Source organism: Bradyrhizobium nivariense (assembly GCF_029846695.2).
Classification (GTDB): domain Bacteria; phylum Pseudomonadota; class Alphaproteobacteria; order Rhizobiales; family Xanthobacteraceae; genus Bradyrhizobium.
Window position 1 is genome coordinate 115,343 of sequence record NZ_JARWCR020000009.1, and the last position, 56,058, is coordinate 171,400.

General features: G+C 64.5%; 52 protein-coding genes and 3 pseudogenes (2 of these 55 only partly in view). 19 read left to right on the plus strand and 36 right to left on the minus strand.

The window, feature by feature from the left end:
* The 5 genes from QCM77_RS10275 to QCM77_RS10295 form a co-directional block, all read right to left on the minus strand.
* Nucleotides 1-301 carry the 5' portion of a DUF4118 domain-containing protein gene (locus QCM77_RS10275; protein ID WP_279683215.1) on the minus strand. It extends 2,423 nt beyond the left edge of the window, so 301 of the gene's 2,724 nt are visible here — the first part of the coding sequence; its start codon is at nt 299-301; its stop codon lies off the left edge, out of view.
* A gap of 40 nt (nt 302-341) precedes the next feature.
* Nucleotides 342-947, minus strand: coding sequence for a K(+)-transporting ATPase subunit C (locus QCM77_RS10280; RefSeq protein WP_279659485.1), 606 nt, complete (start codon nt 945-947; stop codon nt 342-344).
* 57 nt (nt 948-1,004) lie between these two features.
* Nucleotides 1,005-3,119: a potassium-transporting ATPase subunit KdpB gene (gene kdpB / locus QCM77_RS10285; RefSeq protein WP_279659484.1), complete on the minus strand. Its 2,115-nt coding sequence runs from the start codon at nt 3,117-3,119 to the stop codon at nt 1,005-1,007.
* Between the two features lie 50 nt (nt 3,120-3,169).
* Nucleotides 3,170-4,873 (minus strand): potassium-transporting ATPase subunit KdpA, encoded by a 1,704-nt coding sequence (gene kdpA, locus QCM77_RS10290; RefSeq protein ID WP_279659483.1) that lies wholly within the window; start codon nt 4,871-4,873, stop codon nt 3,170-3,172.
* Nucleotides 4,874-4,985: 112 nt separating this feature from the next.
* Nucleotides 4,986-5,075 carry a K(+)-transporting ATPase subunit F gene (locus tag QCM77_RS10295; RefSeq protein WP_279659482.1) on the minus strand — a complete coding sequence of 30 codons (90 nt, stop codon included), beginning with the start codon at nt 5,073-5,075 and terminating at the stop codon, nt 4,986-4,988.
* A gap of 597 nt (nt 5,076-5,672) precedes the next feature.
* Between QCM77_RS10295 and QCM77_RS10300 the strand changes: the two genes are divergently transcribed.
* From QCM77_RS10300 to QCM77_RS10325, 6 genes are all read left to right on the plus strand, one after another.
* Complete coding sequence (locus QCM77_RS10300) at nt 5,673-6,140, plus strand: hypothetical protein (protein WP_279659481.1); 468 nt, start codon at nt 5,673-5,675, stop codon at nt 6,138-6,140.
* A 147-nt stretch (nt 6,141-6,287) separates the two neighbouring features.
* Nucleotides 6,288-6,479: a hypothetical protein gene (locus QCM77_RS10305; protein ID WP_279659480.1), complete on the plus strand. Its 192-nt coding sequence runs from the start codon at nt 6,288-6,290 to the stop codon at nt 6,477-6,479.
* An 18-nt stretch (nt 6,480-6,497) separates the two neighbouring features.
* On the plus strand, nt 6,498-6,899 hold the full coding sequence (locus QCM77_RS10310) for a hypothetical protein (RefSeq protein ID WP_279659479.1): 402 nt from the start codon (nt 6,498-6,500) through the stop codon (nt 6,897-6,899).
* Between the two features lie 90 nt (nt 6,900-6,989).
* Nucleotides 6,990-7,118 carry a hypothetical protein gene (locus QCM77_RS10315; protein WP_279659478.1) on the plus strand — a complete coding sequence of 43 codons (129 nt, stop codon included), beginning with the start codon at nt 6,990-6,992 and terminating at the stop codon, nt 7,116-7,118.
* A gap of 179 nt (nt 7,119-7,297) precedes the next feature.
* Complete coding sequence (gene upp / locus QCM77_RS10320) at nt 7,298-7,933, plus strand: uracil phosphoribosyltransferase (RefSeq protein WP_279659477.1); 636 nt, start codon at nt 7,298-7,300, stop codon at nt 7,931-7,933.
* A gap of 33 nt (nt 7,934-7,966) precedes the next feature.
* The gene (locus tag QCM77_RS10325) at nt 7,967-9,553 is read left to right on the plus strand and encodes an AMP-binding protein (protein WP_279659476.1); all 1,587 of its coding nucleotides are present in this window, start codon (nt 7,967-7,969) and stop codon (nt 9,551-9,553) included.
* 7 nt (nt 9,554-9,560) lie between these two features.
* On the opposite strand, the pseudogene flgL reads toward QCM77_RS10325, so the two are convergent.
* Nucleotides 9,561-9,719: pseudogene (gene flgL / locus QCM77_RS10330) on the minus strand (flagellin); the annotation flags it as partial.
* 21 nt (nt 9,720-9,740) lie between these two features.
* Here flgL and QCM77_RS10335 point away from each other — a divergent pair.
* Nucleotides 9,741-10,269 (plus strand): annotated as a pseudogene (locus tag QCM77_RS10335) (transposase); the annotation flags it as partial.
* Between the two features lie 41 nt (nt 10,270-10,310).
* Here the strand turns inward: QCM77_RS10335 and QCM77_RS10340 are convergent.
* The gene (locus QCM77_RS10340; protein WP_279659475.1) at nt 10,311-11,477 is read right to left on the minus strand and encodes an acyl-CoA dehydrogenase family protein; all 1,167 of its coding nucleotides are present in this window, start codon (nt 11,475-11,477) and stop codon (nt 10,311-10,313) included.
* 394 nt (nt 11,478-11,871) lie between these two features.
* On the opposite strand from QCM77_RS10340, the gene QCM77_RS10345 reads away from it, so the two are divergent.
* The 4 genes and pseudogenes from QCM77_RS10345 (at nt 11,872) to QCM77_RS10360 (ending at nt 15,184) form a co-directional block, all read left to right on the plus strand.
* On the plus strand, nt 11,872-13,074 hold the full coding sequence (locus QCM77_RS10345; RefSeq protein WP_279683217.1) for a CaiB/BaiF CoA transferase family protein: 1,203 nt from the start codon (nt 11,872-11,874) through the stop codon (nt 13,072-13,074).
* Nucleotides 13,075-13,104: 30 nt separating this feature from the next.
* Nucleotides 13,105-13,572: pseudogene (locus QCM77_RS10350) on the plus strand (MaoC family dehydratase); the annotation flags it as partial.
* Nucleotides 13,572-14,423, plus strand: a complete 852-nt coding sequence (locus QCM77_RS10355) for an HpcH/HpaI aldolase/citrate lyase family protein (protein WP_279659473.1) — start codon at nt 13,572-13,574, stop codon at nt 14,421-14,423. The pseudogene QCM77_RS10350 and the gene QCM77_RS10355, both read left to right, overlap by 1 nt.
* Nucleotides 14,424-14,443: 20 nt before the next feature.
* A complete protein-coding gene (locus QCM77_RS10360; RefSeq protein ID WP_279659472.1) occupies nt 14,444-15,184 on the plus strand; it encodes an IclR family transcriptional regulator in 741 nt (246 codons plus the stop codon).
* 7 nt (nt 15,185-15,191) lie between these two features.
* On the opposite strand, the gene QCM77_RS10365 is transcribed toward QCM77_RS10360, so the two are convergent.
* The 3 genes from QCM77_RS10365 to QCM77_RS10375 form a co-directional block, all read right to left on the minus strand.
* The gene (locus tag QCM77_RS10365) at nt 15,192-15,608 is read right to left on the minus strand and encodes a hypothetical protein (RefSeq protein WP_279659471.1); all 417 of its coding nucleotides are present in this window, start codon (nt 15,606-15,608) and stop codon (nt 15,192-15,194) included.
* A 151-nt stretch (nt 15,609-15,759) separates the two neighbouring features.
* A complete protein-coding gene (locus QCM77_RS10370) occupies nt 15,760-16,002 on the minus strand; it encodes a type 2 periplasmic-binding domain-containing protein (protein WP_279659470.1) in 243 nt (80 codons plus the stop codon).
* A 66-nt stretch (nt 16,003-16,068) separates the two neighbouring features.
* Nucleotides 16,069-16,866: a fumarylacetoacetate hydrolase family protein gene (locus QCM77_RS10375; RefSeq protein ID WP_279659469.1), complete on the minus strand. Its 798-nt coding sequence runs from the start codon at nt 16,864-16,866 to the stop codon at nt 16,069-16,071.
* Nucleotides 16,867-17,071: 205 nt separating this feature from the next.
* Here QCM77_RS10375 and QCM77_RS10380 point away from each other — a divergent pair, with 205 nt between their 5' ends.
* Nucleotides 17,072-17,971, plus strand: a complete 900-nt coding sequence (locus QCM77_RS10380; protein WP_279659468.1) for a LysR substrate-binding domain-containing protein — start codon at nt 17,072-17,074, stop codon at nt 17,969-17,971.
* Nucleotides 17,972-18,002: 31 nt separating this feature from the next.
* Here the strand turns inward: QCM77_RS10380 and QCM77_RS10385 are convergent, their stop codons facing one another.
* The 8 genes from QCM77_RS10385 to QCM77_RS10420 all read right to left on the minus strand — a co-directional run bounded on the left by QCM77_RS10385 (nt 18,003) and on the right by QCM77_RS10420 (nt 27,553).
* The gene (locus tag QCM77_RS10385; RefSeq protein WP_279683218.1) at nt 18,003-19,499 is read right to left on the minus strand and encodes an amidase; all 1,497 of its coding nucleotides are present in this window, start codon (nt 19,497-19,499) and stop codon (nt 18,003-18,005) included.
* Nucleotides 19,500-19,515: 16 nt separating this feature from the next.
* The gene (locus QCM77_RS10390) at nt 19,516-20,313 is read right to left on the minus strand and encodes an FAD binding domain-containing protein (protein ID WP_279683220.1); all 798 of its coding nucleotides are present in this window, start codon (nt 20,311-20,313) and stop codon (nt 19,516-19,518) included.
* An 11-nt stretch (nt 20,314-20,324) separates the two neighbouring features.
* Complete coding sequence (locus QCM77_RS10395; protein ID WP_279683222.1) at nt 20,325-22,712, minus strand: xanthine dehydrogenase family protein molybdopterin-binding subunit; 2,388 nt, start codon at nt 22,710-22,712, stop codon at nt 20,325-20,327.
* 2 nt (nt 22,713-22,714) lie between these two features.
* The gene (locus QCM77_RS10400; RefSeq protein ID WP_279659464.1) at nt 22,715-23,200 is read right to left on the minus strand and encodes a (2Fe-2S)-binding protein; all 486 of its coding nucleotides are present in this window, start codon (nt 23,198-23,200) and stop codon (nt 22,715-22,717) included.
* 29 nt (nt 23,201-23,229) lie between these two features.
* Nucleotides 23,230-24,336: an ABC transporter ATP-binding protein gene (locus QCM77_RS10405; protein WP_279683224.1), complete on the minus strand. Its 1,107-nt coding sequence runs from the start codon at nt 24,334-24,336 to the stop codon at nt 23,230-23,232.
* A 7-nt stretch (nt 24,337-24,343) separates the two neighbouring features.
* Nucleotides 24,344-25,234 carry an ABC transporter permease gene (locus QCM77_RS10410; protein ID WP_279683226.1) on the minus strand — a complete coding sequence of 297 codons (891 nt, stop codon included), beginning with the start codon at nt 25,232-25,234 and terminating at the stop codon, nt 24,344-24,346.
* Nucleotides 25,231-26,109 carry an ABC transporter permease gene (locus QCM77_RS10415; RefSeq protein WP_279659461.1) on the minus strand — a complete coding sequence of 293 codons (879 nt, stop codon included), beginning with the start codon at nt 26,107-26,109 and terminating at the stop codon, nt 25,231-25,233. The genes QCM77_RS10410 and QCM77_RS10415 overlap by 4 nt, the downstream gene beginning before the upstream one ends.
* 82 nt (nt 26,110-26,191) lie before the next feature.
* Nucleotides 26,192-27,553, minus strand: coding sequence for an ABC transporter substrate-binding protein (locus tag QCM77_RS10420; protein WP_279683228.1), 1,362 nt, complete (start codon nt 27,551-27,553; stop codon nt 26,192-26,194).
* A gap of 203 nt (nt 27,554-27,756) precedes the next feature.
* Here QCM77_RS10420 and QCM77_RS10425 point away from each other — a divergent pair, with 203 nt between their 5' ends.
* Nucleotides 27,757-29,289, plus strand: a complete 1,533-nt coding sequence (locus tag QCM77_RS10425) for a glycosyl hydrolase family 79 N-terminal domain-containing protein (protein WP_279683229.1) — start codon at nt 27,757-27,759, stop codon at nt 29,287-29,289.
* 6 nt (nt 29,290-29,295) lie between these two features.
* Here the strand turns inward: QCM77_RS10425 and QCM77_RS10430 are convergent, their stop codons facing one another.
* Complete coding sequence (locus tag QCM77_RS10430) at nt 29,296-30,597, minus strand: MFS transporter (RefSeq protein ID WP_279683231.1); 1,302 nt, start codon at nt 30,595-30,597, stop codon at nt 29,296-29,298.
* Between the two features lie 369 nt (nt 30,598-30,966).
* On the opposite strand from QCM77_RS10430, the gene QCM77_RS10435 reads away from it, so the two are divergent.
* The 3 genes from QCM77_RS10435 to QCM77_RS10445 are packed head-to-tail and all read left to right on the plus strand — an operon-like array spanning nt 30,967 to nt 34,757.
* Nucleotides 30,967-32,196 (plus strand): ABC transporter substrate-binding protein, encoded by a 1,230-nt coding sequence (locus tag QCM77_RS10435; protein ID WP_279683232.1) that lies wholly within the window; start codon nt 30,967-30,969, stop codon nt 32,194-32,196.
* 7 nt (nt 32,197-32,203) lie between these two features.
* Nucleotides 32,204-33,937, plus strand: a complete 1,734-nt coding sequence (locus tag QCM77_RS10440; RefSeq protein ID WP_279683234.1) for an FAD-dependent oxidoreductase — start codon at nt 32,204-32,206, stop codon at nt 33,935-33,937.
* Between the two features lie 25 nt (nt 33,938-33,962).
* Nucleotides 33,963-34,757, plus strand: coding sequence for an IclR family transcriptional regulator (locus QCM77_RS10445; RefSeq protein WP_279683235.1), 795 nt, complete (start codon nt 33,963-33,965; stop codon nt 34,755-34,757).
* A gap of 155 nt (nt 34,758-34,912) precedes the next feature.
* On the opposite strand, the gene QCM77_RS10450 is transcribed toward QCM77_RS10445, so the two are convergent.
* From QCM77_RS10450 to QCM77_RS10485, 8 genes are all read right to left on the minus strand, one after another.
* Nucleotides 34,913-35,692, minus strand: coding sequence for an SDR family NAD(P)-dependent oxidoreductase (locus tag QCM77_RS10450; protein WP_279683237.1), 780 nt, complete (start codon nt 35,690-35,692; stop codon nt 34,913-34,915).
* A gap of 56 nt (nt 35,693-35,748) precedes the next feature.
* A complete protein-coding gene (locus QCM77_RS10455; RefSeq protein ID WP_279659454.1) occupies nt 35,749-36,339 on the minus strand; it encodes a thiamine pyrophosphate-dependent enzyme in 591 nt (196 codons plus the stop codon).
* Nucleotides 36,339-36,881 (minus strand): thiamine pyrophosphate-binding protein, encoded by a 543-nt coding sequence (locus QCM77_RS10460; protein WP_279683239.1) that lies wholly within the window; start codon nt 36,879-36,881, stop codon nt 36,339-36,341. The genes QCM77_RS10455 and QCM77_RS10460 overlap by 1 nt, the downstream gene beginning before the upstream one ends.
* A gap of 146 nt (nt 36,882-37,027) precedes the next feature.
* A complete protein-coding gene (locus QCM77_RS10465; protein WP_279659452.1) occupies nt 37,028-37,732 on the minus strand; it encodes a GntR family transcriptional regulator in 705 nt (234 codons plus the stop codon).
* Between the two features lie 17 nt (nt 37,733-37,749).
* Nucleotides 37,750-38,493, minus strand: a complete 744-nt coding sequence (locus tag QCM77_RS10470; RefSeq protein ID WP_279683241.1) for an aspartate/glutamate racemase family protein — start codon at nt 38,491-38,493, stop codon at nt 37,750-37,752.
* Between the two features lie 9 nt (nt 38,494-38,502).
* On the minus strand, nt 38,503-39,768 hold the full coding sequence (locus QCM77_RS10475; RefSeq protein WP_279683243.1) for an NAD(P)/FAD-dependent oxidoreductase: 1,266 nt from the start codon (nt 39,766-39,768) through the stop codon (nt 38,503-38,505).
* 3 nt (nt 39,769-39,771) lie between these two features.
* A complete protein-coding gene (locus QCM77_RS10480; RefSeq protein WP_279683244.1) occupies nt 39,772-41,433 on the minus strand; it encodes a thiamine pyrophosphate-binding protein in 1,662 nt (553 codons plus the stop codon).
* Nucleotides 41,434-41,580: 147 nt separating this feature from the next.
* Nucleotides 41,581-42,498, minus strand: coding sequence for an NAD(P)-dependent oxidoreductase (locus QCM77_RS10485; protein ID WP_279683281.1), 918 nt, complete (start codon nt 42,496-42,498; stop codon nt 41,581-41,583).
* Nucleotides 42,499-42,641: 143 nt separating this feature from the next.
* Here QCM77_RS10485 and QCM77_RS10490 point away from each other — a divergent pair, with 143 nt between their 5' ends.
* Nucleotides 42,642-43,475 carry a transporter substrate-binding domain-containing protein gene (locus QCM77_RS10490; protein ID WP_279683246.1) on the plus strand — a complete coding sequence of 278 codons (834 nt, stop codon included), beginning with the start codon at nt 42,642-42,644 and terminating at the stop codon, nt 43,473-43,475.
* Between the two features lie 20 nt (nt 43,476-43,495).
* Here the strand turns inward: QCM77_RS10490 and QCM77_RS10495 are convergent, their stop codons facing one another.
* Genes QCM77_RS10495 through QCM77_RS10505 form a run of 3 tightly spaced genes read right to left on the minus strand, consistent with a single transcriptional unit; the run spans nt 43,496 to nt 48,027 of the window.
* A complete protein-coding gene (locus QCM77_RS10495) occupies nt 43,496-45,160 on the minus strand; it encodes a carboxylesterase/lipase family protein (protein WP_279683248.1) in 1,665 nt (554 codons plus the stop codon).
* A gap of 24 nt (nt 45,161-45,184) precedes the next feature.
* Nucleotides 45,185-46,663 (minus strand): carboxylesterase family protein, encoded by a 1,479-nt coding sequence (locus QCM77_RS10500; protein ID WP_279683250.1) that lies wholly within the window; start codon nt 46,661-46,663, stop codon nt 45,185-45,187.
* Nucleotides 46,664-46,686: 23 nt separating this feature from the next.
* The gene (locus tag QCM77_RS10505; RefSeq protein WP_279683252.1) at nt 46,687-48,027 is read right to left on the minus strand and encodes an MFS transporter; all 1,341 of its coding nucleotides are present in this window, start codon (nt 48,025-48,027) and stop codon (nt 46,687-46,689) included.
* Between the two features lie 207 nt (nt 48,028-48,234).
* On the opposite strand from QCM77_RS10505, the gene QCM77_RS10510 reads away from it, so the two are divergent.
* Nucleotides 48,235-48,885 (plus strand): TetR/AcrR family transcriptional regulator, encoded by a 651-nt coding sequence (locus QCM77_RS10510; protein ID WP_279683253.1) that lies wholly within the window; start codon nt 48,235-48,237, stop codon nt 48,883-48,885.
* Nucleotides 48,886-49,059: 174 nt separating this feature from the next.
* Here the strand turns inward: QCM77_RS10510 and QCM77_RS10515 are convergent, their stop codons facing one another.
* From QCM77_RS10515 to QCM77_RS10540, 6 genes are all read right to left on the minus strand, one after another.
* Complete coding sequence (locus QCM77_RS10515) at nt 49,060-49,845, minus strand: ABC transporter permease (RefSeq protein WP_279683254.1); 786 nt, start codon at nt 49,843-49,845, stop codon at nt 49,060-49,062.
* Nucleotides 49,842-50,654 (minus strand): ABC transporter permease, encoded by an 813-nt coding sequence (locus QCM77_RS10520; RefSeq protein WP_279659596.1) that lies wholly within the window; start codon nt 50,652-50,654, stop codon nt 49,842-49,844. Before QCM77_RS10520 ends, QCM77_RS10515 begins: the two co-directional genes overlap by 4 nt.
* A 97-nt stretch (nt 50,655-50,751) precedes the next feature.
* Entirely contained in the window at nt 50,752-51,810 is a 1,059-nt protein-coding gene (locus QCM77_RS10525) for an ABC transporter substrate-binding protein (RefSeq protein ID WP_279683255.1), read from the minus strand.
* Nucleotides 51,811-51,838: 28 nt separating this feature from the next.
* Nucleotides 51,839-53,146, minus strand: coding sequence for an NAD(P)/FAD-dependent oxidoreductase (locus tag QCM77_RS10530; RefSeq protein WP_279683256.1), 1,308 nt, complete (start codon nt 53,144-53,146; stop codon nt 51,839-51,841).
* A 15-nt stretch (nt 53,147-53,161) separates the two neighbouring features.
* Entirely contained in the window at nt 53,162-53,878 is a 717-nt protein-coding gene (locus QCM77_RS10535) for an HAD family hydrolase (protein ID WP_279683257.1), read from the minus strand.
* Between the two features lie 35 nt (nt 53,879-53,913).
* On the minus strand, nt 53,914-54,996 hold the full coding sequence (locus tag QCM77_RS10540; RefSeq protein WP_279683259.1) for an ABC transporter ATP-binding protein: 1,083 nt from the start codon (nt 54,994-54,996) through the stop codon (nt 53,914-53,916).
* A 212-nt stretch (nt 54,997-55,208) separates the two neighbouring features.
* Between QCM77_RS10540 and QCM77_RS10545 the strand changes: the two genes are divergently transcribed.
* Nucleotides 55,209-56,058 carry the 5' portion of a LysR family transcriptional regulator gene (locus tag QCM77_RS10545; protein ID WP_279683261.1) on the plus strand. Its footprint extends 89 nt past the window's final position, so 850 of the gene's 939 nt are visible here — the first part of the coding sequence; it begins with the start codon at nt 55,209-55,211; its stop codon lies beyond the right edge, outside the window.

A 56,058-nucleotide genomic window follows, 5' to 3' on the forward strand; every position in this document is an offset into this window, starting at 1 on the left:
GGTCCATCTCCTCGATCACCTGGCCGCGGTATTCCAGACTCTTGCGCGGGATCACCTCCAGCCCACGCACCAACGCCTCGGTCTCGGCGCGGCCATGGGTTTCGACGAAGCCGACCACGACGTCGATGCCGGCCTTGTGCTTGGCATGAGCGCTTTGCAGCATCTCGTAGGTCTTGCCGACGCCGGGGGCGGCGCCGACGAAGATCTTCAGCTTGCCGCTCGCGCTCTCCTCCCGGCGCGCGGCATCCAGCAGCGCCTCGGGAGACGGACGTTGTTCGGGATCGCGGCGTTCTCGGACCATCAGGCCAATATAATCATCCGGGCGCCGCGAGCCTAGACCGCTACTTCGCGGCTACGCTATCGAGCGCGAGGTTCAGCGCCAATACGTTAACGCGGGGTTCGCCAAGCAGGCCGAGCAAACGGCCTTGGGTGGCGGAGGCCACGAGCTGCTTCAACGCGTCCTCCGGCATATTCCGGGCCTTGGCGACGCGCGGGACCTGGAATTGTGCCGCTTCCGGCGAGATGTCCGGGTCGAGACCGCTGGCCGATGTGGTCACCAGGTCCACCGGCACGGCGGCGTTGGGATTCTCGCTCCTGAGCTTGTCCACATCTTCCTTCAGCCGGTCAGCCAGCGCCTTGCTGGTTGGGCCGAGGTTGGAGCCGCCCGAGTTGGCGGCGTTGTAGGGCGCTGACACCGTCTTGGTCGAATCGTTCGGGTCCGGCGCCATCGTCGCCGAGGGGCGGCCGTGGAAATATTTGTCGTCCTTGAATTCCTGCCCGATCAGGGCGGAGCCGACCACCTTGCCGTCCTTCTCGATCAGGCTGCCTTGCGCCTGAGCCGGGAAGATCGCGCCGGCAATAGCGGTCATCGCGAGCGGATAGGCAAGTCCGGTGATGGCGGTGAGCACCAGCAGCAGGACGATGGCGGGGCGGATTTCTCTAAGCATGTTACGTCTCCTAAGTCCTCGTCATTGCGCGCGGCGCATCGCGCCGTGCGACGACGATCAAGCCAGGTGCAAGGCGGTGACGACGAGGTCGATCGCCTTGATGCCGATGAAGGGAATGACGATCCCGCCGAGGCCATAGATCAACAGGTTGCGCCGGAGCAGTGCGCCGGCCCCGACCGCGCGATAGGCGACGCCCTTCAGCGCCAGCGGGATCAGCGCGATGATGATCAGCGCGTTGAAGATGATCGCCGACAGGATGGCGCTCTGCGGGCTCGACAGGTTCATGACGTTGAGCACGTTGAGCTGGGGGTAGAACGCCAGGAACATCGCCGGGATGATCGCAAAGTACTTGGCGACGTCGTTGGCGATCGAGAATGTCGTCAGCGCGCCGCGCGTCATCAGGAGCTGCTTGCCGATCTCGACCACCTCGATCAGCTTGGTCGGGTTGGAATCGAGGTCGACCATGTTGCCGGCCTCGCGCGCCGCCTGGGTGCCGGTGTTCATGGCAACACCGACGTCGGCCTGCGCGAGTGCCGGCGCATCGTTGGTGCCGTCGCCGCACATCGCCACCAGCTTGCCCTTGGCCTGCTCGTCGCGGATCAGCTTGAGCTTGTCCTCAGGCGTTGCCTGCGCCAGGAAGTCGTCAACGCCGGCCTCCGCCGCGATCGCGGCGGCCGTCATCGGGTTGTCGCCGGTGATCATGACGGTGCGGATACCCATGCGCCGCAGCTCGGCAAAACGCTCGCGGATACCACCCTTGACGATGTCCTTGAGCTGGATGACGCCGAGCAGCTTGCCGTCCTTGGCCACCGCAAGCGGCGTGCCGCCGGCCTTGGCGATCTCGTCCGCGATGGTCTGGACCTCGCGGCCGACCTCCGAGAGCACCGCAGGCTGGATGGCGCGGGCGGTGTTGCCGGACGCAACCACCAGCGGCGTACCGCCGCCGACATAGTTGAGCATGGCGTCGACCGCGCCCTTGCGTACCGACGAGCCGCCGGCATCCACGCCGCTCATGCGGGTCTGCGCCATGAATGGGATGAAGGTCGCGCCAAGCTCGGCCATATCGCGGCCGCGGATGCCGTATTTCTCCTTGGCCAGCACCACGATCGAACGGCCCTCCGGAGTCTCGTCGGCGAGCGAAGCGAGCTGGGCCGCGTCCGCGAGCTCCTGCTCGGTCACACCGCGCACGGGGCAGAACGCAGTCGCTTGCCGGTTGCCGAGCGTGATCGTCCCGGTCTTGTCGAGCAGCAGAGTGTCGACGTCGCCGGCGGCCTCGACGGCGCGGCCGGACATCGCCAGCACGTTGAAGCGCACCAGGCGGTCCATACCGGCGATACCGATCGCCGACAATAGCGCACCGATTGTGGTCGGGATCAGCGTCACGAACAGCGCGACCAGCACGACCACCGAGATCGAGCCGCCGGCATAGGCAGCATAGCTCGGAATGGTGACGGTGGCGAACACGAAGATGATGGTGAGGCCGGCCAGCAGGATGTTGAGTGCGATCTCGTTCGGCGTCTTCTGCCGCTCGGCGCCCTCGACCAGCTTGATCATGCGATCGATGAAGGTCGAGCCTTGAGCTGCCGTGATGCGCACGCGGATCCAGTCGGACAGCACCTGGGTGCCGCCTGTTACCGCCGAGCGGTCGCCGCCGGACTCGCGGATCACAGGCGCGGATTCGCCGGTGATGGCGGCCTCGTTGACGGAAGCGACACCTTCGATCACCTCGCCGTCGGAGGGAATGGTGTCGCCGGCCTCGACCAGAACGATATCGCCGACCTTGAGGCTTGTGCCCGGCACCAGCTTGAAGGTCTGGCCGGCGCCGGTCAGCAGCTTGGCCTGGCTCTCGGTGCGGGTCTTGCGTAGCGACTCGGCCTGCGCCTTGCCGCGGCCTTCGGCCACGGCTTCGGCGAGATTGGCGAACAGCACGGTGAACCAGAGCCAGAGGATGATCTGGAAGGTGAAGGCGAGATTCCCGCCGCCCGTGACGAGGTCGCGCAGGAAGATCACGGTGGTGAGCGCGGCGACGATCTCGACCACGAACATCACGGGATTCTTGATCATCAATCGCGGATCGAGCTTGATGAAGGACGCGCGGATCGCGGGCGCGACGATCCTGGGGTCGAGCATCGCCGAGACGGACGCACGCTTTTGCAGTTTCATGGTTTCCATGGAGGTCACTCCAAACAATCAGAAGACTTATCGATCAGAACACTTTTCGATCAGAAGACTTGGCCAGCGTTCATCGCGAGATGCTCGACGATGGGGCCGAGCGCGAGTGCCGGGAAGAAGGTCAGGCCGCCGATGATCAGGATCACGCCGACGACGATGCCGACGAACAGTCCGCCCGTGGTCGGGAGCGTGCCCGCCGACGGCGGGATCGACTTCTTGGCGGCGAGCGAGCCCGCAATCGCCATCGCCGGAATGATCATGAAGAACCGGCCGACGAACATCGCGCTGGCGAGTGTGAGGTTGTAGAAGAAGGTGTTGCCGGTGAGACCCGCGAAAGCCGAGCCGTTATTGCCGGTCGCCGAGGTGAAGGCGTAGAGCACTTCGGTGAAGCCATGCGGACCGGCATTCGCCATCGAGGCGACCGCCGCCGGATAGACCACGCCGACCGCGGTCCAGCCAAGATACATCAGCGGCAGCACCAGGATCGCGAGCATCGCCATCTTGACCTCACGTGCCTCGATCTTCTTGCCGACATATTCCGGGGTGCGGCCGACCATCAGGCCAGCCACGAAGATCGCGAGCACGACAAAAAGCAGCATTCCATAGAGACCGGCGCCGACGCCGCCGATGATGATTTCGCCGAGCTGCATGTTGATCAGCGGGATCATGCCGCCGAGCGCGGTAAAACTGTCATGCATCGCGTTGACGGCGCCACAGGAGGCGGCCGTCGTGATTACGGCGAATAGCGAGGACGCGACGATGCCGAAGCGGACCTCCTTGCCTTCCATGTTGCCGCCGGTCAGGCCGAGCGCATGCAGGGTCGCGGTGCCGCCGGCTTCCGCCCAATAGGTGACGGCGACGCCGGCGACGAACAGCACGCCCATCACGGAGAGAAGCGCCCAGCCCTGGCGCTGGTTGCCGACCATGCGGCCGAACACGTTGGTGAGCGCAGCGCCCAGCGCAAAGATCGACAGCATCTGCACGAAGTTCGACAGCGCGGTCGGATTCTCGAAGGGATGCGCCGCATTGGCATTGAAGAAACCGCCGCCATTGGTGCCCAGCATCTTGATCGCGACCTGAGAGGCGACCGGGCCGACCGCGATGGTCTGCTTGGCACCTTCGAGCGTGGTCGCCTCGACGTAGTCGCCGAGCGTCTGCGGCATGCCCTGCCAGACCAGGAACAGCGTGTAGACGACGCAGACCGGCAGCAGGACGTAGAGCGTGCACCTGACGACGTCGACCCAGAAATTTCCGACGGTGCGCGCCGAGGCGCGCGAGAAGCCGCGGATCAGGGCGACCGCCAGCGCGATGCCGGTTGCCGCCGACAGAAAGTTCTGGTGTGTCAGGCCGAGCATCTGCACGAGATAGGACAGCGTGCTCTCGCCGCCGTAGTTCTGCCAATTGGTGTTGGTGATGAAGGATATCGCGGTGTTGAAGGACAGATCCGCGGCGACCGCTGCCTGTCCCGCCGGATTGAACGGCAACACGGCCTGAAGCCGCATCACGCCGTAGATGATGAGGAAGCCGCCGACATGAAACAGCAGCATGGCGACCGTATAGGTCAGCCAATGCTGCTCGCGCTTTTCGTCGACGCCGGAAAGCCAGTAGATGCCGGCCTCGATCGGACGCAGCACCGGCGACAGGAACGTCCGCTCGCCGTTGAACACCCGCGTCATGTACCAGCCGAGCGGCTTTGCGAGCGCGACGATAATGACGCAAAAGAGAATGATCTGGAGCCAACCGATCACAGTCATGGAATCAACCCTTCAGGCTTGGTGTCCGGCGCAGGAGCGGCACGAACACCGCAAGCAAGCAGGCGACGAGCGCGGCGTCCGCCCGCAGCAATTCGACAAGCGGCAGCACGGGTCAGAACCGCTCGGGCCGCAGTAGCGCGTAGGTGAGGTAGCTCAGGAGGCCGAACGAGACGGCACCGGCAAGTGCATAATCGAAGATCATGGCCCGCTCCGTCACAGCCGTTCGCAGGCGTAGGTATAGCCGATCGCAAGCGCAAAGAAGCCGAAGCCCAGCGCCAGCAGCAGAATGTCCATCATGGGATTGCTCCTCGTTGCGCCCTCATGTCCGGCGCAATCGCTTCTCGGGGACCCGGCGAAGCTCGAAGGAAACGCAGGCGCATTTCCACAGGCGGCAGCCGGGACTCTTGACCGTGCTGAAGTGCCACCACAGGCATAGGTTTTCGAGATGAGGGCTATGGCGAAGTTATAGGAATCTCATAAAGGCTAGGGTTGGCGGCACGATCAAGCGAGGCTCGCGTGGCAACCTCCACTGTCGTCCCGGCGAAGGGACCCATACCATCGGCTTTGGTTTGGCGAAGACTCGGAGTTGAAAGCTTCGCGCGACAACTTCTCCCTGGAAGTATGGGTCCCGGCCTTCGCCGGGACGACGGTTGGCAGCACATTGCGTCCCTCACCGCCCCATCCGCACACTTATGAAATCCTTATATTTCTCGCCCCCTCCTCATCTCGTTTTCAAATGCCCTTCCAGCCATGATGGGAATGCCGGCCGACTGACCGACGCCAATTCCAGGAGGCCTACATGACCGCAGCACTCCGCCGTTACGATCCACCTTCGCTCAGCAAACGCCTGCGCAATGCGCATGCGTTGACGCGGCCGCTGATGCTCGAGATCATCGATCATGCCTGCCGGCGCTTTAATTCGCCCGGGCAGAGCGAGCGCGCGACGCGGGTTATGCGCCTGGTCGATGCTGGAGCCTGGACCGATGCAGCGCTGGCGCTGATTGCGCTCGAGCTGCCGCTGTGGCAGGTCCGCCGCGTCGCCTATGACGAGGGCGAGTGGCATTGCGCGCTTTCGCGTGAACGCGAATTGCCGGACTGGCTGGACGCCGCGATCGAAGCCCGCCACACGGATCTCGCACTCGCCCTGCTATCGGCCTTCGTCGAAGTGCAAGCATTGATCGTGGAGGTGTCGCGGCCCAGCGTCCCCTCCGTGCGCCCGGCCCTGGACGCGCTCTACGAACCGGTCGGCTGCGAAAATTTCAGCTAGTCCGCCGGACACGGCATGGTTCAGGGCACTTATGACGTTCCTATATCGCTGCACGGACAGTCGTCTCGCATTCCTATGCTGCGACATCCATCATACGAGGCGGATCGGAGCGGCCGTCCCGCCGCACCACAGATAAGGACTTCCAGGATGTCGATGCTGACACATGGCTTTGACCGGCCCTTTGACGAGGTCGAACGCCCGGTGCGGATCACGAAGGCGCGCAAGGTCCAGCTCAAGCGCCTGGCACTACGCGCGCTGGCCGTGCTCTCGATGGGCAGCGTGCTCACCGCGCTCATCGCGTTGAAGACAGCGATCTATGTCTGGCACCTGCACGCCTGACCAGAATGGCGGACCATCATGACCTTGCAGATGTGTGAGGAGGCCGCGATGGCGCCAATCGCGCTTCAAGCTGCCCGTCGCGGGCCCGAGGCCCGGCAGGCGCAGGTGTTGCTCAAGCCGCTCGATCCCGACGTCGTCAGCGCCTCCATTCCCGCCTTCTTCATCGGGCGCAACACGGCCGGCCTCTGGATTGCCCGGGACGCGAACGGACGCATCGGCGGCCTGTCCTGTTCAAGAGCTCGGCGGTCGATTTCCGCCAACCGGCAGAGCAAGCCGGCAAGATGCGCGCTGGTGTTTCCCACCGGGACTTTTGGGCTCGACATCGAGAACCGCGGCAATCCGCTGATCGTGCTGGCCACGCGATTGCTGGAGGGTGCCAAGCGGCTCGCCGCGCTCGTCGCCGCAAGGCGACTGACATGATCGAGCTCAAGATCATCATCCTGGTTGCAATGATGGGTGCATTGCTCCTCGGCATGCGCCTGACTTCAGCGCCGGCTTCGGACGGCTAGCATGCAACTCCTCAAGGGAAATCTGGAGCATGCGGTCACCACGACCATCCTGACTATGACGCTGAGTCTGATTTGGGGCGCGATCCTGACGCTCGTGATCACGCTTCTGGCGCGCGGGCTCGGCGTCTAGCTCCTACCGCCATACGCCTGGCGATCGACCCCGAATTGACCATGGCTGCCTACGTGGCGAGCAATCGGGTCGCAGCGCGGTGGCGGTGCCCGGTCGAAGCCGCGTATACCCTTTGAAAAGGCTTGGCCAAAGACCTGCCCGATCTGGCGCAGTTTCACGGAACCGTGTAGATCGGTTTCATGAGCATCAGCAACGTCAACGTCGTCGCCCACCCCCTGGTTCAGCACAAGCTCTCCCTGATGCGGGAGAAGGACCGCTCGACCAAGAGCTTTCGCGAGATCCTGAACGAGATCGGGATGCTGCTCGGCTACGAGGTGACGCGCGACCTGCCGCTGGAGTTGGTCCAGATCGAGACGCCGATTGCGCCGATGCTGGCGCCCAAGATCGCCGGCAAGAAGCTCACGCTGGCGCCGATCCTGCGCGCGGGCGTCGGCTTCCTCGACGGCATGCTTGCGCTGATGCCCTCGGCGCGCATCGCCCATATCGGGCTCTACCGCGATCCCGATACATTGCAGGCCGTGGAATATTACTTCAAGGCGCCGCAGGACCTGTCGGACCGCACCGTGATCCTGATGGATCCGATGCTGGCGACCGGCAACTCGGCCTGCGCCGGCGCCTCGCTGCTGAAGGCGCGTGGCGCCCGCGACATCCGCTTCGTCTGCCTTCTGGCCGCGCCCGAGGGCATTGCGCGGTTCCAGCGCGAGCATCCCGACGTGCCGGTCTGGACCGCCGCGATCGACGAGCGGCTCAACGACCACGGCTACATCGTGCCGGGGCTGGGCGACGCCGGCGACCGGATGTTCGGCACCAAGTAGACAGGTTTGTGCGATCGGGCTACTCCGGTTGCCATGCCTGCCAACGAATTTTCACTGCAATCGCTGATCCGGACCGAGGCCGCCGCCGATCCGGCCTTCGTGTTCGACGGCACGCCGGTCTCGCGCGCGGAATTTTCGGAAAAGATCGAGCAGACCACCGCCTGGCTTGCCGCACGGGGCATCGGCAAGGGGGACGTGATAGCGGTCTGGCTGGTCAACCGGATCGAATGGATCGCGCTGCTGTTCGCCGCCGCACGCCTTGGCGCAGTCGTCGCCGCCGTCAATACGCGCTACCGCAGCGCGGAGGTCGCGCATCTGCTCAAGCTGTCCGGCGCCAGGCTGATGGTGGTCGAAGCCGCGTTCCGCTCGATCGACTTTGCCGCTATCCTCGCCGACGTCGCCAGGGACGAGGTGCCCGCGCTGCGAGAGCTCGCGGTGGTCGGCGCGGATGCGATTCCCGCCCAATGGCCATGCGTGCGCTTCGATGCCTTCGAGAAGCCCTATCCGCCCGCCCTGCCGGCTCCGGACGATTTCGACCTGCCGGTTCTGCTCTACACGACGTCGGGCACGACCAAAGGGCCAAAACTCGTCGCGCATTCGCAGCGGACGTTGGCCACGCATGCCGCCTCCGTCGCCGAGGCGCTGAAACTCTCGCCGCAGCGCCATTCGCTGCTGGCCATGCTGCCGATCTGCGGCACCTTTGGTATGACGAGCCTGCTCGGCTTCGTCGCAGCGGGCGCGATCGTCCATGTGCTCGACGCCTTCGAGGCGGCGCCGGCGCTGAAGCTTCTCGGCGAGTGCAGGATCACGCACGCCTTCGGTTCGGACGAGATGTTCCGCCGCATCCTCGCCCTCACCGATGCGCCGCGTCCGTTTCCGCATCTCGAAGTCTGCGGCTTCGCAGCGTTCCAGCCCGGCTGGCGCGAGCTCGCCGCGGAGGCCGAGGCCCGCGGCATGCCCCTGTTCGGCCTCTACGGTTCGAGCGAGGTGCAGGCCCTGTTCTCGATCGCACGCTCCAGTGATGGCTTCGCCGATCGCATCGAGGGTGGCGGCTGGCCGATGTCGCCCGACACGACGGTGCGTGTGCGCGACACCGAGACCGGCGAGCTCGCGGCTCGAGGTGTTTCCGGCGAGATCGAGATCAGCGCGCCGTCCTGCTTCCTCGGCTATTTCAACAATCCCGAAGCGACGCGCGATGCGATCACCGCCGACGGCTTCTTCCGCACCGGCGATATCGGCCGTCTCCGCGGCGACGGCGCGTTCGTCTACGAAACTCGCGCGGGCGATGCGATGCGGCTCGGCGGCTTCCTGGTTGCGCCCGGCGAGATCGAGGACGAGCTCAAATCGTGCGCTGGTGTGGCCGACGCCCAGGTCGTCGCAGTCGATCTGAAGGGAAACGCACGCTGCGTTGCCTTCGTGATCCCCGCCCAAGAACCCCACCACGAGCCGCCGCGGCAGGAAGCGTTGATCACGCGCCTGCGCGAGCGGCTCGCCGGCTACAAGGTCCCGGCGCGGATCTATGTCGTGGAGGCCTTCCCCGTCACGGACAGCGCGAACGGCGTCAAGATCCAGCGCGCCCGGCTTCGTGCCATCGCGATGGAGCGCATCGCGGCCGAATGAGCCGGCCCTATTTCAGATAGCTCGAAAGATTCAGACTCAGGATCTTGCCAAGCGCCGAATAGGACGCAGTAAGTTGCGCCTCGTAGGTCGAGAGCTCCGCCGTAACGGCAGCGACGTCGACGCTGGTGAGGTCGCTCGACAACGTCTCGGCATAGCTTTTGTAGTCCGGTCGAAGAAATCGGACAAGCCGGTCGCGATCGTCTCCTACGACGAGAAGCCGGGGATCCAGGCGATCGCGACGACAGCACCGGATCTGCCGCCAGTGCCGGGCGTGCATGCGACCTTCGCGCGCGATCATGAGTACAAACGTCACGGCACGCTCAGCCTGTTGGCGGGGATTGACCTGCTCACCGGGAAGGTCCACGCGCTCGTCAAAGACCGCCACCGCAGCCGAGAGTTCATCGAATTCCTCAAGCTCCTCGATGCTCCTATCCGGCCAAGACCGCGATCAAGTTGATCCTCGCATCTCGAGAGAAACCAGAACCTGGCTCGACACACGACCGGCAGGCCGCTTCCAGTTTACCTTCACGCCCAAACACGGCTCCTGGCTCAACCTCATCGAGGGCTTCTTCTCCAAGTTCGCCCGCTCCGTCCTGCGTCACATCCGGGTCACATCAAAGCACGAACTCAAAGAGCGCGTCATGGCTGGAGTTGATGACATCAATCGCCATCCCGTCGTCCATACCTGGTCCTACAAACTCGCCGAGGCCACCTGATATGATTCGAACCAAGAAATCGCTGACCTAGTACGACTTGCTTAGTATGACTTGGCCAGTCCAAGCACCTTTTCCGCGATAAAACTGAGCGCGAGCTGCGGGCTGACCGGCGCGATGCGCGGGATCAGAACTTCGCGCAAGTAGCGCTCGACGTGGAACTCCTTGGCATAGCCGAAGCCGCCATGGGTCATCACCGCCTGCTCGCAGGCGTGATATCCGGCCTCACCCGCAATGTATTTCGCGGCATTGGCGGCGCCGCCGCAGGGCATGCCCTTGTCGTATTGCCAGGCCGCCGACATCACCATCAGCCAGGCCGCCTCGAGCTCGACCCAGTTTACGGCCAGCGGATGCTGAATGCCCTGGTTCTTGCCGATCGGCCGGTTGAACACGATTCGGGTCTTGGCGTATTCGGTCGCGCGCGACAGCGCGAGCTTGCCGAGGCCGACCGCTTCCGCCGCGATCAGGATACGCTCGGGGTTCATGCCTTCGAGGATGTATTGGAAGCCGCGGCCCTCTTCGCCGATACGGTCCTCCATCGGGATTTCAAAGTCCTCGAAGAACAGCTCGTTGGAATCGACGACCTTGCGGCCCATCTTCTCGATCTCGTGGACCTTGATCTTCTTGCGGTCGAAGTCCGTGTAGAACAGGCTCAGCCCATGCGTCGGCGAGCGCACCTCCTCCAGCGGCGTGGTACGCGCCAGCAACAGGATTTTGTGCGCAACCTGGGCGGTCGAGATCCACACCTTCTGGCCGTTAACGATATAGCGGTCGTTCTTGGCCACCGCGCGGGTCTTGAGCTGGGTGGTGTTGAGGCCGGTGTTGGGCTCGGTGACGGCAAAGCACGCCTTCTCGCGCCCCTCGACCATCGGCGGCAGCATGCGCTTGCGCTGTTCCTCCGTGCCGAACACGACGACGGGATTGAGCCCGAACACGTTGATGTGCACGGCGGATGCGCCGGACATGCCGGCGCCGGATTCCGCGATCGCGCGCATCATGATCGCGGCTTCGGTGATGCCGAGCCCGGAGCCGCCATAGGCCTCCGGCACGCAGATGCCGAGCCAGCCGGCGTCGGCCAGCGCCTTGTGGAAGTCGTGTGGAAAGCCGCCGTCGTGGTCCTTTTTCAGCCAATAGGCATCGTCAAAGCCTTCGCAGATCTTTGCGATGGCGTCGCGAATGGCTTCCTGCTGATCTGTGAGCGCGAAATCCATGTTCTTGATCTCCTTATTGGGAGCCGCGTGACGTCCTGCTCGCTGTCGACATCGGCACAGGCCTTTGGCGTGATCGCTTCCGACGCCTCGTCCATCGCCTTCTTCAGGTCGCCCGGCAATTTGTCCCAGACCTATTGATTGATCGAGTACGCGACGATGAAGCTGCCGAAGCTGACACCGCCTGCCGTCCCTATGCCGACGGTCGTCAGCCTGTCGCTGCCGACCGCCCAGCCCCCGCTCCAATTCTTGCTTGAGTTAAAATACATATATGTGAACTTATCTGTCAAGTATATGAATAATACATGGGCATGCACCGGGCCGCGAGGTCTCTGAATTGACAGCACCAATTTATGAATTCTAACTCCACGTATATGAATACGACCAACGAGGCTCTATGGGACCGCTCGCCGGCATCACCATTCTCGACCTGACCTCCGTCTTGATGGGGCCCTATGGCACCCAGGTGCTGGCGGACATGGGCGCTGAAATCATCAAGGTCGAAAGCCCCGAGGGTGACATCGTTCGCCAGATCGGTCCCGGCCGCACGCCCGGCATGGGTGGGATGTTTCTCAACGCCAACCGCGGCAAGCGCAGCATCGTCCTCGACCTCAAGAAGAAGGAAGGCCGCGAGACGCTGCTGCGGCTCGCCAAGCGCGCCAACGCACTCGTCTATAATGTGCGCCCGCAGGCGATGGCGCGGCTCGGCCTCGACTACGAGACGCTTCGCGAGATCAATCCGGCCCTCGTCTATGTCGGCGCCTTCGGCTACGGCCAGTCCGGCCCCTATGCCGCGAAACCCGCCTATGACGATCTGATCCAGGGCGCCGCCACCATTCCTACGCTGCTCGCCGCGGCCGGCGACGGCACGCCACGCTACGTTCCCGTCACCATCGCTGACCGTATCGTCGGACTGATGATGGTCAATGCGATCATGGGCGGACTGATGCACCAGCAGCGCACCGGCATCGGCCAACGCATCGACGTGCCGATGTTCGAGTCCATGACGGAGTTTGTGCTGGTCGATCATTTGGGCGGACTGACCTACGACCCGCCGCTCGACCATGGCGGCTACGCCCGCCTGCTCTCGCGCTATCGAAAACCCTACCAGACCAGCGACGGCTATCTCTGCGTCCTCATCTACAACGACAAGCAATGGCGCAGCTTCTTCGAGGCGATCGGGCAGCCGGAATTTCTGGAACAGCCGCGCTTTGCCAACCACGCCGCGCGCACCAGGCATATCGACGAGATCTACGAGGAGATCGGCCACATCTTCCTGACACGCAGCACCGCGGAGTGGCGTGAACTCCTGGAGCGCGCCGACATTCCGGTGATGCCGATGCATACGCTGGAGACGATCCTGGACGACCCGCATCTCAACGCGGTCGGATTCTTCAAGACGGTGGATCACCCCGTGGAAGGCCGCATCCGCCAGATGGGCGTGCCCTCGACTTGGAGTGTGACCCAGCCGGAGCCCGCAGGCCCCGCACCGACGCTCGGCCAGCACGGCCGCGACATCTTGCGCGAGGCCGGGTTCTCTGCGGACGAGATCGAAGCGCTTGCGCAGCAAAAAGCAGTTCACCTGGCAGCGCCGCCTTAAAGCGCGGGCGCTGGCCAAAACGTAGGGCACAGGGAGGAAACCGCGATGGCCGGACTTTATTTCGAAGACTTTTCCGTTGGACAGGAGTTCAGGCATCCGCTGACCCGGACCGTCACGGAAATGGACAACACCATGTTCAGCCTGTTGACGCTCAATCCGCAGCCGCTGCATATCGACGCGCATTTCTCCGCCCAGACCGAATTCGGCCAGCGCATTTTCAACAGCCTTTACACCCTCGGCATCATGATCGGCATGACGGTCTATGATACCACCATGGGTACCACCGTCGCCAATCTCGGCATGACCGACGTCACTTTTCCAAAACCGGTCTTCCATGGCGACACCTTGCGGGCGACGACGAAGGTGCTTTCGTTGCGGGAATCCAAATCGCGCCCGAAGGCGGGCATCGTCGAGTTCGAGCACCACGCTCTTAACCAGAACGACGAGATCGTCGGAAAATGCCGCCGCATGGCGATGATGCACAAGAGGCCGGTCTGATGCGTTCGATGCTGTTCGTGCCGGGCGATTCCCCGCGCAAATTCGAGAAGGCGAGCGAAGGCAATGCCGACGCGCTGATCATCGATCTCGAGGACTCCGTCGTCACCGACAAGAAACCGGAGGCGCGCGGGCTCACGCTCGCGATGCTCAGGGGTCGCCGCGGCCCGCATCAGCTCTATGTCCGCGTCAACGCCCTCGACACCGACATGACGCTCGCCGATCTCGCCGCGGTGATGCCTGGCAAACCCGACGGCATCGTGCTGCCGAAATCGCAAGGCGGCGACGACGTACGCCAAGTCGCGAGCTGGCTCGAAGCTTTGGAAGCTGCGGCTGCTATCGCGGCCGGCTCGACCCGTATCGTCTGCGTCGCGACCGAAACCGCCGGCTCGATCTTCGGCCTTGGCAGCTACAAGGGCTGCTCCCCTCGCCTCGCCGGCCTGATGTGGGGCGCGGAAGACCTTTCGGCCTCGCTCGGCGCTACTGAGAAGGCGTCAGGCGGCGTATTCCACAGCCCCTATCGTCTGGCGCGCGATCTCTGCCTGATGGCGGCTGCCGCGGCCGAGGTCGCGGCGATCGACACGGTCTATACCGACATCGACAATCTCACGGGGCTCGAGCAGGAAACGCGCGCGGCGCGGCGCGACGGTTTTTCGGCGAAAGCGCTGATCCATCCCAAGCATGTCGACGTGGTCAACGCGGCGTTCGAGCCGACCGAGGCCGAGCGCAATTGGGCGGAGAAGGTGATCGCGGCGTTCGCGAGCAATCCGAACTCCGGCACGCTACGCCTCGACGGCCAGATGATTGACAAGCCGCATCTTCGCGCCGCGAAGAAGATCCTCGGCCAGCCCTAGATCGGGACGCAAGTCTCACCATGATCGTTCGCCAAGCCGCAAACGTCCTGGAGATCATGGAGTTCTTCGCGCAAACGAGGAAGCCAGCGACGCTTACCGAGATCGCCGATCATTTCGGCTGGCCGCGCTCGTCGACCTTCAACCTGCTCGCGACGCTGTCGGAGAAAGGCTACCTCTACGAACCGCGGCCGCGCGCAGGCTTCTATCCGACCCCGCGCTGGCTGGCGATGGCGCGGATGATCTCGGAGGTCGAGCCGCTGCCGCCCTGGACGCACACGCTGATCGCCGACCTCTCGGCGGAGACCGGCGAGACCGCCTCGATCGTGGCACCGGCCGGCGTGATGGCCGTCTTCATCGACGTCGTCGAGTCCCAGGCCGCGATCCGCTATTTCGCCACCATCGGCCATCGCGTGCCTATTCATGCCACCGCGAGCGGCCGCGCGCTGCTGCTGCAATATTCACGCGAGGAGCGCGACTCCATCTATCGCAAGATCGAGTTCAAGCAGTACGGCCCATCAACGCCGATCAGCATCGAAGCCGTCGAGACCGAGCTGCGCAATTCGATCGCGCGCGGCTATTGTCAGAGTTTTGGCGACTACAGTCGCGATCTCGCCGGCGCAGCGATCCCGCTGCCGATCAGCGATCGCAGACTCTCGGTTGTCGTCGCTGGCCCTGAGTTCCGGATCGGGCCGAAGGTCGGGGAAGTCGCGGCGCTGATCGCACGGACGGTCGATCGGCTGCGGCCGAAGGCGGCGGCGTAAGCTGACCTCAGTCGAATCCTTGAACCGGCGGCGTCGTGGTCTGCGCGGGCACCGCAGGAGCAGCTTGAACGGGCTGCGCCGCAGGCGCGGCTTGAACCGGCGGATTGCCGGCAGCTCTCATCTGGCCGTTCGCATCCATCGCCTCGCGTGTGCGCGGCGGAGCGCCGGTCGCAGCCGCGCGGTACGCCTCGCGACGCGGCAGCTGCCGATGTCTCGCCGAGCGCGAACCTCGCACGCCCCAAGACCGGGCGATCGAAGGTCCGGCGGTGTAGCCGACCACAGCGCCCGCGACCGCGCCGATCGGACCCAGCACGACGGCGCCGGACACGGCGCCCAATGCCGCAGCCCCAGCGCGCTCCTGCGCAACGGCGCTTGCAGGCACACTAGCCAGCATCACGATGGCAATGATCAGAGCTTTCTTCATCGGAGCGCCTCCCTCACCGGAGATCACTCTTACTCAAATATGGCCGCACAAGGTTTGTTCGTTGCCCAACACGGGGCAATCGCCGATGGAACTCCGGCAATTCAAAGGCCTTCGCCTTCAGATCGTGGTCCCGGCGGAGGCAGATCGGCAACTACGGCGCGACCTTGGCCGCCTCCTCCGGCTTCACGAACTTTGTCAGCTTCGCCTGCTTCAGGGATTTCTCGACCGTGCGTGACGTCGATGTCCCCTCGCTGCAGCCGATCCGTCGTCCGGCGCGATCGACATCCGCAACGGAGCGGATGTCCGAGCCGGCACGCACGAGATAACCACTCATATACGCGACATAAGCGGGCCCCTGGTCGACGAACTGCTCGCGCTTGACGTCCGCCGGCATGAACGAAAGATCCCAAACGCTCTTGCCGCCCGCCGCGGCGATCTCGTCGGAGCTCTGCCGGATCGCTCAGACGATCTTGATCGACATGTCCGGCAGGCCCTCGAGCTTGCACAGCAGCACGTCGCCCTTCACCACAGGGCCGACATTCTCCGGGGTGCCGGAATAGATGATGTCACCGGCCTTGAGCTCAAAGGCTTCCGAGAGCTTTGCGATCTGCTCGGCGACGCTCCAGATCATCTTGCTGAGATCCGAGCTCTGCTTCACCGTCCCGTTGATCGCCAGCGAAATGGCGCCCTTCTCGAAGTGACCGGTCTTGCTGGCCGGATGGATCGGGCCGATCACCGCGGCGTGGTCAAAGCTCTTGCCGATCTCCCACGGCTTCTTTTCCGCGGCCATGCCGTTCTGGAGATCGCGCCGGGTCATGTCGAGGCCGAGCGCGTAGCCATAGACATGGTCGAGCGCCTTCTCGGCCGGGATGTTGGAGCCGCCGGATTTCAGCGCGGCGACCAGCTCGACCTCATGGTGGTAGTTCTTGGTCAGCGAGGGATAGCGATGATCGGCGACCTCGCCGATCGCGACGTTCTGGATCGCATCGGTCGGCTTCTGGAAGAAGAACGGTGGCTCGCGGTTCGGATCCGAACCCCGCTCGATTGCGTGCGCCGCATAGTTGCGCCCGATGCAGTAGATGCGGCGAACCTGGAACACTTGGGTTTCGCCGACGATCGGGATCGCCACAATCGGCACCGGGAAGAGCGGCTTCGGCCCGGCCTGCGCCGAAGCCGGCGCAACTTCCGCGATTGAAGCAGCACTCGCGGCCGCGGCAATTGCGAGCAGCTCTCGTCGCGTTGGCGATATCTTTTTCATGCTTTGTGCTCCCTTTTTATGTTCGTTGGGCGCGGCATGCGCGCCGGCCTGCCTGATAATCGATATTCCGTATGCCAGCAACGCTGGACTGGCACGATGCGGGTCGCCAAATTGATGAGAACAAAGCCGCCTGCGGCCGGGCCTTCCCGATGACTCCCTCGCCTAGCATGGAACTTGCATAAATTCTGGGCGACAGGGACGCCGCATGAACCTCATCAGTCTCGACATCCGCACGCTCCGGTCGCTGATCTCCGTGGTCGAGACCGGCAGCATCACCGAGACCGCGCGACGGCTGGGTCGCACCCAGCCGGCCATCACCCTGCAACTGCAGCGGCTGGAGGAGCTCACCGGCAAGCAATTGTTCGAGCACGCCGGCCGCCGGCTGATGCTGACCGAGGACGGCACCACGGTTCTCACCTACGCCAAATCCATCCTGCGGTTGCATGACGAGCTGATTTCGCAACTGGCCTCGCAGGAGATCGAAGGCCAGGTCGTGCTCGGAACGCCCGACCTCTATGCCGCGTTCATGCTGCCGCAGATCCTCAGCGTGTTCCGAAAATCCTTTCCGCGTGTTCAGGTCGAGCTGAATTGCGCGCTCTCGACGCCGCTGGTCGGCCTCGTCAAGCGCGGCGACGTCGACATCGCGCTCGTCACCCGCATGAACGATTTCACCGGCGGCCAGGTGGTGCGGCGCGAACAGTTGGTCTGGATGACCGGCGAGCAATCCGCTGCGGACCAGGAGCGCCCGATCCCGCTCGCACTATTGCCGCCCGGCAACATCTATCGCGACTACGCCATTGATACGCTGGAGCGTGCAAGTCTGCGCTGGCGCATCGCCTGCGTCAGCGAAAGCGTCGGCGGCCTCCAGGCCGCGGCCTTCGCGGGCATGGCTGTTACCGTGCTCGGCCGCAGCGCGCTGGTGCCGGCGATGCGCGAGATCGGCCCGAACGAGGGCCTGCCGCCGCTGCCGAAGATCGAGCTGCTGCTTTACAAGTCGAGCGGCGCGACCTCGAAAGCAGCGACCGCGCTGCACGATTATCTCGCGCACTATCTCCGCCTCGACGAAGAGCTCAGCGGCCGCGGCGGGCCGATCGAGTTGTCTTAGCCACCATCAGTTGGACTCGCGGAGACTCCCCTCACCCCACCCCTCTCCCCGCAAGCGGGGCGAAGGAGCGCACCGCGACCTGCGGCCAGAACTTTGCCCAAGGTTGCGCCGCTTCGAACGCGGCAGCAATGCGGAAGATCGTGGGCTCGTCGAGCCAGGGCGAGACGATCTGGAGACCAATCGGCATTCCCTCGCGATCGAAGCCGCAGGGCAGCGTCGCCGCCGGAAGACCGGCGAGATTGATCGGCCAGGTGAAGGGCGACCAGCCCAGATGCGGATCGACCCTGCTGCCGTCGATCGTGTCGACACCGATCTGGCCGGCTTCGAACGCGGTCACCGCGACCGTCGGCGTTACCAGCGCATCGACGCGCTCGAACAATTTTACGAAAGCACTGCGCGCCTGGCCGCGGCGGTAGCCGGCTTCGATATAGTCTGTGCCGCTGTAATGGCGGCCGGCAGCGATGACATCGCGATAGTCGGCTTCGGAGCCGGCCAGATCGACCGTGGTCTTGGTCGCAACTGCCGCGGCCTGTTCGGTGAAGGCGATCGGCTTCAGCGTGTGCTCCAGGATGCCGGGATCGAGGCCCGGGCCGTCGATGGTGACCCGCGCGCCGCAGGCGTCGAGAATGGCGAGCGCCTTGCCGAATGCCGCGCGCACGTCGGGGCTGACGGCGGCATAGCCGAGATCGACGCTGGCGCCGATGCGAATGCCGTTCAAAGACTTGGCATTGGTGTCAAACCGCCGCGGCGCCACCGGCAAGCTCGCGGGATCGCGCGGATCGTAGCCCGCGATGATCTCCAGCGTCAGCGCGGCATCCGCGACCGTCCGCGTGATCGGTCCGGTATGCGCAAGTGAAGCCCATGATGGCGGCGAGAACCCGGGCGAGCGTGGCACGAGGCCAAAGGTCGGCTTGAGCCCGAACACGCCGCAGAACGACGACGGCACGCGGATCGAGCCGACGCCGTCGGTGCCGATCGCAATCGGGCCACAGCCCGCGGCAACGCCCGCCGCCGCGCCGCCGCTCGATCCGCCGCTCGTGCGACCAGGATTCCAGGGGTTTCGCGTGGTGCCGGTGACGGGGCTGTCCGCCGTAAGCTTGTAACCGGACTCGCAGGTCGTGGTCTTGCAGGTGACGATGGCACCGGACGCCTTCAGCGCCGACACGACCGCCGCGTCGACATCGGGCACGAATGCCTTGTTCATCGGCGAGCCGCCATAGGCCGGCACACCCGCGACGAAGACGAGGTCCTTGATCGTGACCGGCACCCCGGCGAGCGAGCCCTTGGCATCGCCGGCGTGCATCTCCCTGGTGAGACGATCGGCCTCCGCCCTCGCCTGCTCGTACATCGGCGTCACCACCGCGTTGCAGGCCTCGTTCGTCGCCTCGAGCGCGGCGATGGTGTCGTCGACGACATCGCGCGGGGTGAACGCCTTGCGCCGGTAGCCGGCCATGATCTCGGTTGCAGAAAGCGCGCCAAGGCCAGTCGGCGCCGGCGGGAACGCCGCTCGGCCAGAACCATCAGTCATCATCAACCTTAAAAAGCTAGCAGAGCGCCGCGTCGACGGCGCGCTTGGCCATGACCGTGACGAGATGCGCACGATAGTCGGCTTCGGCGTGGATGTCGGAGGTAAGGCCGTCGGTATCGATCTTGATCGCCGCGATCGCGGACGGATCGAAATTTTGCGACAGCGCCTCCTCCATCGGAGGAACGCGGAACACGCCGGAGCCCGCTCCGGTCACGGCCACGCGGACGTCATCGGCAAATTTCGCGACGAACACGCCGACCAGCGCATACCGCGACGCCGGCGCCTTGAATTTTGCGTAGCCGGCCTTGAGCGGCACCGGAAAGCGGATCGCCATGATGATCTCGCCCGGCTCGAGCGCGGTCTCGAACAGGCCGAGGAAGAACTTGTCGGCTCCGATCTCGCGCGCGTTCGTGACGATGGTGGCGCCGAGACCGACGACGCCGGCCGGATAATCCGCTGCCGGATCGTTGTTGGCGACCGAACCGCCGATGGTTCCACGACTGCGCACGGCGGGATCACCGATCATCGAGGCCAGCGCGGCTAGCCCGGGGATTTTTGTCTGTACGAGCTTCGAGGCAGCCACCACCGCATGCGGCGTCATCGCACCGATGGTGATCGTGGCGCCATCATCGGTAATGCCTTTGAGATTTGGCAGCTTTGAGAGATCGACCAGCGCCACGGGACTTGCCAGCCGCTGCTTCAGCGTCGGGATCAGCGTCATGCCGCCGGCGATGAGCTTGCTGTCCTCGATCGAGGTCAGCAGTTTTGCAGCGTCAGGAATTTGGTCCGGCTGGTGATAGGCAAACGGTTTCATGGTTGTCCTCCCTATTCCGCGGCGACCGGCAGCGACGCGTTTTGCAGCAGGCGCCAGATCCGGTTCGGCGTCGCCGGCATGTCGACATGGGTGACGCCGAGATGCGACAGCGCATCCACCACCGCGTTGATGACGGCGGCCGGCGAACCGATGGTGCCGACCTCGCCGCAGCCCTTCACGCCCATCGGCGTGTGCGTGCACAGCGTCGAATGGGTCGCGATTTTCATCATCGGCATGTGGTCGGCGCGCGGCATGCAGTAGTCCATCAGCGAGCCCGAGAGCAGCTGGCCCGAGCCCTCATCATAGACCGCGTTCTCGTACAGCGCCTGGCCGACGCCCTGCACGATGCCGCCGTGCAACTGGCCCTCGACGATCATCGGATTGATGACTGTGCCGACGTCGTCCACCGCCGTGTAATCGACGAGCGTCACCGTGCCGGTCTCCGGGTCGACCTCGACCTCGGCGATGTGGCAGCCGCCGGGATAGGTGAAATTGACGGGGTCGTAATAGGCCTGCTCTTCCAGTCCCGGCTCCAGCACCTCGAGCGGATAGTCATGCGGTACATAGGCCGCGCCTGCGATCGCCTCGAACGTCTTGGTGCGGTCGGTGCCCGCGACCGAGAACTTGCCGGCCTCGAACTGGATATCCACCTCGGCAGCCTCGAGCAGATGGGCCGCGATCTTCTTGCCCTTCGCGACCACCTTGTCGGTTGCCTTCGATAGTGCGGCGCCGCCGACCACCAGCGAGCGCGAGCCATAGGTGCCCATGCCGAACTGCACGCGATCGGTATCACCGAACACGATGTCGACGTTCTCAAAGGGGACGCCGAGCTTTTCCGAGACGATCTGCGCAAAGGTCGTCTCATGGCCCTGGCCGTGGTTGTGGGTGCCGATCATGACCGTGACCTGACCGGTCGGATGCACGCGCACCGTGGCGCTCTCGTAAAGACCACCGCGTGCACCGAGCCGGCCCGCGAAGCGCGACGGCGCAAGGCCGCAGGCTTCGACATAAGTCGAGTAGCCGAGCCCGCGGAACTTGCCCTTGCTGGCCGAGCCCGCCTTGCGCACGCCGAAGTTCTTGACGTCGGCGGCTACCAGCGCGCCGTCGAGGCAGCCCATCGGATCGCCGGAATCGTACTGCACCAGCACGGGCGTCTGGTACGGATAGGCTTCCTTCGGGATCATGTTGCGGCGGCGGAGCTCGACGCGATCGATCCCCATCTCGGCGGCCGCGACGTCGACGATGCGCTCCAGCACGAAGGTCGCCTCGGGCCTGCCCGCGCCGCGATAGGCGTCGACCGGAACGGTGTTGGTGAAGACCACCTTCACATTGCAGTAGATCGCCGGCGTCATGTAGACGCCGCCGAGCAACGGTCCGTACAGATTGGTCGGGATGTTCGGCCCGAAGGTCGAGAGGTAGCCGCCCATATTGGCGAGCGTCTTGACGCGGAAGGCCAGGAACTTTCCGTTTTCGTCAAGTGCGAGCTCGGCCTCGGTGACGTGATCGCGGCCATGCCGATCGGACACGTAGCCTTCCGAGCGGCTCGCGACCCACTTGATCGGCCGCATCACGCGCTTGGCGGCCCAAGTGATCACGGCTTCCTCGCCGTAATGGAACTGCTTGACGCCAAAGCCGCCGCCGACATCGGGCGCGACCACGCGCAGCTTGTGCTGCGGGATGTTGAGCACCAGCGCGCCCATCAGGAAGCGCACGACGTGCGGGAACTGGCTGGTGGTCCACAGCGTGAAGCGATCCGTTCCGGGCTCATATTCGGCGATCGCCGCACGTGGCTCCATCGGGTTGCCGATCAGGCGGTTGTTGACCAGGCTGAGTTTTGCGACATGCGCGGCCTTGCGGAACGCGGTCTCGACGGCGGCCTTGTCGCCGAGCTCCCAGTCGCAGCAGAGGTTGTTCGGCACGTCGTCGAACAATTGCGGCGCGCCCGGCCTGATAGCTTCGAGCACGCCGACCACGGAGGGCAGCACCTCGTAATCGACCTTCAGCAGTTCGGCTGCCGCGTCGGCCTGCTCCGGCGTCTCCGCGATCACAAAGGCCACCATGTCGCCGACGAAACGCACCTTGCCTTGCGCCAGCATCGGGAATGGCGGCTCCTTCATCGGCACGCCTTTGGCGTCCGAGATGCCCCAGCCGCAGGGCAACGAGCCCAGCTTGTCGGCCGCGACATCCTCGCCGGTCAGCACGGCGACGACGCCGGGGGCCGCAAGCGCCTCAGCTTTGTCGATCCCGCGCAGGATCGCATGCCCATGCGGCGAGCGCACAAACACGCCCGCTGTCACGCCGGGACGCTTGATGTCGGAGACGTAATTGCCGCGCCCGGTGAGGAAACGCTGGTCTTCCTTCCGTTTCGGTGAGGCGCCGATCCCGATCACATTGCCCATGGTCACTCTCCCTTGGCGGCGTTCATGGCGGCAGCGCCTGCCATCACCGAGACGACGATGTTCTGGTAGCCGGTGCAGCGGCAGATGTTGCCTTCGAGGCCGTGACGGACATCGGCCTCCGTCAGGCCCGGCTTCTCCGCTGCAAGCGCCACGGCGGTCATCAGCATGCCGGGCGTGCAAAAGCCGCATTGCAGGCCGTGATGCTCGCGAAACGCCTCCTGCATCGGATGCAGCCGGTTCGAACCAGGTGCGCCCTGGAGACCTTCAATGGTGAGCAACGTCGCGCCGTCGAGCGCGGGTGCCAGCAGCGTGCAGCTTTTCACCGGCAAGCCATTGAGATGCACCACGCAGGCACCGCACTGGCTGGTGTCGCAGCCAATATGAGTGCCGGTGAGGTTGAGCCGCTCGCGCAGCAGCTCGGCGACGAGCGTCGCCGGCTCGACATCGACAGTGGTTGGCCGTCCGTTGAGTGTGAAGGATATCTGCACGATCGAACTCCCTGTGCGCGACGGCTCTCTTAGGCGAGTGGAAGGGCGCTGCCGGTGGCCCAGGTGGCCAACACGACATCGCCGACGGTGAAGGGATCCGCGAAGAAGGTCTTTTCCGGCACGTAGGCGACGAACGCGTCGTCCGGCACGGTATCGAGCATGACCTTGACGAAATAGCCCTGGTATTCGATTGCGAGCACGCGGCTCGGCAGCGAATTGGTGCAGCCGGGCGGCAGCTCCTTCCCCGGCCGCACCAGCGCGACGTCGTCGCGGCGCACCGCGATATCGACCTTGTCGCCGACGCTGACGGTCGAGCGCGCCTGAAGGGGCACCTCGATGCCATCAGGGGCCGCCTGCGCCAGCGTAAAGCTCGCACCATTGACCTTCTCCACCCGCCCCGACAGCACGTTCTGGCCGCCCATGAATTCGGCGACATAGCGGTCGTGCGGATGCGCGTAGACGTCGCGCGCCGCGCCCGCCTGCTTGATCCTGCCCTGTTCCATCACCACCACGAGATCGGCCAGCGCGATCGCCTCAAGTTGGGTGTGGGTGACGTGGATGAAGGTGATGCCGAGCTCCTGCTGCATCCGCCGCAGCTCCTGGCGCATCTGCACGCGGAGCTGCTCGTCGAGCGCCGACAGCGGCTCGTCGAGCAGCAGCACCCGCGGTTCGGTGATCGCGGCGCGCGCGAGCGCCACGCGCTGCTGCTGGCCGCCCGAGAGCTGCGCCGGCAACCGGTCGGCGAATTGCGTCAGCCGCACCTTCTCGATCATGGCGTCAGCGGCGCGCAGCCGGTCCGCCTTCGACATGCCGCGCACGCGCAGCGCAAAAGCGATGTTCTCGCGCACCGTGAGATGCGGGAACAGCGCATAGGACTGGAACATCATCGCGGTGCGCCGCTGCACCGGCGCGAGCCCGACGACGTTCTGCCCGCCGATGACGATCTCCCCGGCGGTCGGATCTTCATGGCCGGCGATCATGCGCAAAATCGTGGTCTTGCCGCAGCCCGACGGACCGATGAAGCAGCAATAGGCGCCGTCGGCGATCCTGAGGTTGACGCCGTCAACCACGTTGGTCGCGCCGTCAAAGCTCTTGCACACGCCCGCCAGTTCGATATCGCCGCGATCGCTCTTCATTCCCAGCTCAACCCTTTGTACGGCTGCCGCGTTTCTTCTGGATCAGCACGATGCTGCCCAGGCTCGCGCCGATGACGATGAAGGAGACGATGGTCGTTACCGTGCCGAGCGCGTAGAGCGACGGCGAGGTGACGTTCAGCGTCATGCTCCAGATCTCGAGCGGCAGCGTGTTGAGCGAGCCCGCGGTCTGGAGACTGCGCGCGAACTCATCATAAGACAGCGTGAAGCCGAACAGTGCCACCGCAACCAGGCCGGGCGCGAGCACCGGGATCATCACCAGTCGGATCGACTGCCAGCGGCTGGCGCCGAGATCGTAAGCCGCCTCCTCCCAGACGTGATCGAAGCGCGACATCACCGCGAACATCACCAGCACGCCGAAGGGCAGCGTCCAGGACAGCTGCGCACCCAGCGCCGAGGTGTACCAGCTCGCATTGAGCCCGAGCGCCTGGAACAGCAGGCCAGTGCCAAGGCCGAGCACGAGACCCGGCGCGACCAGGCTTCCGATCATCATGTAGAACACAGCGGTGTCGCCCCGAAAGCGCTTGCGAAAGCCGAGCCCGGCGAGGAACGAGACCACCACCGTGATGATGGTGACGATGACGGCGAGCTTGATCGAGCGGTCGAACGAGCCCTTGACGTCACCGGTCCGCACCTGGGTGAAGAGATCCACGAACCAGTGCATCGACTGCCCCTTCATCGGGAACACGAGGCCGCCGCGGATATCCTGAAATGACAGGATGTAGATGCAGAACATCGGGCCGTAGAGCGCGAGCACATAGAGCGCAAACAGCATCGCGAGAACGTAGAAGGTCCAGGGACGACCGCCCTTGCTCGGCGCGATCGCTTTGGTCGTTGCCGGCGCAACGGTCTCGGGCATGTCGACCAAGACCGCGCTCATCGCGTGATCTCCTGCCGGATGTCGACGGTGCGCAGGATCAGCGAGACGATCGCGACCAGCACTAGCGTCAGCAACACCGCGCTCGCGGCCGCGGTCGGATATTGCAGCACGCCGACGTCCTCGTAGAACGCGCTCACCACCGAGGCCGAGCCGCCACCGGACATCACCTTGACCACGAAGAAGTCGCCCATCACGATCGAGACCACGAAGATGGTGCCCAGCGCGATGCCGCTCTTGGACATCGGCACCACGATCAGCCGCATGATGTCGAAACGGCTGGCGCCGGCGTCGATCGCGGCCTCGATCAGCTTCTTGTCGATCCGCGCCATGGAGTTGAAGATCGGCACGATCATGAAGATGGTGAGCTGGTGGACATAGGCGATGACCACCGCGAGGTCCGAGAACAGCAGCACTTCCAGCGGCTGGCGGATCACGCCCATTCCCAGCAGCGCCTGATTGATCAAGCCTTCCTTGCCGAGCAGCGGGATCCAGGAGATCATCCGGATGATGTTCGAGGTCCAGAACGGCACCGTGCACAGCAGGAACAGGCCGATCGCGAGCAACTGGTTACGGACATGAAACACCAGGAAATAGGCGACGAAAAAGCCGATGATCAGCGTGAAGATCCAGGTCAGCACCGTGAACTTGATCGTCGCCAGATAGAGCTTCAGCGTCAGCGTCGAATGCAGCACCTCGACATAGCTCGCGAGCGTGAAGCCCGGCGTCAGCCCGCCAAAACCGTCGGTGGCAAAGAAGCTCGCGGCCAGCACGACCAGGATCGGCGCCACGAAGAACGGCAGGAGCACCGCTATCAGCGGCGACACATAAAGCCAGCCGGCAATATTTGCGCGCGATGGATTTGGACTGGGCTGCATAGTGACGAATGCCTCGAAGTCGGCGTTCTCGCACCGGCGCACGTCACGCGCCGGTGCTTCGTTAGGTCAGGGAAAGCAGGTTTCACGCCACCTTGAAGTCGTTCCAGCGCTTGTTCATGTAGGCGGCTTCGTCCATCAGCGTGTTCCAGCAGGAGATGTTCTTGACGCGATCGAGGAAGGAGCCGCCGTCGCGCTTGGTGCCGGTCTTCTCCATCGGCACACCGTAGGGATCGTTCACCACCTCCGGCGCGGGCTGGCCCTCGTACCAGAACGCCCATTCGGCCGGCGTGAGGAATTTCTTCGCGGTCGACGGCACCGGGCTGTAATAGCCGTAGCGCGCGACGAAGCCGCCCTGCCAGCCCGACAGATACCAGTTGAGATATTCGTAGGCGGCGTCCAGCTTCTTGCCGGAGAGGTGCTTCATCAGGCCCATGCCATTGCACCAGCCGCGATAGCCTTCCTTGCCGTTCTTGATATTGACCGGCGCGTAGACGCAGGGGATTTCCTTCACGCGTACCGCGGCGACCGCCGGCGACCACATCGACTGGATGACCACTTCGCCTGCCGCCATCAGCTGCACGGACTGATCGAAGGTGGTCCAGGTCGCGCGGAACTGGCCCTGCTTCTTCAGCTCGATCAGCTTGTTGCAGGTGAAGTCGATCTCTTCCTTGGTCATGTTGCCCTTGTTGCCATACTTGATCAGGCCCGCGCTCTCGAAGCAGAGCGCCGCGTCCATGATGCCGATCGCGGGCACGTCGAGGATCGCGGCCTTGCCTTTGAATTTGGGATCGATCAGATCCTTCCATTCGGTCACTTCATGACCGACGAGGTCGGGCCGATAGCCGATGGAGTCGGCGTTGTAGACCTGCGGCAGGAACGTCGCCCATTCGGTGACGCCGTCGTTGAGGTCGGTCGCGTCGGGCTTGGCGATATACATGGCCTCGTAGGGCGAGATGCCCTGGCGCGGGATCTTGTGGCCGTCAATCTCGCCCTTGGTGAAGATCGGCAGGATGCTGTCGAATTCCTTGACCTTCCTGACCTCGATGCCCTGGATCACGCCGCGCTTGGCGGCGAGCTTCGCCTGCCAGCCCTCGAGGTCGGCGATATCGACCGTATTAGGCTGACTTATGAAGCGGTTGATGGCGGCGGAGGTGTCGAGGTTCTGCATCGTCACCTTGAAGCCGAGATCCTTGGCGGCCTGGTCGCCGATCGCCTTCACCACCGAATAGGACACGCCGACATGACGCAGCTCGATGTCCTTGATCTCCTGCGCCCAGATGGTCGGGAATCCGCGGATCGCGTCCGACCCTGCGGCTGCACCCGCGACCGCGGCGGCGCCCTTCAACAGCGTGCGCCGGCTCAGCTTTTTGGTCGACCTGACGTCCGCTTTGGCTTCCGTTCCCGTTGAAACGGAAGTGGATGTCCGCTTATCCCTGTCAAGCATGGCAACCCTCGTTGGTTACGATGAACGCTCGCACCGATCGCCATTGACCGGCTGCGATATGATCGATTGCGCATGAGGCTATGGGCGGAACTTTGCGAAGTAAAATTGGAAGTAAAAATTCGCGATATAAACGGAGCTAATGGTTCGGGGCGATGCATTTGGATTTGGCAAGACGCATAAGAAGGCGGCAGGACATGCATACAATGCGGTGGCTTCGATGGTGCGGGCTCGTTCGCGCAGCTGGCGCGACGACAATTGCGCTGCTCGCTGCCGCGAGGCTGTGCGCGGCGCACGCCGGCGATGTGTCGATCGCTCCCGCGGAACTGGAGGCGATCGGCTCGATCGATGCGCGCTTTCAGTCCTACAACATCGAGATGGTGGAGGTGACAGGCGGGCGGTTCTGGAAGCCTTATCCGCGAACGATGCGCACGCTCGATGAACGGGATCGATACAGCGCGAGACCGCCGATAGATCTTGCCAATGCGAGGCTCCGCCTGCTCGCGGCAGCGTTGTCGCCGGCCTATCTGCGCGTGAGCGGCACCTGGGCCAATGCGACGTTCCTTGCCGACACAGACCGTGCCCCGGGCAAGCCACCGCCGGGATTCGATTCCGTGCTCAGCCGTCAACAGTGGCGCGGCGTGATCGACTTTGCACGCGCGGTCGATGCGCAAATCGTCACCTCCTTCGCGATCAGTGCCGGCAGCCGCGATGCCGATGGCGTGTGGAAGACGGATCAGGCGCAACGCCTGATCGATACGACGCGTTCGCTGGGCGGCCACATCGCGGCCGTTGAATTCATGAACGAGCCGACGCTTGCGGGGACGAACGGCGCGCCGCTCGGATATGAGCCGACCACTTATGGCCGGGACTTCAAGATCTTTCGCGAATGGATACAGCGCGCCGCGCCGGAGACGCTGATCGTCGGTCCGGGCTCGGTCGGCGATGTGCCGTCGCCATCCGGGTCGGGCATCACCACGCGTGATCTGCTTGCCGCATCAGGCGCCGGCGTGGATCGCTTCTCCTATCATCACTACAACACGATCTCGCCGCGTTGCGGCGGCCGCGATGATCCCACCCTGGCGCTCTCCGGGCAATGGCTGGCCCGCACCGATGCGACGCTCGCGACCTATCGGGCCCTGCGCGACGCATTCGAGCCGGACAAGCCGATCTGGCTGACGGAGACAGCGGACGCCGCCTGCGGCGGCAACCGCCGGGATGCAACGTTTCTCGACACGTTCCGCTATCTCGACCAGCTCGGGCGCCTCGCAAGGGCCGGCGTCCAGGTGGTGATGCACAACACCTTGGCCGCCAGCGACTATGGCCTGCTCGACGAAGGGACGTTCCGTCCGCGGCCGAATTACTGGGCCGCGCTGCTCTGGCACCGGCTGATGGGACCGATCGTGCTCGATGCGAATGCAGGCGCAGCACCTGATGTCCATCTCTATGCGCATTGCCATCCGGGCATGCGGGGCGCCGTGTCCGTGCTTGCGATCAACGCGTCGCGGCATGCATCATCTACCTTGACGCTGTCACACCCCGCCGAGCGTTACACGTTGCATGCGACGCGGCTGCAAGGCGCGACCGTGCAGCTGAACGGCAAGGCGCTCGCGCTGAGTGTCGATGACGAATTGCCGCGACTTGGGCGGCGCGCGGCAGCTGCGGGAGCGATCCGGCTTGCACCGGCGACCATCACCTTCCTGGTATTTCCAGCAGCCGCGAATCCGGCCTGCCGCTAGCGGCTCTTACGATCTCAACGTATCGCGCGCCGTCTCCGGCGCCATCAGGGTCGCGATGATCGTGATGATCGACAGCGCGATGATGTAGACCGACACCGCCCAGTACGAGCCGGCCCATGCGAGCAGTGCGGTCGCAATCAGCGGCGAGAAGCCGCCACTGAGCGCGGCGGCAACGTTGGCTCCCAGCGATGCACCGCTGTAGCGCACCTGGGTGCGGAACAGCTCCGGCATGAAGGCGGCCTTCGGCCCGAACAGCAGCGCATGCGTCAGTGTCATCGTGACGACGAGCGCGAGCGTGATCAGCGCCGGCTCCCTGGTGTCAAGGAACCAGAACAACGGAAACGCCAGCGCCACCGAGAACACGCCGCCGGCGAGATACAGCGCCTTGCGGCCAAAAATGTCGGACAGCCAGCCGGCGAGCGGCAGCGTCCCGAGCTCGACGAGTGCGGCAAAGACCACCGCATCCAGGATCACCTGCCGCGGCAGGCCGAGCTGCGCCGTGGTATAGACCACGGTGAAGACGGTGAGGAGATAAGCGAGCCCCACCTCCGAAACCGTGATGCCGACCGCGAGCAGGAAGCTGCGCCAGTCGCGCCGCAGGACTTCCAGCACCGGCTGCGCCAGCACCTCCTTGCGCTCGACCACCTCCTTGAAGTGCGGCGTCTCCGCGAGTTTCAGCCGCACGATGAAGCCGACGCCGACGAGCAGAATGCTGATCAGGAACGGCACGCGCCAGCCCCAGCTGAGGAAATCCGCTTCGGGCAGTTTCGTCATCAGACCAAAGATGCCGGTGGAGGCGGCGACGCCGACGGGAAAGCCGATCTGCACCAGACTGCCATAGAAGCCGCGGCGATTACCGGCGTGCTCGGCCACCATGACCACGGCGCCGCTCCACTCGCCACCGAGTCCGATGCCCTGGACGAAGCGCAGGATGACCAGGAAGATCGGCGCCCAGACGCCGATCTGGCTGTAGGTCGGCAGGCAGCCGATCAGGAAGGTGCCGAGCCCCATCGCGATCATGGTCGCGACCAGCATTTTCTTGCGTCCGAGCCGGTCGCCATAGTGCCCGATGATGGCGCCGCCGATCGGGCGCGCGACGAAGCCGACCGCATAGGTCGAGAACGCGGCCAGCGTGCCGACGAAGGGATCGAAGCTCGGGAAGAACAGCTTGTTCAGCACCAGCGCCGCTGCCGTGCCGTAGATCAGAAAGTCGTACCACTCGATCGCGGTGCCGAGCGCGCTCGCCCACACCACATGCGCCGTCCTCGATTTCCCCGCCGCCGCGGAGACCCCCGATGCTGCCGTCATGCCATGCCCCAAGATTCCTGGGCGGCATCATGGCCAATCACGATGGCGGTTGCAACCTGCGGACGTGTCGCCTCTTCTGGATCACGCCGGGAGATTTTCGCGTCGCGGCTTCTACATCCGTCATTGCGGGCGCAGCGACGCAATCCGGAATTCTTCGGCACAGACAGTCTGGATTGCCTCGTCGCAAGGGCTCCTCGCAATGACGGGTGGGTTGAAGCAGGTGCGCGCGATGTCTCCGCGACATCGTCGCGGCGAGCGCGGAACCACCCCGACGTCTGATTTGTTATTGACAAACCTATTCGCTAATATCTAATTTATCTCCAGAATAACCGACTGCGCCAAGCGGCCTATAAAAGAGAGGGAACGACGATGAGAGGGTTTTTGGCCTGCGCCATGCTCGCGGCCATGACTTCGGCTGCCATGACTTCGGCTGCCATGACCAGCGTTGCGAACGCGCAAATCTCCGACGACACGGTCCGGATCGGCGTGCTAACGGATCTGTCGAGCTGGGGCCGCGACAACAGCGGGCCGGGCTCCGTGGAGGCCGCGAAAATGGCGGTGGAGGAATTCGGGTCCACCGTGCTCGGCAAGCCGATCGAGATCATCAGCGCCGACCACCAGATGAAGACCGACGTCGGCGTGCAGATCGTGCGCGGCTGGTTCGACAACGGCAAGGTCGATGCCGTCGTCGACATCCCCAATTCCGGCATCGCGATCGCCGTCCACAACATGGTGCGCGAACGCAACAAGATCGCTCTGCTGTCCGGCCCCGGCGCGAGCTCGCTGACCGACGAGCTGTGCAGCCCGAACACCGTGCACTTCACCTACGATACCTATGCGCTGTCGAAGGTGACGGCCTCCGCCGTGATCAAGGAAGGCGGAAAGTCCTGGTACTTCATCACCGCCGACTACGCCTTCGGCCAGCAGCTCGAGAAGGACGCCACGCGCTTCATCAACGAGATGGGCGGCAAGGTTTTGGGTGGCGTGAAGCACCCGACCAACACGGCTGATTTCTCGTCCTTCGCGCTCCAGGCGCAAAGCTCGAAATCGGACGTCGTCGCCTTCGCCAATGCAGGCCAGGACACGGACAATGCGATCAAGCAGTCGGGCGAGTTCGGCCTGGTCCAAGGCGGCCAGAAGCTGGTCGGCCTCTTGATGTTCGACACCGACGTGCATGCGATCGGCCTCAAATCCGCGCAGGGCACCTACATGACCACGGCCTCCTACTGGAACATGGACGAGGCGACCCGTGCTTGGTCCAAGAAGTTCTACGAGCGCACCAAGGTGATGCCGACCATGATCCACACCGGCGTTTACGGCTCGGTGCTGCATTATCTCAAGGCCATCAAGGCCGCTGGCACCGATGAGCCCGCCAAGGCGATGGCCAGGATGCGCGAGCTGCCAATTGAGGATACGTTCGTTCATGGCGGACGCTTGCGCGAGGACGGCCGCGTCATTCGCGACATGTATCTCGCCAAGGTGAAAACGCCAGAGCAGTCCAAGGAGCCGTGGGATTACCTGGACATCATCAAGACGGTGAAGGGCGAGGACGCCTTCCGCCCGGTCTCCGAGTCCAAATGTCCGCTGCTCAAGAAGTGAGGCCTGCATGACCGGCAATGAGCGCAACGCAATTGAGACTTACGAGTGCGATGTGCTCGTGGCCGGATCGGGCGCCTCCGGGATGTCGGCCGCGATCACCGCGCGCTATCGCGGCCTCGACGTCCTGATCGTCGAGAAGGAGCCACGCTTCGGCGGCACCACCGCCCGCTCCGGCGGTTGGTTGTGGATTCCCGGCACCTCGCCGGCGCGCGCTTACGGCATCCAAGAGACGCCGGACCAGGCCCGCACCTACCTGCGGCACGAAGCCGGCAACAACTTTGACGCCGCACGCGTCGATGCATTCCTGAGCGCCGGTCCCGAGGCGGTCGATTTCTTCACCACCAAGACCGCGCTGCGCTTCGACATGCCGCTGGTATTTCCGGACTATCACGCCGAGGCGCCCGGCGGCGCCCAGGGTGGCCGTTCGATGGTGGCGCGCCCGTTCGACGGCCGCGAGCTCGGCGACCAGATCAAGTCCCTCGGCATGCCCCTGCCCGAGCTGACCGTATTCGGCATGATGCTCGGATCCGGCAAGGACATCGTCAATTTCATGCGCGCGACGAAGTCGCTGACCTCGGCGGTCTATGTCGCAAAGCGCCTGTCGCGGCATCTGATGGACGTGCTGCGCTACGGTCGCGGCATGACGCTGACCAACGGCAATGCGCTCGCCGGGCGCCTGGCAAAATCCGCGCAGGATCTGAAGATTCCGATGTGGCTGTCCTCGCCGGTGCGCGAGTTGACGGTCGAGAACGGCACTGTCACCGGTGCCATTGTCGCCCGCGAGGGACGCGACGTCCGCATTCGTGCAAGGCAAGGTGTCGTGCTCGCCTGCGGCGGTTTCCCGCATGATGTCGAACGGCGCAAGAAGATGTTCCCACACGCGCCGACCGGCAACGAGCATTTTTCGCCGGGACCGACCGGCAACACAGGCGACGGCCTGCGCCTTGCGGAAAGCGCCGGCGGACATGTCGAGGACCGCCTGCCGAACGCGGCAGCCTGGGTCCCGGTCTCGGTCACCAAGCGCAAGGACGGCTCAAACGGCGTGATGCCGCATTTCATCGACCGCGCCAAGCCCGGCGTGATCGCAGTAATGCGCGACGGCAAGCGTTTCGCCAACGAAGGCAATTCCTATCACGACTTCGTCCAGGCCATGGTCAAGGCGGCGAAGCCCGGCGAGGAGATCGCGGCGTACCTCGTCTGCGATCATCCGACCCTGCGCAAATACGGCCTCGGCTGCGTGCCGCCGTTCCCGATGCCAACAGGTCATCACTTGAACACCGGCTATCTCATGCGTGGCGACACGCTCGAAGCGCTGGCGGCGAAAGCCGGCATCGATGCCACCGCGTTCACCGACACCGTCAAGCAGTTCAATGCGACCGCATCGCAGGGGCATGATGCGGCCTTCGGCAAGGGGTCAAAGGCCTATAACCGCTATCAAGGCGATGCGCTGCACGGCCCGAACCCCTGTGTCGCGCCGATTGAGCACGGCCCTTTCTACGCCATCAAGATGGTGGTCGGCGATCTCGGCACCTATGCCGGCATTGTCACCGACGAGAATGCGCGGGCGCTCGATGCGGAGGGACGGGTGATTCCCGGACTCTATGCCGCCGGCAACGACATGGCGAGCATCATGGGCGGCAATTATCCCGGGGCCGGCATCACGCTTGGGCCGGCGCTGACCTTCGGCTACATTGCCGGCCGTCATCTCGCCGACCGCGCCGCCAAGCGCGACGCGGCGTAAGCTAGTCGCGCACGCGAGGGGGCGCATGAAAAGAGAGAGCCGCGGCATCCAGTCGATCGAGGTCGGCGGAGAATTGCTCCGGGCGCTTGCGAGATGCGGCGAGCCGATGATGCTGCGCGATCTCGCGCGTGAGGCCGGCATGACGCCGGCCAAGGCACATCCCTATCTCGCCAGCTTCTCCCGCATCGGCTTGATCGAGCAGGACGAGACCACCGGCCGTTACGAGATCGGCGCGCTGGCGCTGGAGCTCGGCCTGATCAGCCTGCGCCGCCTGTCCGGCGTACGCATCGCAGGACCGAAGATCGCGGCGCTCGCAAGTCAGATCGGGCATGCGGTCTCGCTCGCGGTCTGGGGTACGCATGGACCGACCGTGGTGCAGCTGGAAGAGCCCGGCCAGCCCGTGCACATCGTGATGCGGGCCGGCTCGGTGATGGCGCTGCTGGAGACGGCCACGGGCCGGGCCTTTGCGGCCTTCCTGCCGGAGAAGACGATCAATGCCGCACTCGAAAGCGGCCTCGATCGTCACGGCATCGGCTACAATCCGAAGCGCGCGATGAAAGGCGCCAAGGTCGCCGACATGCTCACCGAGGTCCGCAAGCACGGTCTTGCGCGCGCACTCGGCGATCCCCTGCCCGGCGTCAACGCATTCTCTGCGCCGGTGTTCGACCATTCCGGCCATGTCGCGCTGGTGATCACCGCGATGGGGCCGGAAGGCACGTTCGATGCCCGCTGGGACAGCCCGATCGCCCATGCCCTGCGCGACTGCGCCGGCGGCATCTCGAAACGGCTGGGGCACGGAACGACCGTTGCGGCGGAGTGAAGCGCAATCTGTCCGCACGACAGCAGCTGTCATGCCCCGCGAAGGCGGGGCATCCAGTACGCCGCAGCCACTCGGTTCAATCGCAGGCGTCACACAGTACTGGATCGCCCGCCTTCGCGGGCGATGACACTGGAGAGTGCGGTGACCTTTCGTCCCTACTTCTCCTTCACCGGCACCGTGTAGTTCAGGATCAGCCGGCCGCCATCCGGATAGATCGTCTGCCCAGTGATGTACGATGCATCGTCGCTCGCAAGAAACGCCACGACGGAGGCCACCTCGCCCGGCTCGCCGCCGCGGCCGGCCGGCGTACGCGACAGCACGGTCTTGCGGGCATCTTCGGACGTGTAGATCGCGGACGCCACCATGTCGGTCAGGATCGTGCCGGGTCCAACGGCCACCACACGAATGTTGTGCGGGGCAAGCGCGACGGCGGCCACCGATGTGAGCTGCTTCATGCCGCCCTTGGAGATGGCGTAGGTCGCGAGCGTCGGGATCGCCAGCAGCGCGTTGACCGAAGACATGTTGATGATCACCCCGCCGCCACCTTGCGCGATCATTTGCTTCGCCGCCGCCTGCACCCCGAAGAACGCGCCCTTCAAATTGATGGCGATGACGTCGTCGAAATCCTGCTCGGAAATCTCCAGAATGTCCTGGTTGCGGGCAACGCCGGCATTGTTGACCATGATGTCGAGCCGACCGAACTCCTTCACGGCGGTTGCAACCAGTTGGTCGACGTCAGCGCGCCTGGCGACATTGCCGACGACAGTGCGCAGGGCGTCCGGCCGCCCGAGCTCGGCAGCCGTTGCAGCCAGGCCATCGGCATCGACATCCGAGATAACGACCTTGACGCCGTCGTCCAGGAATCGTTTCGCGCAGGCCTTGCCGATGCCCCGCGCCGCGCCGGTGATGGCGGCGACCTTGCCGGCTAGTTTCATGGTCTCACTCCAGGATAGCTGCTCGTGGCAGGCTGTCGCCGGGTGAAACACCCGGCTCAGGCTGCCGCGAAGCCGAGATGAGCACGGAACCGATTCTTGATAAAGACAGCATCGCGCGAGGGCAGCGAGCGCGGCGGATTTTCGGCCAGGACCTTGATGACAAAAAGCCGCGGGCCATCGGCCGGCTCGGCGATCTGCCGCGCGAGGCGCTCCACCTCCTCGAGCGTCCGCACGGTCCCGGTCGCAACAAAACCGCAGGCCGTGGCGATGGCGGTGAGATCGACCCCGCGCCCGGTGTGGCTGGCCTGCATCCCGGTCTCGCCAAAATGCTGGTTGTCGATCACGACGATGTCGAGATTGCGCGAGCGCGCGACGCCGATGGTGGCGATGCCGCCGAGCCCCATGAGCTGCTCGCCATCACCAGTGAGGGCCAGCACGCGCTTTCCCGGCTGGGCCTGGGCGAGGCCAAGCCCGATCAGCGCGGCGCCGCCCATGGCGCCCCAGAGATAAAAATTGCCGTCGTGGTCACCGACCGAATGAAGGTCGTAGGTGGGCGAGCCGAGGCCGGAGACCACCAGCGTGCCCTTGCGATTCTTCAGGAGTGCGGCGACGGCGGCGCGGCGGTCGAGTTGAGCCTGCATTGGCATCACCACTTCTTCTTGCCGATCAGGCGTTGTCCGATCAGCACAGCGATCTGCTGATCGGCCGCGTAGGCGAGCGCTGCGGCCGATTCGACCGTCTCGACCAGATCCTCTGCTGTCTCCGCGCGCATCACCTTCAGGCCGATCGCTTCCAGCGAGGGTTGCGTCGCACGGCTCATCGGCACCTGCCAGGGATTGAACTCGGCCCATTCGCCGCGCATCGTCACCAGCATCAGCAGCGGGAATCGTCCGATCGCCGACAGCGACAGCATGTTGATGCAATTGCCGACGCCGCTCGACTGCATCAGGAGCACGCTGCGCTGGCCGCCGAGCCAGGCGCCCGCGGCAATGGCGACGCCCTCCTCTTCCGTCGTCAGTACATTGGTGGTGACGTCGCGGTCGGCGGAGAACAGGCGGATGAGCTGGCTATGGCCTGCATCAGGGACGTACGACATCTGCCGCACGTCGGCTGCCTTGAGGATGCGATAAAGCTCGGATGGCCAGTCGTCACCGGCGTGCGCTTCGGGATTGGGTTGAGGGCTTTGCACCGCGTGTCTCCGTGAATCCGAGGCACACTAGCGATGTTCTGATACGAAAGCGCTGACCGTCTGGCACGACCAGATATCGAAGGATTGTATAGCTGCCTCCCTCCCTTGTGGGAGCAGAGCGCGATGCGCATTGCTGCCACCGCGACCTAGTTCACCGCAGATCTCGCCGTCGCCGGCATATAGATCTGCGCGTAGCCTTCCTTGATCGCGGAGGTGATTCGGTCGAGGCGGCGGTCGATGTGCTTTTCAAGCACAGACACGCAAGCCTCTTCGTCGCGGGCCTTCAGGCCTTCGACCACGGCGCGGTGCTCGGCTTGCGTATTGGAGCGGTTGATGCTGTCCATGTCGATCCAGCGCACGAAGCGGATGCGGGCGTTGACGTTGCGCAAGACACGCAGCATCTCCGCGTTGTTTGACATCGCCATCAGGCGCTCGTGAAAGGTCTCGTCGAGTTCGACCAACTCCACCGAGGAGCGCTCGCCCGGATCGGGACCGGTGGCTTCGAGAAATTTCAAGAGCGCATCGATGTCCTCGTCCCTGGCGCGCCGGATGGCGAGACGGATCGAGGCGACCTCGATCGACTTGCGCAGCTCGTAGAGATCGAAGATCTCGTGCGCGTCGAGCTCGCGGCAGAAAAAACCCTTGCCCGGCGTGAAGCGCAGAAAGCCCTCGGTGTTGAGGCGATTGAGCGCCTCGCGCAGCGGCGTGCGGCTGACGCCGAGACGCTTGGCGAGCTCGCCCTCGTTGAGCCGCTCGCCCGGCTTGAACTCATAGCTCACAGCCATCGCCTTGAGCTGTTCATAGACGCGATCGACGATGCTGTCGGAGGGAAGTTCCAGATGCTTGTTCATAGGCAGCTTCTCGACCTCTAGCCAAACTGACGCGGCCGCAGCCCGGCATGAAACCACGTAATCATGGAATAGATATCATAGACGGGCAATCCGACCTCGGCCTGAAGCGCCGCCGCATAAGGCGGCATGTTGGTGCATTCCAGCACGATGGCGCCGACATCGGGATGCTTCGCGACCAGCTCCTTGCCGGCCTCGACCACGTCACGCTCGGCCTGCGCGATGTCCATGTCGTCTTTCTCGGCCTTGATCAGGACGCGGAAAAACTCCTTGCCGTGCTCGGTGCCGACCAGCGGCGTATCGAGCGGCACGCCGGCGCCTTCAAGATGGGCCGGCGTCAAGGTCGAACCGGACACCGTGACGAGGCCAACGCGCCTGCCCGGCGGCAAGGTCGCCTGCACCCACGGCACCTGCATCAGTGACGAGGTCGCGACGGGAACGCCGACCGCGGCTGCGATCTCCTTCTGGAACAGCGAGAGGAAGCCGCAATTGGTGGTGATGGCTTCGGCCCCGAGCCGCACGAGATCCTTCGCCGCATCGATGAAATCAGGCAGCAGACCCGCCGCACCCCTCAGCACCACCTTCTCCGGCGAGGCACCGCTCACCACGCGATAGAGCACGGGGAAAGGCCAGGTGGTGCCGTTGCCCATGTCGCCGGGAATGCGGGGAAAGCGCGCCTCCAGCATCAAAATGCCGAGCGGCGCCCCATAGATGGCCTTGCCGCCGCGGGCGATATTGGGAGAAGAGTTGGCTGGATAGGTCATGGCGCGATCTCAGAGGAAACGGTCGGGTGCGAACGGCAGAAGCGAAATCTCCGGCGCCTTGCCGCTCAGAAGCTGGGCGACCAGACGACCGGTGCGGGCCGAGCCGACCAGGCCGACATGGCCGTGGCCGAAGGCATAGACGATATCGCGCGAGGCCCGCGCGTAACCGATGCAGGGACGTCCGTCCGGCATGCTCGGCCGATGGCCAAACCAGGTCCTGATACGCGAAGCCGGAATGTCCTTCGGCAGTTTCGGGAACATGCTGATGAGGTTGTTGCGCAAAATCTCGGCGCGCTTCCAGTTCGGTTCGGCCTCGAGGCCTGCGATCTCGACCGTGCCGGCGGCGCGCAAACCCTTGTCGGTCCAGTTCACCACCATCTTCGCATCCGACGCCATCATCGAGTTGCGTGGGCCTGTTTCCGGGTTCTCGATCATGACGTGATAGCCGCGCTCGGTCTCCAGCGGCAGCGGATCGCCGACGGATGCGGTGAGCCGCTTCGAATGCGCGCCGGCGGCAATCACCGCGGCATCGCAGGCAATCTCGCCGGTCTCGGTCAGGACAGCGACGAGCTTGTTGCCGGAAAGCTTGAGCCCCGTTGCCTTGGCCCGCACGAGCTTCGCTCCGCTTGCCAGCGCATGATTGGCAAGGGCCGCGACATAGGCACCGGGATCGCGGCAGCGCCCGGCCTCCTCCACCACCACGCCAAAAGTGTAGCGCGGATGCAAATCGGGCTCGCGCTGACGTATCTCGTCGGCCGATAGCTCCAGCCATTCGACACCGACGCGCTTGCGCAGGCGCCAGCCGAGATCTCCGTCAAAATTGCCCCGCGACGGGAAGACATGCATCACGCCGTTGCGCTCGATCAGTTCGGGGACGCCCGCCTCCTCCGCGAGCTTCCTGTGCAACAGCGGCGCATCCTTCAGGAGATCGCGTAGCGCGAAGGCCGTCTTCTCGACCCGCGCCTCGGTCCAGCCCGAGAGCAGATACTTGATCAGCCAGGGCAGCGCCTTCGGCAGATAAGACCAGCGGATCGCGAGCGGCCCGAGCGGGTCCATCAGATAGAAGGGCACCTTCTTCCAGACGCCGGGCTCAGCCGGCGGGATCACCGAATGCGAGGAGAGCCAGCCGGCATTGCCGTAGCTCGCCGCCTGTTCGCCACCGGGCTCGCCCGGATCGATCAGCGTGACACGATGCCCCTCGCGTAGCGCCTCGATGGCGCTGATCACGCCGACCGCGCCGGCACCGATGATGGCGACGTGGCGGCCCTCCGACATCGCTTAAGCCTTCACCGCAGGGGCAAAGTCCTTACTGACCGACATCGCGCGCGGATCGATGATGCAATGCAGGATCGACGGCTTGCCCGAGGCGAGCGCACGCTCGAACGCCGGCGCGAACTCCTCGGTGCGCTCGACGCGCTCGCCATGGCCGCCAAATGCTTTTGCGTACATCGCAAAATCCGGGTTCTTGAGCTGGGTGCCGACCACGCGTCCGGGATAGTCGCGCTCCTGGTGCATGCGGATGGTGCCGTATTGCGCATTGTCGACGACGATGACGACGAGCGGCGCATCGTATTGCACGGCGGTCGCGAATTCCTGCCCGTTCATCAGGAAGCAGCCGTCACCCGCGAAGGCGACGACGGTACGGTCCGGATATTGTCGCTTCGCGAGCACCGCGGCCGGCACGCCATAGCCCATCGAGCCCGAGGTCGGCGCGAGCTGCGCTGCAAAGCTGTGGAAGCGGTGATGGCGATGAATCCAGCCGGCATAATTGCCGGCGCCGTTGCAGACGATCGCGTCCTTGGGCAGGCGATCGCGTAGCCAGGTCATGACCTGGCCGTATTGGAACTTGCCCGGCAGCTCACGCGCCGTCTCGGTCCAGGCCAGATAATCAGCATGCGCCTTGGCGGCCTCGCCCTTCCAGGCCACGGCCCCGGCCGGCTTCAGCGCCTCGACCGCTTCGGCGAACGCGGCGGGCGTCGCCTGGATCGCGAGTGCGGGCTGATAGACGCGGCCGAGCTCTTCCGAGCCGGGATGAACATGGATCAGCTGCTGCTGCGGGGTCGGAATATCGAACAGCGTGTAGGACGAGGACGGCATTTCCGACATGCGGCCGCCGATGAGCAGAATGACATCGGCGCCGTCGATGCGCGCCTTCAGGCCCGGGCTCGGGCCGATGCCGAGATCGCCGGCATAGTGCGAGTGATCGGCGTCGATCAGAGACGCGCGGCGGAACGAGGTCGCGACCGGCAGGTCGAAGCGTTCGGCAAAGCGCGCAATGCTCCTGGTTGCTTCATCCGTCCAGCGCGAGCCGCCGAGAATGACGAGCGGCGCCTTGGCGCTCGCAAGCATGGCGCCAATGCGCTCGATATCGGCAGGCGCCGGCCAGCTCACCGCGGGCTCGATACGCATGGCGTCCGCAACGGCAGCAGTCTCAGTCAGCATGTTCTCCGGCAGCGAGATCACCACGGGACCGGGACGGCCCTGCATGGCGACGCGGAAGGCGCGCGCGACCAGCTCCGGAATGCGGTCGGGACGATCGATCTCGACCGCCCATTTCGCCATGGTGCCGAACACCGCCTTGTAGTCGAGCTCCTGGAACGCTTCGCGCTCGCGCATGCCGGTGTCGACCTGGCCGACGAACAGGATCATCGGCGTGGAATCCTGCATCGCGATGTGGACGCCGTGGCTGGCATTGGTGGCGCCGGGGCCGCGGGTGACGAAGCAGATTCCGGGGCGGCCGGTGAGCTTGCCATAGGCCTCCGCCATCATCGCAGCCCCTCCTTCGGCGCGGCAGATCATGACGTCGATCGGGCTGTCGTGCAGCGCGTCGAGCGCCGCAAGGTAGCTCTCGCCCGGCACGCAGGTGACGCGCTCGACGCCTTGCGCGACGAGCTGATCGATCAGGATCTGGCCCCCGGTGCGGGTGTTGCGAATGGTCATGACGGCTCCCTCAGGGCTTTGGCGATGCGCTTCACGGCTTCGCGAAGATTTTGTTCGGAGCTGGCGTAGGACAGGCCGACAGGGCGCGCAAGATCGAAAGGCTTCCCGCACCCTGCGCAGGCGTCATGCCCGCCCCTGATGTTTGCACTACCGCCCATTCGCGATGATACGGCGGCAATGATCGAGCGCCGCGCCGATCAGATTGTCGCTCGCCTCGGGCGTACGGAACGCCGAATGCGCCGACAGCGTCACGTTCGGCAGTTTCGTCAGCGGATGGCCTGGCGGCAGCGGCTCGACGGTGAAGACGTCGAGGCCGGCGTGCGCGATGTGGCCCGAGCGCAGCGCATCACACATCGCGTCCTCGTCGACCACGGCGCCGCGCGCGGTGTTGATCAGGATGCTGCCGGGCCGCATCCTCGCGATGCGCTCGCGCGACAGAAAACCTTTGGTCTCGTCGTTGAGGAGCAGATGCAGCGAGACGACGTGGCTGTCCGCGAGCAGCTTCTCCAGCGAAACGAATTCGACGCCAGGATGCGCCTTCGGCGACCTGTTCCAGGCGACCACCTTCATGCCGCAGCCCGCCGCCATGCGCGCGGCTTCCGCGGCGATGCCGCCGAAACCGATCAGGCCGAGCGTCTTGCCGGTGAGCTGCACCGCGTCACGGCGCAGCCAGTTGCCCTCGCGCATGCCGCGATCCATCTCGCCAAAGCTCTTTGCGGAGGCCCACATCAGCGCGATCGCGCATTCGGCCACCGCGGTGTCGCCATAGCCCTTGATGGTGTGAACCACGATGCCGCGCTCGGCGAGTTCTTCCGGATTCATGTAGCTGCGCGCGCCGGTGCCGAGGAAGACGACGTGCTTCAAGGCAGAACATTTCGCGGCAATCGCCGTCGGCACCGCGGTATGATCGACGATCATGATCTCCACGCCGTCAAGAAGGCGCGGCAGGTCGTCCGGCGAGATCGCCGGATCGCGGTTGATGGCGACCGGGAGGTTGTCCGCACGCAGCAGCTTTTCGGTAAGCGCGGCAAGAGTGTCGTTGGCGTCGACGAAGTGGGCGCGCACAGGCTCGTCTTTCATGTCCGGATCAAAGAAATACCGTATTGCATTTAACTCTGAATACAGAAATAGTCCAGCAGCCGGGTTTGATGTCCAAGAGCGACTGTCCAAGAGTGACTGTCCAAGAGCGACTGCGCAGGAGAATTGCCATGAATCGCAGGGACGCACTCACCACTGTCGCGGCCGGTGCCGCGATCGCCGCAGCCGGCTCAGTCAGGGCCGACACCGCACCGGGCTCGACGCTCGAGCGGATCAAGAAGAACGGCGTGCTGCGGATCGCCGTCATCGCCGGCCAGGATCCCTATTTCCACAAGGACCTCACCACCAATCAATGGTCGGGCGCCTGCATCGACATGGCGAACGACATCGCCGGCAAGTTAGGGGCCAAGGTCGAGACGCTGGAATCCACCTGGGGCAACCAGATCCTCGACCTTCAGGCCGAGAAGATCGACCTCGCCTTCGCCGTGAATCCGACTCCTGAGCGTGCGCTGGTGATCGACTTCTCCTCACCGATCCTGGTGCACTCCTTCACCGTCATCACCAAGAAGGGTTTTGCCAAGCCGCAGACCTGGGCCGAGCTGAACAAGCCCGAGGTCAAGATCGCCGTCGACATCGGCTCGACGCACGAGACGATCGCACGCCGCTACTGCCCGAAGGCGACGATCCTCGGCTTCAAGGAGCGCAACGAGGCGATCCTCGCCGTCTCCACCGGGCGCGCGGACTGCAACATATCGCTGGCGGTGCTTTCCGTGGCGACCCTGAAGAAGAACCCGACGCTCGGCGAGCTCGCGGTGCCGCGGCCGCTGCTGACGCTGCCGACCAATCTCGGCATCCGTGCCGAAGGCGATCGCCGTTACAAGGATTTCCTCAGCGCCTGGGCCGACTACAATCGCGCGCTCGGCCAGACCCGCGAGTGGATGCTCAAGGCTTTCGAGACCATCGGCCTCAGCGCGGACGATATCCCGGGCGAAGTGCAGTTCTGATCTCCACCGTGAAAGCACGCTCAATCACGCGACACGCGCGGCGTCGAGGGCGTGACGTTCGCCGGCGTGTGGAAATCCAGACGCGCGCGGTTCTCCTCGCGAACACCGGATTCGTCGCCGAACTCGACATAGTTTTGCGCTCCCTGATTCCATTGCGGCCATGGCGTCGCCGATGTCGTAGGATTTCCGGTCTTCGCGAAGGCGACCAGCGTATCCATCATGCGATCGGACAAGGCGCGATCGAATTCGGTCCAGAGCCGCGTGACTCGGAACTTGTTGAAGGCATCCTGCGTACCGAACCAGTAAGGCACGTCGGAGGTGTGATAGGCGCCGATCTTCTGCGGACTGTCGAAGAACTGGACGTCCTTCGCGAAGGGATGCACGCGCGAGAACATATACATGTAGAACGGCGCCTTGCCGGTCTTGGCTTGCGCGACGGCCCAGTTGCGCGTGCCGATCTCGACCAGCCCCTCGCGTGCGGCGAGCAGGCCCATGGCTTTCGCTTCACCGTCGGTCTTGGCGGGATAGAGCGAAAGGAAGCGATCGGCCTGGTCACCGTGGAGTTTTCGCGCGGCAGCGACATAAGCTTCGAGCGTTCCGGCGGTGCGCAGATCATTCGAGCTTTCGTCGCTGGTGAAGCCAGCGACGGTGGCGACATCGTTCTGCTTGCCGGCGGCAAAGATGTTCGGCACGGTATCCGGCAGCACATAACCGTCGATATCGGGCGTCACGGAAATCGTTCCGGCGCAGCCGAGCTGGCAATCCTTCTGGATCGCCAAAATCTTGTCGGCCTGGATCAGCCGCATCTCGGCGAGCGAGGCCGCGCCGAGCGCCGTTTGCACCTCGAGACCGACCTTCTCGGCGGCCGGCAGCGCCGGGAATTTGAAGCGGCTGTCGAACATGCTGAGACTCATCGCGAAACCGCGATTGAACAGGCCTTTCGCCAGCGGACTTGCTTCGAGCGCGGACACCGACATGGCGCCGGCCGACTGCCCGGTGATGGTGACGTTGTCGGGGTCGCCGCCGAATTGCGCGATGTTGCGCTTGACCCATTGCAAGGCCGCGATCTGGTCCATCAAGCCGTAATTGCCGGAGGCATGGTTCGGCGATTCTGCGGTCAGTTCGGGATGGGCTAGGTTTCCCAAAATGCCGACGCGGTAGTTGAAGCTGACGAAGATCGTGCCTTTCTTCGCAACGGCTTCGCCGTCGTACATCGCCATGCCGCTGGAGCCGAGCGTGAAGCCGCCGCCGTAGATCCAGACCACCACCGGCAGCTTTGTGCCGGATTTCGCATCCCGGCTCGCCCAGATGTTCAGATAGAGGCAATTCTCGCTCGTCGCTTCCTCGCCGAAATAATGATTGAGGTTGTGCCGGCGCAGCACCTGAATGCACTCCGGTGCCAGCCGATCGGCGTGATAGATGCCCTTCCAGGCCTCGACCTTCTGCGGCGCCCGCCAGCGCAAGTCTCCGAGTGGCGACGCGGCAAAGGGAATGCCGAAATAGGCCTTCACGCCGGAGGTCAGCACCTTGCCGGAGATCGCACCGCTATCGATGCTGACGGGGTCTTCAGGGATCGGTGTAACGACGATCTGCGCCGCCGACGGCATGACGGCCAGCAAGGAGAGGAGTGAGGCCATCGCAAGAACCGTGCGCGAGAGCGCGCGCCCGCTATTTGAAACGCTCATTCGATCTCCCCTTTGCTTTTTTTGTCAGGCGGCCGCTTCGGGACGGGCGGTCAGCTCCGCCCACACCCGGAAGCGCGCGCCGTCGTTGAGCGGCACAATATGGAACGGCTGACTGAGGATTGCGAGAGGCTCCTTGCCCGGCTCGAACTTCGGCCAGGCCTCCCCGATATCCGGCATGCCGGCCGTGACGAAGCGCAGCACATTGGCCTGAAACCGCGCCGCGACGTCGATATCATCAGGCGTCATCGGACCGCCCTTGCGCTTGAGGATCGGACGATCGATGAACTCAGGCAGATGCGCCCACAGGCAGGCGTTATCGGCGCCGTGGGTCGGCCCTTGCGACAGGAACGGCTCCAGCGCGGGGCGATGGTCGAACCGGCTCAGCCATACCATGCCTCCTGCTGCAACATGAAGCCGCGCGAGATCGGCCATCGGGCGATGCCAGAACGCATCCGACAGCAGCGCCTCATACGGATCCTCGTCGGCGCGCGCGGTGGCGCGGTAACAGGACAGCAGGCGTCCCCAACCAGCATCGCCAAATGCCGCACGCACCTGTCGCTCGGTGGTGCGGATCATCGCGGCCGGCGGGGTGCTCTTCAAGAACATCGCCATTTCGTCGCGGCAGGAGCCGAGCCAGAGCGGAATGTCGCACAAGTTGCCGTCGGCAAAAACATCGCGCGGCTCGCGCGGGATCACGGTGCCGTCGAGCACCGGCCCGAACACGGTGCCTGCCTCGGTCTCGTCCGCGAGCCCGCGGCCGACGCGCTCCACCGCCGCAAAGAGTTTCGGCAGCGGCACGGACGTGATCGCGCCGGCATCGCCCGCCAGCTCGAGCTCGTCGAGCACGCGGCGCGCGACCTCGTCGGCATGTTCGGTGCTCATGATGTTGCGTCCGGGCGCGCTGAGCGCAAGGGCGCGGATAAACCTGCCTCTGGCCTGCGGCAAGGTCGCGAGCGCAATCACCATGGAGGCGCCGGCCGACTGGCCGGACAATGTGATTGCGTCCGGATCGCCGCCGAAATTTGCGATGTTGGCGCGCACCCAGTCGAGCCCGGCGAGCGCATCCGAGATCGCGAGGTTGTTGGCCTCGTCGAAGCCGTGGCGATGCAGTTGCAGGAAGCCGAGCGGGCCGAGCCGGTAGTTGATGGTGACGACGACGGCCGGGCCGTGCGCGGCGAGGAAAGAGCCGTCATAGTCGGCGCCGCCGCCGGTGACGAAGGCGCCGCCATGAATGAAAAGCAGCACCGGCAGCGGGCGATCCGCCGCCGGCGCCCAGATGTTCAGGCTGAGACAGGCCTCCTCGTCAGCATGATCGAGATGACCGGGCTGCGGCGCATATGCGCCGTAGTCCGTGCATTGGCGCGGCTTCGTCCACGCAGCCGGCGGCACCGCCTTCGCAAAGCGCCGCGCGATTGCGAACGGCACGCCCTTGAAGGCGCGCACGGCCCCTTGCTCGACGCCGACAACCGGCCCATTCGTAGCCGGAACTGCGTTGGTCAGCATGCGATCGTTATCCTGTCTCTCGCTCAAGCACGCCGCTTACCGAGATCGGCGATATCGACGGTGTGGGTTTCGCGCGCGGTGGCCGCGGCCGCCGCCGAGATCACGCAGCAGCAGGCGACGAAGATCGCGACGGGGATCCAGCCGTTCGGCCCCTCGCCGACCAGGCTCGCGCTGATCAGCGGCGTGAAGCCGGCGGCGAGGAAGCCGAGCTGGGTGCCGATCGCGGTGCCGGAATAGCGCACGCGCGCCTCGAACATCTCCGCGTAGAACGAAGGCCAGATCGCGTTCGGCGCGGCATAGACGAGCCCGGACAGGATCATCGCAGCAGCGAAGATCGCGATCGTGTTGCCCGTCGTCACCAGCATGAAATAGGGGAACAGCAACACGGCAGAGCCGAGCACGCCTCCGATGAACACCGGCTTCCGACCGACCTTGTCTGCGAGCAGTGCCCAGAGCGGCTGGGTGATCAGTGCGGTGACATTGCCGAGCACGCCGGCCCACAGCATGGTCGGACGCGCGACTCCGAACTTGCTCGTGGCATAGCCGAGCGCGAACACGGCGGTCATTGTGCTCACCGTCGCGATCAGCGCGCAGGCGATCACGCGCAGCACGTCGGGCCAGTAGTCGCGCAGCAACGCGACGACGGGGAAGCGCGCCACCTGGGCCTTGTCCTTGATGTCCTCGAACACAGGCGTCTCAGGCATGGTCCGCCGCACCAGATAGGCGACCAGCAGCACGAGCGCGGAGAGCAGGAATGGAATGCGCCAGCCCCAGCTCAGCAATTGTTCTTCCGGCAGGCTCGACACCGGGATGAACACCAGCGTCGCCAGGATCGCACCGGCCTGGGTGCCGCTCAAGGTCCAGCTCGTGAAGAAGGCACGGTTGCCGTTGGCGGAGTGCTCCAGCGTCAACGAGTTCGCTCCGCTCTGCTCGCCCGCCGCCGACAGGCCCTGCAACAGGCGCAGCAGCGTCAGGATAACGGGCGCTGCGTTGCCGATCGCCTTGGCATCCGGCAACAGGCCGATCGCGAGCGTCGAGCCGCCCATCAGGACCAACGTGAACAGCAGCACCGTTTTGCGCCCGATACGGTCGCCGAAATGGCCGAGGATGACGGCGCCGACGGGCCGCGCGATATAACCGATGCCGAAGCTCAAGAGTGCGAGCAGCGTTCCGGTGGCCGGATCGACATTGGCGAAGAACACTTTTGGAAAGATCAGCGCGGCCGCGGCGCCGTAGATGAAGAAGTCGTAGTATTCGAGCATGCTGCCGACGAAGCTGACGAGCGCGGCGCGCTTGGGCAGCTTGTTCGGCGTGGCCTGTGCGCTGGATGATGCGTGCAGCGATGCGGTCGACGTCAACGTCATGAAATCCTCCCCATGTGTCCGGTGCGGGCTCGCGTCCCGGCCGTCCGCCGCGCGCGAGTTTTGTGGTTTTGGTTGCCGCAACCTCGGTTTGAAGCCATAATGTACGAACTAGTCCGTTTATGCAATATGCATTGGATCAATGCCCCGTCAGATGAAATTTGCCTTCACCTTCAAGGTGATCCGTGGAAACTGGCGGGAGAAACAGCGATGCTCGAGCGCATGCCGCCCCTATCGAAGCGCACCAACGACCCCGAGCGCACCAAGCGCGACATCCTCGAAGTGGCGATGCAGGAATTCGCCTCGGAAGGCTATTCCGGCGCCCGCGTCGATGCGATCGCAGCGCGGACGCGCACGTCGAAGCGGATGATCTATTATTATTTCGGCGGCAAGGAGCAGCTCTACCTCGCGGTGCTGGAGGAGGCCTACCGCAGCATCCGCGCGCTCGAGGACCAGCTCGACATCGGAAGCTGCGACGCCCGCGAGGGCTTGCGACGCCTGATCGAGGCGACCTTCGACCATGACGAGCGCAATCCAAACTTCATCCGCCTCGTCAGCATCGAGAACATCCATCACGGCAAGCACCTGAAGCAGAATTTGCAACTGCGCCAGCTCAACGCCAGCGTGATCGCGACGCTCGACGGCATCCTCAAGCGCGGCCGCGATGAAGGCGTCTTCCGCGACGACGTCGACGCCATCGACCTGCACCTGGCCATCTCCTCCTACTGTTTCTTCCGCGTCGCCAACCGCCACACTTTCGGCGCGCTGTTCGACCGCGACCTCAGCGAGGCGAAGGTGCTGGCGAAGAGCCGCACGCAGATCGTGGAGATGATTTTGGCTTGGCTGGCGGCGAAGGCTTGAGGCGGCCGCGACTGCGCGCCGCAGACTTCGGTGTCGTCCTGGCGAAGGCCAGGACCCATTACCACCGAACATAGTTTGACGAAGGCTCGGAGTTATCTCCTCGCGCTACAACATCCCCCTGGGGTAATGGGTCCTGGCTTTCGCCAGGACGACGCTGGAGAGAATCCCCTCCCCTCACCCACTCTTCTTCTGCCGCGCGCTCGCCAGCAGCACCAGCATGAAGGAGGCCGCCGTCATCAGCGTCGAGATCGCGGCGATGGTCGGGTCGATCTCGTCGCGGAGCGCGGTGAACATGCGCTTGGTCAGCGGCTGATACTGGCCGCCGGAGATGAACAGCGCGACGATCGTCTCGTCCATCGCCGAGATGAAGGCGAAGATGCCGCCCGCGACCACGCTGGACTTGATCTGCGGCAAGGTCACCGCGAAGAAGCTGCGCAGGCGGTTCATGCCGAGACTGCGCGCCACCATTTCTTGCGCCGGATCGAAGCTCTGCAGGCCCGCCAGCACCGAGATGACGACATAAGGCAATCCCAGCATCACGTTCGCCAGCACCAGGCCCGGCAGCGTCGCGACCAGGCCGACTTTGGCATAGACGAAGAAGATGCCGACTGCAGTGATGATGATCGGCACCACCAGCGGCAACAGCAGCGCCATGTGGATGACGCGCATGATGCGCAGCTTCGACTGGCTGATGGCATAGGCGGCGGCAACGCCGAGCGGCGTCGCGATCACCACGGTCAGGAGCGCGACCGTCAGCGTCACCCGCGTCGCCTGCATCCAGGCGGGATTGGCGAAATATTGCTGATACCAGCGCAGCGAGAAGGACGGTGGCGGGAAGGTCAGGAAGCGCGCGCTGGAGAAGGAGATCGGCGCGATGATCAGCACCGGCAGGATCAGATAGACCAGCACCAGCGTGCTGATCACGTAGAGGGCAATCCGGGCGGGCGACACTCGCGTCATTTCTGCCCCAATATGCGATCGAGCGAAATGAAGCGGCTGACTGCGGCGAAGATCAAGAGCACACTGGCGAGCAGCACCACCGCAACAGCGCTGGCCGCGCCGAACTGGTTGTAGAGCTCGACGTTGCGGCTCACCAGCATCGACACCATCACCGTGCGGCCGCCGCCGAGCAGCTCCGGCGTGATGTAGAAGCCGAGGCAGAGTACGAACACCATGGTACAGCCCGCAAGCACGCCCGGCAGCGACAGCGGCAGGAAGACGCGGACGAAGGTGAGCGACGGGCTCGCCCCCAGGCTGGCGCCGGCCTGCATCAGGTCGCCAGGAATCTTCTGCATGGTGGCGTAGAGCGGCAGCACCATGAACGGCAGCAGGATGTGTACGGTCGCAACCACCGTGCCAAAAGTGTTGTGAACAAGCGGGAGCGGTTCGCTGATCACGTCGAGATAACGCAAAAGCTGGTTGATCACGCCGGTACGCTGGAGCAGCGCCAGCCAGGCATAGGCACGCACCAGCACACTGGTCCAGAACGGCAGCACGACCAGCGACAGGATGAGAATGCTCCACCCTTTCGGCAACGCGTTGGCGAGGTAGGCCACGGGATAGCCAAGCAGCAGCGCGATCAATGTGACCGCGAGGCTGATCTCGAAGGTCAGCGCAAAACTGCGCCAGTAGATGTCTTCGGTGAAGACGCGGCGATAATTCTCCAGCGTGAAGCCGTCATGGTAGATCGACTGCCAGGCGAGCCAGCCGACCGGCAGCACGATCAGAGCCAAGATCACCAGCAGCGCCGGCGACACCAAGGCCAGCATCAGGCCGTGCTCGCGGCGCTGATGCTTTTGCGATGGATCTGGCACGGATGTCGTCAACGCAGCCTCGCTTTGCTTACTTTTGTATGCTTCGCTTCGCTTACTTCTGCATGAACGACGCCCAGCGCTTCTCGGCCGCCTCGCCCGCCGGCGACGACCACCAGGCGTAGGACATCAGCGCCTGCTTCGCCGCATTGGCCGGCTCGCTCGGCAATTGCGCGGCGCGCTCGGGCTTGATCACGCCGGTATCGAACGCCTTGGGATTGCCCGGTCCGTAATCGATATTGAGCGGCAGATTGGCCTGGTGAACGGGATCGACGGCCTCGTTGAGGAATTTGACTGCGGTCTCGAGATTCGGCGCGCCCTTGAGGATGCAGAGCGAGGTGCTCTGAAGGATACCCTGATTATAGGTGAACGCGACCTTGGCGCCTTCCTTCGCGACCGCGCTGACGCGGCCGTTCCAGGCCATCTCCATGTCGACCTCGCCGTCGTTGAGCAACTGCGCCGACTGCGCGCCTGAGGTCCACCACACCGTGATGTGCGGCTTGATCTCTTCCAGCTTCTTGAACGCGCGATCGACGTCGAGCGGATAGAGTTTGTCGGGCGCGACGCCGTCGGCCATCAGCGCCGCCTCGAGCGTGGCGATCGGATGGTTGCGCAGCGCGCGGCGGCCGGGGAATTTCTTGACGTCCCAGAAATCCACCCAGCTGTTCGGCGCGTCCTTCGGAAACGTTTTCTGACTGAAGGCCAGCACGCTGGAATAGAACTCGTACGACACCGAATACGGGTTGCGATACGCTTCGGGCATCGCCGCTGCGTTCGGGATCTTCGAGAAATCGAGTTTCTCGATCAGCCCCTGTTCGCCGCCGCGCAGGCAGTAGCCGGTTGGCGTATCCACGACATCCCAGATCGGCTTGCCGCTGCCGACTTGCGTCTTGATCGCAGGCCAGGCGTCGGGAATGGAGTCCTGGTTGATGGTGATGCCGAGCTTCTTGGCGGAGGGATCGAGGATCGCTATCGTCTGCGCCTGCTGATAGGCGCCGCCCTGCGACACAAAGGTGATTTGTTCGGCAGCGGCGGCGATGCCGGTTGTTGCGAACAAGCCGAGCGATCCGCCCAACAAAGCGTAGCCAAATCCAAAATCTCGTTTCGTCGTCATCCTCGCCTCCTCTGTCACCAATTAAAAGTCACTGACCGATCGCATCGAGAAACTGGTACCAGCCGGCGACCATGCGCACGGCGGGCTCGCGCAACGGATAGAACGGGATGGCTTGCAATCGCCGCGCATCGAGCAGCCCGACCTCGGGCGTCTCGCCGCGCACGAAGGCGGCGAGATAGCGGCCCATCAGGCTCGACATCGCCACGCCCGCGCCGTTGTAGCCCATCGAGAACAGCGTGCGGTCGTCGAGCCGGCCGATATGCGGCACGGAGTCCAGCGTCATGCCGACCAGGCCCGACCATTTGTAGGCGAGCGGGACGTCGGCGAGATCCGGGAAGATGCCGACCATCGCCTTGCGCAACGCGTCGAAGGCGGTTTCCGAATCCTGCTTGCCGAACGCGCCGCGGCCACCAAAAATCACGCGGTTGTCGACCATCCGGAACCAGCGCATCATGCGCTTGGTCTCGGTGTAGGTGCGCCCGGTCGGCATCAGGCTTCCCGCGAGGTTGCGCGGCAGCTTGTCGGTCGCGATGATGGCGCTGCGGAACGGGATCAGCGTGCGCTGCATGTGCGCGGTGGCATCCGTCAGATCCGAATAGCTGTTGGTGGCGATGATCGCCTGCTTCGCCCGCACCGCGCCTTGCGGCGTTTCGGCGACGATGCCGCTGGTCTCGCGCCGGAGCTTTATGACCGGCGACTCCTGGAAAATGGGGATGCCGCGGCGCGCCACGCCATCGGCGAGACCGCGCAGATAATTCAGCGGATGGATGCCCCCGGAGCCAGGATTGAGCACGCCGCCGACGAAAATATCGGAGCCGGTCTCGTCGCGCACTTGTCCCCTGTCGAGGACGCGGACCTCCGCATCGCCCATCTCGCGCTTCATCCAGTTGGCCTCGCCGATCGCGGCTTTCAGGGTCGTCTCGTTGTGGGCCGCCTTGACCTGGCCGGTGCGCGTCAACGCGGCACTGGTGATGCCAAATTCGGAGACCAGCTCCTCGACGATGTCCGTGGATTCATGCGCGATCCCGTACATGCGCTGCGCCATGGCGCGGCCGTGCACGGCGTCGATCTCGCGGAACGAGAGGCGGAACTTTGCGGTGATCACGCCGCCATTGCGGCCACTCGCGCCCCAGCCGGGGCGGTTGGCCTCGAGCACGATCGGCGCAAGCCCGCTCTTGGCGATGTGGTGAGCTGCGGACAGGCCGGTATAGCCCGCGCCGATGATCACCACATCCGCCTGCTGCTCGCCCGACAGGACCGGAAACGCGCGCGCCGGCTCTGCCGTGGCGGCCCACAGCGAGTTGGCCGATGGCAATGCGCTCCAGTCCCGTGTCATGCCACCGCTCATGCCTTACGCCGCCGGCCCGATGGCCGCGTCGGCGAGCGCCTTCAAGGTCGGAAAATGGAAGTCCGGCTTGGTCAGGGTCTCCACGGCCGGTGTGCCGCCAAAGCCGGCCATGCCCTGGCGGCGCTCGATCCAGCACACCTTGTAGCCGAGCTTCCGCACGATTCCGATGTCGTGATACTGGCTCTGCGCGACATGCAGGATATCGGACTGCTTGTAGCCGAAAGCGGACTGACGACCCTTGTTGTAGGCGAAGAACTCCGGATTGGGCTTCGCAACGCCGGTCTCGTCGGCGCAGACGGTATCGTCGAAGGGATCGCCGAGCGCATGCGCATAGCAGGACAGCGCGACGCGATCGGCGTTGGTCATCGCGACCAGACGGAATTTCGTGCGCAGGCGCTTCAGAGCCTCGACCGAGTCCGGGAACGGTCCCCAGCGCAGCACGGCGAGCTGGAACATTTCGCAGGACGCATCGTCGGCCGGCAGCCCGAGCTCCTTGGCGAGATAGCGGTAGACGTGGAACATGACCTCGCTCGAGCGCTCATGGTGCTTGTCGCGGCCGCGCTTGTAGGATTCGAAAATCTTGTCGTCGCTGAGCTCGGCCGGCGACTTGCCCGAGATCCTGCGCACCGCGGAGAGCACGCCGGTCTCGAAATCGATCAAGGTGCCGACGACGTCGAAGGTGAGAACCTTGAAATTGCTGAACGAGGCTGCTGACGACATTCTGGTTTCTTCTCTCGGTTGGACAGGGCTTAAGTTCAGTCGCTCGCCCTGGGGACGATGATGGTATCCTCGGGATGAAGCGTGACGGTGAGGCTGCCGCCGGGCGGCGGAATGCGCTGATGGGCCTGGTGGTAGCTCGGCTGGCGCAGGCTGAGTGCGGTGCCGTCGGCGAGCACCAGAAAAATGCGCAGGCTCTCGCCCTGGTAGACGATGTCGGTGACGGTGCCGGTCAACTTGTTGCAGACTGCGTCCTGCGCGCCGTCGTCGATCAGCAGCTTTTCGCTGTGCACGGCGAGCATCAGGGCGTCGCCTGAAGGAATAGCGCGGGCGCTGCGCAGCAAGGCGTCGCCAAGCGCGACGCTGGAGGCATCGACGCGACGCACCGGCAGCAACGTCGCTTCGCCGATAAAGCTCGCGACGAAGGAATCGGCGGGATGGTCGTGCAGGCGCTCCGGCTGGTCGATCTGGACAAGCCGGCCATCCTTCATCACGGCGACGCGGTCGCTCATGGTCAGCGCTTCGCGCTGATCGTGGGTGACGTAGATGATGGTGGCGCCGATGCGCTTGTGCAACGTGCGCAGCTCGATCTGCATGGATTCGCGCAGCTGCTTGTCGAGCGCGGACAGCGGTTCGTCCATCAGGATCAGCCGTGGCTCGAAGATCATGGCGCGTGCGAGCGCCACGCGCTGGCGCTGGCCGCCGGAAAGCTGGGCGATGCCGCGCTCTTCATAGCCGGCAAGGCCGACCATCGCGAGCGCCGCGCGCACCTTGTCGGGCCAGGTCGATTTGGGCAGGCGCCGCGCACGCAAGGGAAAGGCGACGTTCTCGCCGACGCTCATATGCGGGAACAGCGCGTAGTTCTGGAAGACGACGCCGATGTCGCGCTTGTGCGGCGGCATCCAGGTGACGTCGCGGCCGCCGAACAGGATCGTTCCGCTCGATGGCAGAATGAAGCCGCCAAGGATGCCGAGCAGCGTGGTCTTGCCGGAGCCGGAGGGGCCGAGCAGCGAGACGAACTCGCCGGCAGCGACATTGAGGGACACGTCGTCGAGGGCGCGAACGGCGCCATAGGCCTTGCTCGCGGATCTGATCTCGACGCTTTCCGCTCGTTTGTCCAACGATCGACCTCGCCCTTGTCCCTGCAATGGCGCGCCTCACTGCGCGCCATAAGCCTGCTTTATAGACAGGAATTTTTGGCATTCACGGTCGAAGCGTGCACTGCACTCAATCTTCGCTCGTGAGCCCTGTCTTTAGGCTGTGATACCAATGACACCAGACTTGGCAAAACTCGGCAATTGCCAAATTCTCACCTAGCTCATAACATGGCGTTATGCCCGAGCTGCGCCGGATGCTGCCCTCCAGTAACGCCCTGTTCGTCTTCGACGCAGCGGCGCGCAATGGCAGCTTCACTGCGGCCGCCGCCGAACTGAACGTCACCCAGCCTGCGGTGAGCCGGATGCTCGGCCAGTTCGAGGAGCATCTCGGCGTCCGCCTGTTCGACCGCAAGGCGGGACGCGCGGTGCTCACCGAGGAAGGCGAACTCTTGTATCGCCGCGTGCTCGAAGGCTTTCGCAGCATCGAGAGCGGGCTGGTCGAGATCGAGCGGCGCCGCAAGGGCACCGAGACGGTGACGCTGTCGGTCTCCTCCGCCTTCACCACGCATTGGCTGATGCCGCGCATCGACAAGCTGCAGCGGCAATTCCCGCAGGTCGATTTGCGCTTCCAGCTCATCTCCGGCGCGCTGCGCGGACCGGTGGAGAATGTCGATCTCGGCATGCGCTTCCGCGATCGCGAGGAGCCGTCATCCGGCGGCACGCTGGTGATGAAGGAAGTCATGCTGCCGATGTGCAGCCCTGCCTATCTCGGCGAAACCGATCCCGCCGAGGGCAACACCATCATTCGGCTCGCCGAGACGCCGGGCGACTGGGCCGCGGATTACGCATCGCTCCTCACCGGGCGCCGCGGTGCGGCCAAGGCGCTGAGCTTCACCGATTATGCCGTCGTGATGCAGGCCGCCCTGCTCGGCCAGGGCATCGCGCTCGGTTGGCTGACGGTCGCCTCGCACTGGCTGTTGACCGGCGCGCTGGTGCCGGCCTCCGACACGCTCACCACCACACGCCGCATCTGCGAATTCCTGCCACCGCGCAACCGGCCGATGCGCCCCATCGCCGCCGAGATCC

What these genes read in the sequence shown, in the direction of transcription:
- QCM77_RS10430 (WP_279683231.1), bottom strand. Translation starts at nt 30,597, where the DNA reads ATGACGGCAGCATCGGGGGTCTCCGCGGCGGCGGGGAAATCGAGGACG.
- QCM77_RS10405 (WP_279683224.1), bottom strand. Translation starts at nt 24,336, where the DNA reads ATGAAGAGCGATCGCGGCGATATCGAACTGGCGGGCGTGTGCAAGAGC.
- QCM77_RS10340 (WP_279659475.1), bottom strand. Translation starts at nt 11,477, where the DNA reads ATGGATTTCGCGCTCACAGATCAGCAGGAAGCCATTCGCGACGCCATC.
- QCM77_RS10450 (WP_279683237.1), bottom strand. Translation starts at nt 35,692, where the DNA reads ATGAAACTAGCCGGCAAGGTCGCCGCCATCACCGGCGCGGCGCGGGGC.
- QCM77_RS10505 (WP_279683252.1), bottom strand. Translation starts at nt 48,027, where the DNA reads ATGACGTTGACGTCGACCGCATCGCTGCACGCATCATCCAGCGCACAG.
- QCM77_RS10410 (WP_279683226.1), bottom strand. Translation starts at nt 25,234, where the DNA reads ATGAGCGCGGTCTTGGTCGACATGCCCGAGACCGTTGCGCCGGCAACG.
- QCM77_RS10475 (WP_279683243.1), bottom strand. Translation starts at nt 39,768, where the DNA reads ATGTCGGAGGGCCGCCACGTCGCCATCATCGGTGCCGGCGCGGTCGGC.
- QCM77_RS10355 (WP_279659473.1), top strand. Translation starts at nt 13,572, where the DNA reads ATGCGTTCGATGCTGTTCGTGCCGGGCGATTCCCCGCGCAAATTCGAG.
- QCM77_RS10500 (WP_279683250.1), bottom strand. Translation starts at nt 46,663, where the DNA reads ATGCTGACCAACGCAGTTCCGGCTACGAATGGGCCGGTTGTCGGCGTC.
- QCM77_RS10465 (WP_279659452.1), bottom strand. Translation starts at nt 37,732, where the DNA reads ATGAACAAGCATCTGGAACTTCCCTCCGACAGCATCGTCGATCGCGTC.
- QCM77_RS10375 (WP_279659469.1), bottom strand. Translation starts at nt 16,866, where the DNA reads ATGAAAAAGATATCGCCAACGCGACGAGAGCTGCTCGCAATTGCCGCG.
- QCM77_RS10325 (WP_279659476.1), top strand. Translation starts at nt 7,967, where the DNA reads ATGCCTGCCAACGAATTTTCACTGCAATCGCTGATCCGGACCGAGGCC.
- QCM77_RS10440 (WP_279683234.1), top strand. Translation starts at nt 32,204, where the DNA reads ATGACCGGCAATGAGCGCAACGCAATTGAGACTTACGAGTGCGATGTG.
- QCM77_RS10510 (WP_279683253.1), top strand. Translation starts at nt 48,235, where the DNA reads ATGCTCGAGCGCATGCCGCCCCTATCGAAGCGCACCAACGACCCCGAG.
- QCM77_RS10525 (WP_279683255.1), bottom strand. Translation starts at nt 51,810, where the DNA reads ATGACGACGAAACGAGATTTTGGATTTGGCTACGCTTTGTTGGGCGGA.
- QCM77_RS10310 (WP_279659479.1), top strand. Translation starts at nt 6,498, where the DNA reads ATGACCTTGCAGATGTGTGAGGAGGCCGCGATGGCGCCAATCGCGCTT.
- QCM77_RS10295 (WP_279659482.1), bottom strand. Translation starts at nt 5,075, where the DNA reads ATGATCTTCGATTATGCACTTGCCGGTGCCGTCTCGTTCGGCCTCCTG.
- QCM77_RS10455 (WP_279659454.1), bottom strand. Translation starts at nt 36,339, where the DNA reads ATGCCAATGCAGGCTCAACTCGACCGCCGCGCCGCCGTCGCCGCACTC.
- QCM77_RS10480 (WP_279683244.1), bottom strand. Translation starts at nt 41,433, where the DNA reads ATGACCATTCGCAACACCCGCACCGGGGGCCAGATCCTGATCGATCAG.
- QCM77_RS10395 (WP_279683222.1), bottom strand. Translation starts at nt 22,712, where the DNA reads ATGGGCAATGTGATCGGGATCGGCGCCTCACCGAAACGGAAGGAAGAC.
- QCM77_RS10315 (WP_279659478.1), top strand. Translation starts at nt 6,990, where the DNA reads ATGCAACTCCTCAAGGGAAATCTGGAGCATGCGGTCACCACGACCATC.
- QCM77_RS10380 (WP_279659468.1), top strand. Translation starts at nt 17,072, where the DNA reads ATGAACCTCATCAGTCTCGACATCCGCACGCTCCGGTCGCTGATCTCC.
- kdpB (WP_279659484.1), bottom strand. Translation starts at nt 3,119, where the DNA reads ATGGAAACCATGAAACTGCAAAAGCGTGCGTCCGTCTCGGCGATGCTC.
- QCM77_RS10385 (WP_279683218.1), bottom strand. Translation starts at nt 19,499, where the DNA reads ATGACTGATGGTTCTGGCCGAGCGGCGTTCCCGCCGGCGCCGACTGGC.
- QCM77_RS10470 (WP_279683241.1), bottom strand. Translation starts at nt 38,493, where the DNA reads ATGACCTATCCAGCCAACTCTTCTCCCAATATCGCCCGCGGCGGCAAG.
- QCM77_RS10365 (WP_279659471.1), bottom strand. Translation starts at nt 15,608, where the DNA reads ATGAAGAAAGCTCTGATCATTGCCATCGTGATGCTGGCTAGTGTGCCT.
- QCM77_RS10425 (WP_279683229.1), top strand. Translation starts at nt 27,757, where the DNA reads ATGCGGTGGCTTCGATGGTGCGGGCTCGTTCGCGCAGCTGGCGCGACG.
- QCM77_RS10390 (WP_279683220.1), bottom strand. Translation starts at nt 20,313, where the DNA reads ATGAAACCGTTTGCCTATCACCAGCCGGACCAAATTCCTGACGCTGCA.
- QCM77_RS10435 (WP_279683232.1), top strand. Translation starts at nt 30,967, where the DNA reads ATGAGAGGGTTTTTGGCCTGCGCCATGCTCGCGGCCATGACTTCGGCT.
- QCM77_RS10305 (WP_279659480.1), top strand. Translation starts at nt 6,288, where the DNA reads ATGTCGATGCTGACACATGGCTTTGACCGGCCCTTTGACGAGGTCGAA.
- QCM77_RS10520 (WP_279659596.1), bottom strand. Translation starts at nt 50,654, where the DNA reads ATGCTGGCCTTGGTGTCGCCGGCGCTGCTGGTGATCTTGGCTCTGATC.
- QCM77_RS10535 (WP_279683257.1), bottom strand. Translation starts at nt 53,878, where the DNA reads ATGTCGTCAGCAGCCTCGTTCAGCAATTTCAAGGTTCTCACCTTCGAC.
- QCM77_RS10300 (WP_279659481.1), top strand. Translation starts at nt 5,673, where the DNA reads ATGACCGCAGCACTCCGCCGTTACGATCCACCTTCGCTCAGCAAACGC.
- QCM77_RS10445 (WP_279683235.1), top strand. Translation starts at nt 33,963, where the DNA reads ATGAAAAGAGAGAGCCGCGGCATCCAGTCGATCGAGGTCGGCGGAGAA.
- upp (WP_279659477.1), top strand. Translation starts at nt 7,298, where the DNA reads ATGAGCATCAGCAACGTCAACGTCGTCGCCCACCCCCTGGTTCAGCAC.
- QCM77_RS10530 (WP_279683256.1), bottom strand. Translation starts at nt 53,146, where the DNA reads ATGACACGGGACTGGAGCGCATTGCCATCGGCCAACTCGCTGTGGGCC.
- QCM77_RS10495 (WP_279683248.1), bottom strand. Translation starts at nt 45,160, where the DNA reads ATGAGCGTTTCAAATAGCGGGCGCGCGCTCTCGCGCACGGTTCTTGCG.
- QCM77_RS10370 (WP_279659470.1), bottom strand. Translation starts at nt 16,002, where the DNA reads ATGCCGGCGGACGTCAAGCGCGAGCAGTTCGTCGACCAGGGGCCCGCT.
- QCM77_RS10345 (WP_279683217.1), top strand. Translation starts at nt 11,872, where the DNA reads ATGGGACCGCTCGCCGGCATCACCATTCTCGACCTGACCTCCGTCTTG.
- kdpA (WP_279659483.1), bottom strand. Translation starts at nt 4,873, where the DNA reads ATGACTGTGATCGGTTGGCTCCAGATCATTCTCTTTTGCGTCATTATC.
- QCM77_RS10515 (WP_279683254.1), bottom strand. Translation starts at nt 49,845, where the DNA reads ATGACGCGAGTGTCGCCCGCCCGGATTGCCCTCTACGTGATCAGCACG.
- QCM77_RS10360 (WP_279659472.1), top strand. Translation starts at nt 14,444, where the DNA reads ATGATCGTTCGCCAAGCCGCAAACGTCCTGGAGATCATGGAGTTCTTC.
- QCM77_RS10280 (WP_279659485.1), bottom strand. Translation starts at nt 947, where the DNA reads ATGCTTAGAGAAATCCGCCCCGCCATCGTCCTGCTGCTGGTGCTCACC.
- QCM77_RS10420 (WP_279683228.1), bottom strand. Translation starts at nt 27,553, where the DNA reads ATGCTTGACAGGGATAAGCGGACATCCACTTCCGTTTCAACGGGAACG.
- QCM77_RS10490 (WP_279683246.1), top strand. Translation starts at nt 42,642, where the DNA reads ATGAATCGCAGGGACGCACTCACCACTGTCGCGGCCGGTGCCGCGATC.
- QCM77_RS10415 (WP_279659461.1), bottom strand. Translation starts at nt 26,109, where the DNA reads ATGCAGCCCAGTCCAAATCCATCGCGCGCAAATATTGCCGGCTGGCTT.